The organism is Lentzea sp. NPDC042327 (assembly GCF_040647275.1).
In the GTDB taxonomy this organism is placed as follows: Bacteria; Actinomycetota; Actinomycetes; order Mycobacteriales; family Pseudonocardiaceae; genus Lentzea.
In genome coordinates this window covers 502579-559790 of the sequence record NZ_JBEZBX010000003.1, presented here as the reverse complement: position 1 = coordinate 559790, position 57212 = coordinate 502579, and the positions used below count along the sequence as shown (strand labels likewise).

Annotated in this window: 52 protein-coding genes and 1 pseudogene (2 of these 53 only partly in view); 18 read left to right on the top strand and 35 right to left on the bottom strand. The window is 71.5% G+C overall.

What is annotated here, in order from left to right:
• A protein-coding gene (locus AB0A63_RS10455; protein ID WP_360388024.1) for an amidase crosses the window boundary here: on the bottom strand, nucleotides 1-1008 show its 5' portion. It extends 441 nt beyond the left edge of the window; the window shows 1008 of its 1449 coding nt (coding positions 1-1008); the start codon lies at nucleotides 1006-1008; its stop codon lies beyond the left edge, outside the window.
• 79 nt (nucleotides 1009-1087) lie between these two features.
• Here AB0A63_RS10455 and AB0A63_RS10450 point away from each other — a divergent pair, with 79 nt between their 5' ends.
• Together AB0A63_RS10450 and AB0A63_RS10445 are read left to right on the top strand one after the other, a co-directional pair.
• Entirely contained in the window at nucleotides 1088-1786 is a 699-nt protein-coding gene (locus AB0A63_RS10450; protein ID WP_360388021.1) for a hypothetical protein, read from the top strand.
• A 22-nt stretch (nucleotides 1787-1808) separates the two neighbouring features.
• Complete coding sequence (locus tag AB0A63_RS10445; protein ID WP_360388018.1) at nucleotides 1809-2393, top strand: hypothetical protein; 585 nt, start codon at nucleotides 1809-1811, stop codon at nucleotides 2391-2393.
• On the opposite strand, the gene AB0A63_RS10440 is transcribed toward AB0A63_RS10445, so the two are convergent.
• A complete protein-coding gene (locus tag AB0A63_RS10440; protein ID WP_360388015.1) occupies nucleotides 2384-3964 on the bottom strand; it encodes a translation factor GTPase family protein in 1581 nt (526 codons plus the stop codon). The genes AB0A63_RS10445 and AB0A63_RS10440 overlap by 10 nt on opposite strands.
• A gap of 159 nt (nucleotides 3965-4123) precedes the next feature.
• On the opposite strand from AB0A63_RS10440, the gene AB0A63_RS10435 reads away from it, so the two are divergent.
• A complete protein-coding gene (locus tag AB0A63_RS10435) occupies nucleotides 4124-5074 on the top strand; it encodes a pyridoxal-phosphate dependent enzyme (protein ID WP_360388013.1) in 951 nt (316 codons plus the stop codon).
• 1 nt (nucleotide 5075) lies between these two features.
• The gene (locus tag AB0A63_RS10430) at nucleotides 5076-6035 is read left to right on the top strand and encodes a hypothetical protein (protein WP_360388010.1); all 960 of its coding nucleotides are present in this window, start codon (nucleotides 5076-5078) and stop codon (nucleotides 6033-6035) included.
• An 81-nt stretch (nucleotides 6036-6116) separates the two neighbouring features.
• Here the strand turns inward: AB0A63_RS10430 and AB0A63_RS10425 are convergent, their stop codons facing one another.
• Nucleotides 6117-8000 carry a DUF1996 domain-containing protein gene (locus AB0A63_RS10425; RefSeq protein WP_360388007.1) on the bottom strand — a complete coding sequence of 628 codons (1884 nt, stop codon included), beginning with the start codon at nucleotides 7998-8000 and terminating at the stop codon, nucleotides 6117-6119.
• 86 nt (nucleotides 8001-8086) lie between these two features.
• Between AB0A63_RS10425 and AB0A63_RS10420 the strand changes: the two are divergent.
• Nucleotides 8087-8458: pseudogene (locus tag AB0A63_RS10420) on the top strand (hypothetical protein); the annotation flags it as partial.
• A 428-nt stretch (nucleotides 8459-8886) separates the two neighbouring features.
• Here the strand turns inward: AB0A63_RS10420 and AB0A63_RS10415 are convergent.
• Together AB0A63_RS10415 and AB0A63_RS10410 are read right to left on the bottom strand one after the other, a co-directional pair.
• Nucleotides 8887-9525 carry an NAD(P)H-binding protein gene (locus AB0A63_RS10415; protein ID WP_360388005.1) on the bottom strand — a complete coding sequence of 213 codons (639 nt, stop codon included), beginning with the start codon at nucleotides 9523-9525 and terminating at the stop codon, nucleotides 8887-8889.
• 23 nt (nucleotides 9526-9548) lie between these two features.
• The gene (locus AB0A63_RS10410) at nucleotides 9549-10913 is read right to left on the bottom strand and encodes an MFS transporter (RefSeq protein ID WP_360388002.1); all 1365 of its coding nucleotides are present in this window, start codon (nucleotides 10911-10913) and stop codon (nucleotides 9549-9551) included.
• 148 nt (nucleotides 10914-11061) lie between these two features.
• On the opposite strand from AB0A63_RS10410, the gene AB0A63_RS10405 reads away from it, so the two are divergent.
• Complete coding sequence (locus AB0A63_RS10405; protein WP_360387999.1) at nucleotides 11062-11751, top strand: TetR/AcrR family transcriptional regulator C-terminal domain-containing protein; 690 nt, start codon at nucleotides 11062-11064, stop codon at nucleotides 11749-11751.
• A 47-nt stretch (nucleotides 11752-11798) separates the two neighbouring features.
• Here the strand turns inward: AB0A63_RS10405 and AB0A63_RS10400 are convergent, their stop codons facing one another.
• A complete protein-coding gene (locus AB0A63_RS10400; protein ID WP_360387997.1) occupies nucleotides 11799-13526 on the bottom strand; it encodes an alpha/beta hydrolase in 1728 nt (575 codons plus the stop codon).
• 91 nt (nucleotides 13527-13617) lie between these two features.
• Nucleotides 13618-15705, bottom strand: a complete 2088-nt coding sequence (locus AB0A63_RS10395) for an EAL domain-containing protein (RefSeq protein ID WP_360387994.1) — start codon at nucleotides 15703-15705, stop codon at nucleotides 13618-13620.
• 145 nt (nucleotides 15706-15850) lie between these two features.
• Between AB0A63_RS10395 and AB0A63_RS10390 the strand changes: the two genes are divergently transcribed.
• A complete protein-coding gene (locus AB0A63_RS10390; RefSeq protein WP_360388378.1) occupies nucleotides 15851-16375 on the top strand; it encodes a DinB family protein in 525 nt (174 codons plus the stop codon).
• Here the strand turns inward: AB0A63_RS10390 and AB0A63_RS10385 are convergent.
• From AB0A63_RS10385 to AB0A63_RS10365, 5 genes are read right to left on the bottom strand one after another with little or no spacing between them, the layout of a single operon-like run.
• Nucleotides 16354-17154, bottom strand: coding sequence for an NAD(P)H-dependent oxidoreductase (locus AB0A63_RS10385; protein WP_360387991.1), 801 nt, complete (start codon nucleotides 17152-17154; stop codon nucleotides 16354-16356). The two genes, AB0A63_RS10390 and AB0A63_RS10385, sit on opposite strands and share 22 nt — an antisense overlap.
• Before the next feature lie 54 nt (nucleotides 17155-17208).
• A complete protein-coding gene (locus AB0A63_RS10380) occupies nucleotides 17209-18063 on the bottom strand; it encodes a TauD/TfdA family dioxygenase (RefSeq protein WP_360387988.1) in 855 nt (284 codons plus the stop codon).
• Nucleotides 18060-18854: an ABC transporter ATP-binding protein gene (locus AB0A63_RS10375; RefSeq protein WP_360387985.1), complete on the bottom strand. Its 795-nt coding sequence runs from the start codon at nucleotides 18852-18854 to the stop codon at nucleotides 18060-18062. Before AB0A63_RS10375 ends, AB0A63_RS10380 begins: the two co-directional genes overlap by 4 nt.
• Complete coding sequence (locus AB0A63_RS10370) at nucleotides 18847-19866, bottom strand: glycine betaine ABC transporter substrate-binding protein (RefSeq protein WP_360387982.1); 1020 nt, start codon at nucleotides 19864-19866, stop codon at nucleotides 18847-18849. Before AB0A63_RS10370 ends, AB0A63_RS10375 begins: the two co-directional genes overlap by 8 nt.
• Before the next feature lie 15 nt (nucleotides 19867-19881).
• On the bottom strand, nucleotides 19882-20676 hold the full coding sequence (locus tag AB0A63_RS10365; RefSeq protein ID WP_360387979.1) for an ABC transporter permease: 795 nt from the start codon (nucleotides 20674-20676) through the stop codon (nucleotides 19882-19884).
• Between the two features lie 107 nt (nucleotides 20677-20783).
• On the opposite strand from AB0A63_RS10365, the gene AB0A63_RS10360 reads away from it, so the two are divergent.
• Nucleotides 20784-21320, top strand: a complete 537-nt coding sequence (locus tag AB0A63_RS10360) for a TetR family transcriptional regulator (protein ID WP_360387976.1) — start codon at nucleotides 20784-20786, stop codon at nucleotides 21318-21320.
• Nucleotides 21321-21329: 9 nt separating this feature from the next.
• Here the strand turns inward: AB0A63_RS10360 and AB0A63_RS10355 are convergent, their stop codons facing one another.
• The 9 genes from AB0A63_RS10355 to AB0A63_RS10315 all read right to left on the bottom strand — a co-directional run bounded on the left by AB0A63_RS10355 (nucleotide 21330) and on the right by AB0A63_RS10315 (nucleotide 32695).
• The gene (locus AB0A63_RS10355; RefSeq protein ID WP_360387974.1) at nucleotides 21330-21791 is read right to left on the bottom strand and encodes a hypothetical protein; all 462 of its coding nucleotides are present in this window, start codon (nucleotides 21789-21791) and stop codon (nucleotides 21330-21332) included.
• A gap of 23 nt (nucleotides 21792-21814) precedes the next feature.
• The gene (locus tag AB0A63_RS10350; RefSeq protein ID WP_360387972.1) at nucleotides 21815-22492 is read right to left on the bottom strand and encodes a response regulator; all 678 of its coding nucleotides are present in this window, start codon (nucleotides 22490-22492) and stop codon (nucleotides 21815-21817) included.
• Complete coding sequence (locus tag AB0A63_RS10345) at nucleotides 22489-24987, bottom strand: sensor histidine kinase KdpD (protein ID WP_360387969.1); 2499 nt, start codon at nucleotides 24985-24987, stop codon at nucleotides 22489-22491. Before AB0A63_RS10345 ends, AB0A63_RS10350 begins: the two co-directional genes overlap by 4 nt.
• Nucleotides 24962-25492: a potassium-transporting ATPase subunit C gene (locus AB0A63_RS10340; RefSeq protein WP_360387966.1), complete on the bottom strand. Its 531-nt coding sequence runs from the start codon at nucleotides 25490-25492 to the stop codon at nucleotides 24962-24964. The genes AB0A63_RS10345 and AB0A63_RS10340 overlap by 26 nt, the downstream gene beginning before the upstream one ends.
• A gap of 2 nt (nucleotides 25493-25494) precedes the next feature.
• Complete coding sequence (gene kdpB / locus AB0A63_RS10335; protein WP_360387964.1) at nucleotides 25495-27444, bottom strand: potassium-transporting ATPase subunit KdpB; 1950 nt, start codon at nucleotides 27442-27444, stop codon at nucleotides 25495-25497.
• Nucleotides 27441-29063, bottom strand: a complete 1623-nt coding sequence (gene kdpA / locus AB0A63_RS10330) for a potassium-transporting ATPase subunit KdpA (protein WP_360387961.1) — start codon at nucleotides 29061-29063, stop codon at nucleotides 27441-27443. Before kdpA ends, kdpB begins: the two co-directional genes overlap by 4 nt.
• A complete protein-coding gene (kdpF, locus tag AB0A63_RS10325) occupies nucleotides 29063-29161 on the bottom strand; it encodes a K(+)-transporting ATPase subunit F (RefSeq protein ID WP_065920105.1) in 99 nt (32 codons plus the stop codon). Before kdpF ends, kdpA begins: the two co-directional genes overlap by 1 nt.
• A 432-nt stretch (nucleotides 29162-29593) precedes the next feature.
• Entirely contained in the window at nucleotides 29594-30712 is a 1119-nt protein-coding gene (locus AB0A63_RS10320; RefSeq protein ID WP_360387957.1) for a winged helix DNA-binding domain-containing protein, read from the bottom strand.
• Nucleotides 30713-32695: an MMPL family transporter gene (locus AB0A63_RS10315; RefSeq protein ID WP_360387954.1), complete on the bottom strand. Its 1983-nt coding sequence runs from the start codon at nucleotides 32693-32695 to the stop codon at nucleotides 30713-30715.
• Nucleotides 32696-32752: 57 nt separating this feature from the next.
• Between AB0A63_RS10315 and AB0A63_RS10310 the strand changes: the two genes are divergently transcribed.
• Complete coding sequence (locus AB0A63_RS10310) at nucleotides 32753-33214, top strand: MarR family transcriptional regulator (protein WP_360387951.1); 462 nt, start codon at nucleotides 32753-32755, stop codon at nucleotides 33212-33214.
• Nucleotides 33215-33217: 3 nt separating this feature from the next.
• Here the strand turns inward: AB0A63_RS10310 and AB0A63_RS10305 are convergent, their stop codons facing one another.
• Entirely contained in the window at nucleotides 33218-33790 is a 573-nt protein-coding gene (locus AB0A63_RS10305) for a maleylpyruvate isomerase family mycothiol-dependent enzyme (protein WP_360387948.1), read from the bottom strand.
• A 55-nt stretch (nucleotides 33791-33845) separates the two neighbouring features.
• On the opposite strand from AB0A63_RS10305, the gene AB0A63_RS10300 reads away from it, so the two are divergent.
• The 3 genes from AB0A63_RS10300 to AB0A63_RS10290 all read left to right on the top strand — a co-directional run bounded on the left by AB0A63_RS10300 (nucleotide 33846) and on the right by AB0A63_RS10290 (nucleotide 35502).
• Complete coding sequence (locus AB0A63_RS10300) at nucleotides 33846-34772, top strand: RNA polymerase subunit sigma-70 (protein ID WP_360387946.1); 927 nt, start codon at nucleotides 33846-33848, stop codon at nucleotides 34770-34772.
• 19 nt (nucleotides 34773-34791) lie between these two features.
• The gene (locus AB0A63_RS10295; RefSeq protein WP_360387944.1) at nucleotides 34792-35145 is read left to right on the top strand and encodes a VOC family protein; all 354 of its coding nucleotides are present in this window, start codon (nucleotides 34792-34794) and stop codon (nucleotides 35143-35145) included.
• A 216-nt stretch (nucleotides 35146-35361) separates the two neighbouring features.
• Nucleotides 35362-35502 (top strand): hypothetical protein, encoded by a 141-nt coding sequence (locus AB0A63_RS10290; RefSeq protein WP_360387941.1) that lies wholly within the window; start codon nucleotides 35362-35364, stop codon nucleotides 35500-35502.
• Nucleotides 35503-35508: 6 nt separating this feature from the next.
• Here AB0A63_RS10290 and AB0A63_RS10285 read toward each other — a convergent pair whose 3' ends face one another.
• The 9 genes from AB0A63_RS10285 to AB0A63_RS10245 form a co-directional block, all read right to left on the bottom strand.
• Nucleotides 35509-36054, bottom strand: coding sequence for a hypothetical protein (locus tag AB0A63_RS10285; protein ID WP_360387939.1), 546 nt, complete (start codon nucleotides 36052-36054; stop codon nucleotides 35509-35511).
• A 123-nt stretch (nucleotides 36055-36177) separates the two neighbouring features.
• Nucleotides 36178-37272 carry a winged helix DNA-binding domain-containing protein gene (locus tag AB0A63_RS10280; protein ID WP_360387937.1) on the bottom strand — a complete coding sequence of 365 codons (1095 nt, stop codon included), beginning with the start codon at nucleotides 37270-37272 and terminating at the stop codon, nucleotides 36178-36180.
• Between the two features lie 34 nt (nucleotides 37273-37306).
• On the bottom strand, nucleotides 37307-38482 hold the full coding sequence (locus tag AB0A63_RS10275; RefSeq protein WP_360387934.1) for a 4-hydroxybenzoate 3-monooxygenase: 1176 nt from the start codon (nucleotides 38480-38482) through the stop codon (nucleotides 37307-37309).
• On the bottom strand, nucleotides 38479-38823 hold the full coding sequence (gene pcaC, locus AB0A63_RS10270) for a 4-carboxymuconolactone decarboxylase (protein WP_360388376.1): 345 nt from the start codon (nucleotides 38821-38823) through the stop codon (nucleotides 38479-38481). The genes AB0A63_RS10275 and pcaC overlap by 4 nt, the downstream gene beginning before the upstream one ends.
• Nucleotides 38824-38837: 14 nt before the next feature.
• Nucleotides 38838-39569, bottom strand: a complete 732-nt coding sequence (locus AB0A63_RS10265; protein WP_360387931.1) for an alpha/beta fold hydrolase — start codon at nucleotides 39567-39569, stop codon at nucleotides 38838-38840.
• Entirely contained in the window at nucleotides 39559-41205 is a 1647-nt protein-coding gene (locus AB0A63_RS10260) for a lyase family protein (protein ID WP_360387928.1), read from the bottom strand. The genes AB0A63_RS10265 and AB0A63_RS10260 overlap by 11 nt, the downstream gene beginning before the upstream one ends.
• Before the next feature lie 3 nt (nucleotides 41206-41208).
• On the bottom strand, nucleotides 41209-41715 hold the full coding sequence (pcaG, locus tag AB0A63_RS10255) for a protocatechuate 3,4-dioxygenase subunit alpha (RefSeq protein WP_360387925.1): 507 nt from the start codon (nucleotides 41713-41715) through the stop codon (nucleotides 41209-41211).
• On the bottom strand, nucleotides 41708-42424 hold the full coding sequence (gene pcaH / locus AB0A63_RS10250; RefSeq protein WP_360388373.1) for a protocatechuate 3,4-dioxygenase subunit beta: 717 nt from the start codon (nucleotides 42422-42424) through the stop codon (nucleotides 41708-41710). Before pcaH ends, pcaG begins: the two co-directional genes overlap by 8 nt.
• Before the next feature lie 130 nt (nucleotides 42425-42554).
• A complete protein-coding gene (locus AB0A63_RS10245) occupies nucleotides 42555-43388 on the bottom strand; it encodes a cellulose binding domain-containing protein (RefSeq protein WP_360387922.1) in 834 nt (277 codons plus the stop codon).
• A 175-nt stretch (nucleotides 43389-43563) separates the two neighbouring features.
• Here AB0A63_RS10245 and AB0A63_RS10240 point away from each other — a divergent pair, with 175 nt between their 5' ends.
• Nucleotides 43564-43968 carry a ribonuclease domain-containing protein gene (locus tag AB0A63_RS10240; protein WP_360387920.1) on the top strand — a complete coding sequence of 135 codons (405 nt, stop codon included), beginning with the start codon at nucleotides 43564-43566 and terminating at the stop codon, nucleotides 43966-43968.
• A gap of 297 nt (nucleotides 43969-44265) precedes the next feature.
• Here AB0A63_RS10240 and AB0A63_RS10235 read toward each other — a convergent pair whose 3' ends face one another.
• Nucleotides 44266-44850: an ATP-binding protein gene (locus AB0A63_RS10235; protein ID WP_360387917.1), complete on the bottom strand. Its 585-nt coding sequence runs from the start codon at nucleotides 44848-44850 to the stop codon at nucleotides 44266-44268.
• A gap of 9 nt (nucleotides 44851-44859) precedes the next feature.
• Nucleotides 44860-46785 (bottom strand): KUP/HAK/KT family potassium transporter, encoded by a 1926-nt coding sequence (locus AB0A63_RS10230; protein ID WP_360387914.1) that lies wholly within the window; start codon nucleotides 46783-46785, stop codon nucleotides 44860-44862.
• A 143-nt stretch (nucleotides 46786-46928) separates the two neighbouring features.
• Between AB0A63_RS10230 and AB0A63_RS10225 the strand changes: the two genes are divergently transcribed.
• From AB0A63_RS10225 to AB0A63_RS10205, 5 genes are all read left to right on the top strand, one after another.
• A complete protein-coding gene (locus tag AB0A63_RS10225; protein ID WP_360387911.1) occupies nucleotides 46929-47210 on the top strand; it encodes a metal-sensitive transcriptional regulator in 282 nt (93 codons plus the stop codon).
• Nucleotides 47211-47229: 19 nt separating this feature from the next.
• A complete protein-coding gene (locus AB0A63_RS10220) occupies nucleotides 47230-47445 on the top strand; it encodes a heavy-metal-associated domain-containing protein (RefSeq protein ID WP_360387909.1) in 216 nt (71 codons plus the stop codon).
• Nucleotides 47445-48344 (top strand): hypothetical protein, encoded by a 900-nt coding sequence (locus AB0A63_RS10215; RefSeq protein ID WP_360387907.1) that lies wholly within the window; start codon nucleotides 47445-47447, stop codon nucleotides 48342-48344. Before AB0A63_RS10220 ends, AB0A63_RS10215 begins: the two co-directional genes overlap by 1 nt.
• Nucleotides 48328-50541, top strand: coding sequence for a heavy metal translocating P-type ATPase (locus AB0A63_RS10210; RefSeq protein WP_360387905.1), 2214 nt, complete (start codon nucleotides 48328-48330; stop codon nucleotides 50539-50541). The genes AB0A63_RS10215 and AB0A63_RS10210 overlap by 17 nt, the downstream gene beginning before the upstream one ends.
• Before the next feature lie 61 nt (nucleotides 50542-50602).
• Nucleotides 50603-51427, top strand: coding sequence for a GDSL-type esterase/lipase family protein (locus AB0A63_RS10205; RefSeq protein ID WP_360387902.1), 825 nt, complete (start codon nucleotides 50603-50605; stop codon nucleotides 51425-51427).
• A gap of 45 nt (nucleotides 51428-51472) precedes the next feature.
• Here AB0A63_RS10205 and AB0A63_RS10200 read toward each other — a convergent pair whose 3' ends face one another.
• The gene (locus tag AB0A63_RS10200; protein WP_360387900.1) at nucleotides 51473-52834 is read right to left on the bottom strand and encodes a hypothetical protein; all 1362 of its coding nucleotides are present in this window, start codon (nucleotides 52832-52834) and stop codon (nucleotides 51473-51475) included.
• On the bottom strand, nucleotides 52831-57212 hold the 3' portion of the coding sequence (locus AB0A63_RS10195) for a hypothetical protein (protein WP_360387897.1). Its footprint extends 1066 nt past the window's final position; the window shows 4382 of its 5448 coding nt (coding positions 1067-5448); its start codon lies off the right edge, out of view; it ends in the stop codon at nucleotides 52831-52833. The genes AB0A63_RS10200 and AB0A63_RS10195 overlap by 4 nt, the downstream gene beginning before the upstream one ends.

The window sequence follows — 57212 nt, the reverse complement described above, 5'->3', positions numbered from 1 at the left end:
AACGCGTGCCCTCAGCTGCTCCACGGGAAACCGCGCCACCGCACTCGAGAACATCAACTCCGTGTAGAGCCGCGCGCCCTCCACCAGATCCGGCAGCAACGCACTGTGCCGCGAAACCCGAGCGCCACCAGCGACAAGCGCGTCAGCGACCCGGCCGACACCGGCCCGCACGGCCGCACCGGTCGGGATGAGCGGATGCTCGTCGAGCACCAGCACCCGGAAGTCGCAGAGCCGTTCGTGCCGTGCGGCGGGCAGTTTCACGGTGTGCGCCTTGCCGGAGGTCAGCGGGTCCGGCCCGGCCATCACGTCGAGCAACAGCCCCAGGTCACCGGCGGTGCGTGCCATCGGCCCCACCACGGCGAGGTCGAGCTCGACCGGCAACGCCGGCTCGCCGGGCGCGACCATGCCGCGACTGGCCACCAGCCCCACGGTCGGCTTGTGCGCGTACACACCGCAGAAGTGCGCGGGGGTGCGCAGGGAGCCGGCGAGGTCGGAACCGATGGACAGCGCACCGAACCCGCACGCCAGCGCCGCCGCCGAACCGCCGGAGGAACCGCCCGAGGTGCGGGTGTGGTCCCAGGGGTTGTTGGTGGTGCCGTGGATGGCATTGAAGCTCTGGATGTCCTGCAGTCCCAGCGGGACGTTGGTCTTGCCGAGCACCACCGCCCCCGCCGCCTTCAACCGCGACACCTGCACCGCGTCCTCCGCCGGCACGTGGTCCCGGTGCTCGGGCATCCCCCACGTCGTGGGCAGACCGGTGACGTTGAAGCACTCCTTGACCGTCACCGGCACACCGAGCAGTGGCCGGTCCTCGCCGCGGGCACGGGCTTGGTCCGCGGCGCGAGCGGCGGCGCGGGCGCGGTCGAAGTCGGGTGCGCAGATCGCGTTGATCGCCGCGTCGTGCCGCTCGATGCGGGTGATCGCCTCGTCGGTCAGGTGCGCGGAGGTCACGTCACCGGCGCGCAGGGCGGCGAGCATTTCTTCGGCCGATCGCAGGTTCCAATCCATGAATTCGACGCTAACCCTCCGCCGGGAAAGCCATAAAACCGGTTTTCGCGCAACGGGTCGGCCATGACAAAGTGTTCACATGGGATCGAACTGGTCGTGGACTTTGGTTCTGCCTGAAGGGACGTGGGACGAGGCGGCAGTGGAACGGCTGCTGGCCCTCGCCGACGGGTTCGGGCTGTCGCCGCTGCGGCCGGGCGGAGGGATCAACGGCTTCGACAAGTCGCCGGGTCGCGAGGGTGACCACCGCGTCGTGGACCGGGCACAGCTCGTGCAGGGCCTCGTCTCGGGATCATTCGCCACCAACCTGTGGACGGCGTCCGAAGTGGACGTGTGGCTGTCCACCGAGCCGGGTGGTGGAGACGACTCCATGTCGATGTCGTTGGACTCGGTGCACTGCCGGCGGACTCCGGTCGCCGACGCCGACCCGTTCCGCGCGCTGCACCGGGCGCTCACCGAGCTGTGGCTCGCCGTCGCGGCCGAGTTCGGTGGGCGGTTCGGGCGCGTCGAGGACGAGTGGTCGCTGGAGCAGATCTGGTCAGAGCTGCGGAAGCCGCTCGACGACACCACCCCGGTGCCGCAATGGCTGAGCTGGTTCACCTACCTCGGCGCCGAACGCCGCCGGGTGCTGGCGCCCGTCCTGGACCGGCTGGGCGCCGACGTGCTGGAGATGCGCGGTGGAGCAGCGCTGGTCAGGTTGCTGGACGACCCGGCAGCGGTCGACCCCGTGCGGTTCGCTCAGCTGCACCACGAGTACCGGCGTGCGGTACGTCGTGGCTGACGCGCTGCGGCACACTCGCGCAATGCCGGAAGAGCTTGCGCTCAGCGACTACCAGTTGGACCTGCGGGCGAGGGTCCTGGCCGCGCCGACCGTACCCGCGCCCGCACCGTGGCGACCGGCGGACGACCACATGGTCGCCATCGGCGGGCTGCTCGCCGTGGGGTTCGCCACCCACCCCGGCAACGGCCGCGATCTGCTGCTGGTGGCGTCCTCGACCGGGCTCGGTCTGTTCGACACCACCACCGGCGAACGGCTGGCCCGTGACCGCGACGACGAGTCGGGGTGGGTCGAGGACGACCTGACGTGCCAGGGGATCGGGCCGGTCGCGCACCTCCGCGTGCCGATGGCCGGGCTGGACGGCGGCGGCCTGCACACCGGTGCTCCGGGGTGGGCGGTCGACGTCGTCAGCCCGGACTGGCCGAGCCACCGGGTGCTGCTGTCCACCGGGAGCCCCTTCTTCAGCGGGGCGCACGGCGAGTCGTGGTGGCAGGTCTTCCACGCGAACTACTCCGAGCTGCGCGCGGCCGGTTTCTCGCCCTCCGGCGCGACGCTGGTGGTGGCGACGAGCAGCGACATCGGCCTGTGGACCAGGACTCCTCAGGCGTAGTGGTCGAACTCGCTCTCCAGCACACCCTCCCCACGGGTCAGCGCGGGCAGCCGGCGTTGCAGCTCGTGCACCCTCGCCGCCGGGAGGTGTCCTTCGAGGACGGTCGCGGTCGTCGTCAGCGGAACTCCGCCGACCTTGCCCAGCGCGACGAGCACGGCGGCGAGCGCGTCCGGCGGGACCTCCAGCCGGAAGCGGTGCACCGGTTCGCACGTCACGGTTCCCGCGCGCTCCAACGCCTCCCGCAGCACGATCGGCGCGAGGCTGCGGAAGTCGCCCGCCACGCTCACCGGTGAGCAGTACCCGGAGTGCGTCATCGTGACCGTGCAGCCGTGGACGCGGTCGGCGCGCAACGCGTCCCGCACGGCCTCTTCGGTGGCCCTGAAGAAGGCGAGCGGCAACGAGCCCAGCTCCACCTCCAGCCGGAACTCCTCCGGCCCCGGCGCAACCCGGAACCCGATGGTGGCCGCGTACGGGCTCTCACCGAGCACCCGCACCGCCTCCCCCGTGCCGCGAGGACGTTCCACGCGGATCGTCCTCGTGTCGCGGAACCGGACGGCGACGCCGTGCTCCAGGGCGAGCGTGGCCTCGATGACCTCCTTCTGCACCTCGCCGTACAACGACACCACGACGTCGTCGCCGTCGAGCCGCAGGTTGATCAACGGGTCCTGCTCGGCGAGCTGGTGCAGCGCGGAGTGCAGGGCCACCCGGTCGTCCGCCTCCACGACGGTTTCCAGCGTCGGCGGCGCGAAGTGCCGGACGCGGTCGCGGTGAGCCGTGCCGATCGTGTCACCGATGCGGACGTCTAGGCCCCACAGCTTCGCGATCTGCCCCGCCACGGCGGTGGCGCGGCGCGGCGCCGAACCCCTGTCGAACACCGCGATCGACGTGACTTTCCCTTCACGGTCACCGATCCGCACCCGCTCACGCACGCGCACGGTCCCGGAGAACAGCCGCACGAACGCGACCTTCTCCCCCGCCTTGCCGCGTTCGACCTTGAACACCGTGCCGGACAACGGACCGCCGGCCGCGTCGTCGTCCGGCACCGACGACGTGACGGCGGCGACCAGCTCGGCCACGCCGTCACCGGTGATCGCGGACCCGAAGAAGATCGGCGCGTCGGTGGCCAGCTCCTGCGCCACCTCGCGCGCCACGCGGTCGCCGTCGGCGCCGCGGCGGTCCATCTTGTTCACGAACACGACGGTCGGGATCTCCAGGCGCTGCAACGTGCGCATGAGCACGCGGGTCTGCGCCTGCACGCCTTCCACCGCGGACACCACCAGCACGGCGCGGTCGAGCACGTCGAGCACCCGCTCCACCTCGGCGATGAAGTCCGGGTGGCCGGGCGTGTCGATCAGGTTGACCACGACGTCGCCGACGGCGAACGAGGCGACGGCGGACTTGATCGTGATGCCGCGCTGCCGTTCGAGCGCGAGCGAGTCGGTCTGCGTGTTGCCGGCGTCCACGCTGCCGAGTGCGTCGATGACACCGGCGGTGTGCAGCAACCGCTCGGTGAGGCTGGTCTTACCGGCGTCGACGTGGGCCAGAACTCCGAGGTTCAGGGTGCGAGACAAGCGTCATGTCCTCTAGATAGGCAACGAATACCTTCTGGGTGAACACGAACGCCTCGCGCATGTGCCTCTCCTCGTCCGGACGACTGGCCACGCGCAGTGGACCAGTCAGCGGCTCGCTGCGCAACGGAATTTGTCAGTCCTGCTCGATACGATCCCGGTGTGCTCAAGACGCGGCTCGACCTCGACCGGATCCGGGCGGCCCGCCGCAGGATCGACCCGGTCTACCTCGACACGCCGCTGTACCGGTGCGAAGCGCTGGGGCGCCGGCTCGGCTGCGCGGTGAGCATCAAGCTGGAGACGGCGAACCCGGTGCGCAGCTTCAAGGGCCGCGGCACCGAGCTCGTCACCGGCCTGCTCGCCGAACAGGGGCGCACGGCCGTGGTGTGCGCCAGCGCGGGCAACCTCGGCCAGGCGCTGGCCTGGTCCGGTCGCCGCCGCGGCCTCGCCGTGACGGTCGTGGCGTCCGTGCGGGCACCTGCCGCCAAGCTCGACCGCATCCGCGCGCTGGGTGCGGAGCTGGAGCTGGTGGACGGTGACTTCGAGCTGGCCCGCGAACGCGCCGCGCACATCGCGGGCGAACGCGGCATCCGGCTGCTCGAGGACAGCCTGGACGTCGAGACGTGCGAGGGCGCCGCGACGATCGGTCTCGAACTGGGCCGGGAGTTCGACGCCGTCCTGCTCGCCCTGGGCGGTGGTGCGCTGGCCACGGGCGTAGGTCACGTCGTGAAGACGCAGGCGCCCGCTGCCGAGGTGGTCTGCGTGCAGCCCGCGGGCGCCCCGGCGCTGACCCGGTCGTGGCACGAACGCCGGGTCGTCACGACCGGCTCGGCCGACACGATCGCCGACGGCGTCGCGGGCCGGTTCCCCATCCCCGAGGTCCTCGACGACCTCCTCCAGGTGGCTGACGACGCCGTCCTCGTCCGGGAACCCCCGATCATCGAGGGCATGCGACTGCTCCTGGAGCACGCGGGCCTGGTCGTGGAGCCGTCAGCGGCGCTCGGTGTGGCGGCCGTGCTGGAGGACCGCGAGCGGTTCGCGGGCCGTCACGTCGTCATGGTGATCTGCGGCAGCAACGTCGACCCTGACGCCTACCGGGGCTGGGTGGGCTGACGTGGGAGAGCCGGAGCCGGCCCGCTCGGTGCTGCGCGCCGTGGCGTACTTCTGCGGCGCGGTGGCCGGTTGCCTGCTCATCGTCGCGGTGGTGGTGGCGATCGCGCTCACGAGCGACCGGCTCGGCGGCGGCGTGCTGTACTTCGCCGGCCTCGTCGCGGCCCAGCTGATCGCCCAGCCGATCGGCAGGCACGTCGTCGTCAGGTGCTGGACCGGCTACAAGCGGACCATCGCGGTGGACGGGTGGTCGGCGCTCAGCGCGGACTCCCGGCCACCCGTGCTCTACCTGCGCTCGTTCGCGGTCGACGACGTGCTGGCGCGCACCGGCGACACGGCGCTCGACTACTTCCGCACCGAGGAGGAACGGCTCGCGCGCGCCTTCGCGCCGGTCGGGCCGCTGGTGGCGATCGGGCGGCCAGGCGAGGTCCTCCCGCCGGCCGGCGCGCCCCGCGTCCACGTCGGGGACGAGTGGCGGCAGACGGTGCGCGAGCTCCTAGACCGCGCCCGGCTGGTGCTCGTCGGCGCGGGACGGGGCGCGGGGCTGCGGTGGGAGCTGGAGCAGGTGGTGGCGACGGCCGATCCGCGCCGCGTGGTGGTCCTGCTGCCGTTCGACAACTGGCAGTACGACCACTTCCGCTCCGGGGTGGCCGAGGTGTTCCCGCACCCGTTGCCGGACCTCCCGCCCCTGCCGGAGGCGGACGACCACGCGATCAGGGCGGCGCTGGTCTTCGGCGAGGACTGGACCGCGGCACCGGTGCTGTTCGGGATCGACCGGGCCACCAGTCTCGAAATCGCGCTCCTGCACCACCTCGCGCCCGTTTTCGCGCACCTGGAGGACGAACGCGCGCCGATGCGATTACGGCGGCAGCGCGACCTGCGGTGGCTTGCGCTCCGCCTGGCCGGGCTGACCCTCCTGCTGACCGTGGTGTGGGGGCTGGTGCGGGTCTTCGTGTTGCGCTGACAGCACCTGCGAGGCGGGTGGTGCTCCGCGGACGTGAAGTCCGGGGAGCACCACCCGCGCGTGGGCGAGCTCAGCCGGAGGTCACTCCCGGCACTTGCGGCCGTCGTTGACGCACTTCACGATCTTGTTCATCGTCTGCTCGGAGTTGACGTTGGCGAAGTCGTTGTGGTCGGAGAACGGGTTGTGGTTCTCCTCGGGGAACGCGTCGAGCTGGTACTGGCCCTTCTGCTGGACGTCGCGGGAGATGTCGTAGGAGATGCTGATCCGCAGCTGCGGGATGGCCTTGAACCCCTGCGGGCACGCACCGGTCTGCTTGTCGGCGAACCGGACGTGGTCGCGGTGGTTGGCGCTGTCGGCGTTCTGACCGTCCCAGCAGCCCGCGAAGTCGTGCACGCGCATGACCTTGCTGCCCTGCGGGCAGACCACGTACTTGTCGGACAGCCGGTCCTCGAAGCCGCTGCAGGTCCACGTCGCGCGCGCGTTGGCCGGGCCGCGGCTGGTCGGCTTGGCGTCACCGGTGACCATCTTCAGGAACTTCGGCATGCCGGTGACCTTGCTGGTGGCGTTGCCGCGGTACTCGATCTTCACCTGGGCCGGTCGGACGATCTTGCCGACGTTGCCGACGAGCTCCAGGTTGCGGCCGGTGGGAGCGGCGAGGGGCGGGGCGGTCGTGGTGGTGGCACCACCGTTGTTGCCCCCGTTGTTGTTGCCCCCGTTGTTGTTGCCCCCGTTGTTGTTCCCGCCGTTGTTCCCGTTGCCGTTGTTGCCACCGTTGTTGTTACCGCCCTGGTCGCCGCCGTTCAGGCCGCACCGGGCGAGGCGGTCGAGCCCCTGCGGGCGTTCGCCGTTGCGCCCGATCGCGATCGCGATCCGGTCGAGCGTGGCGACGCGCTTGTCCTTCAACGGCCCCAGGATGGCGTTGTCGACGAAGTTCGGGCCGCCCTGGCCCTTGGTGGTCACGATCCGCTGGTTGGCCTCGGCGATCTGCTTGTCCAGCAGCGCGAGGTTGCGGTTTACCTCCTCGATCGCCTGGTCGGGCACGCCGGGCAGCGCACCGCGGACCGACGGGCATTTGATCGTCGGTGTGGCGGCGTCCTGCTCCTGCTGTTGTTGCTGCTGCTGGGACATCCCCTGGCCGGAGAACTTGCGCGGCGCGGTCGAGTGCCCGTTGTGGCCGCCGCCACCGTGGTTGCCGTGGCCGAAGCGCACGTCGCAGTCGGCGAGGTTGACCAGGTTGGGCTTGCGCGCGGACCGGCCGATGGCGATGGCGATGCGGTCGAGGGTGGCCACGCGCTTGCTGCGCAGCGGGCCGAGGATCGCGTTGTTGACGAAGTTCGGGTCGCCGGGGTTGTCGGTGCGCGCGACGCGGTCGTTGGCCTCCTTGAGCTGCTGTTCGAGCAGCTGGAGGTTCTTGGTCACCTCGTCGCGGACCCGCTGCGGCACAGCGGGCAGGCGGTCGGCGACACCGGGGCAGGCGACCTCGCCGGGACCCGTTTCCTTGATCTTGTCCGGGCTGGAGCCGGACGAACCCGGGTTGGCCTTGGGGTTGATGCGCACGACCGGCCAGAAGTAGGACGAGCGGTCACCGTTGCGACAGGTGGTCTCCGCGTCCTCCAGGCTCTCGTCGGACGAGTCGGCGCTGATGGACAGGTTGCCCACGAAGTCGTGGACGTGCTGCGCACCGTGCTGCAGACCCGGCTGGGCGACCGGGTTGTCGGCACTGAACTTGCCGTTCTCGTTCGTGCCGCAGTCCACCGTGAACACACCCGCGGCACCGTTCTGGCCGACCTTGGGGTTCACCACGTTCTTGTTGACCTGCTCGATGGGCACGAACGCACTGCGCGGCGCCGGGTCACCGTCCTTCGCGGCCAGTGCCACGGTCGCGGTGCCCGCAGCGACCACCGCGACCGCTGACAAAGACGCGATCAGGCGGAACTTCCGTCTGTCGGCTTCACGGTGCGTCATGCGTCCTCCTCGATCATGCGGTGCATGACCAGGCATACGTACGGTGGCCCGTCTTGGCTCAACCGTGATTGAACTTCCACAAGCCGGTGACCCGCACCGGCACCTCGGCCCAGCTGCTCGACGGCGAAGGCGTCCTGACGGTCAAGCAGGTGCGCGACGGCCGCGTGCTCGCGGTCGTGCGCGGCACCGGCGCAGCACCCGTGACCACGACCGCCGTCTCCGCACCGACCACCACGGCGACGACGAGCGCGGGCCAGGCCGTGGGTTCCGGCGACTCGGCCGGCAGGTGGGAGCACGGACCAGGCGACCCGAACGGCACCCGCCTGTGGGACGTCACCGACCCCGCGCACCCCCGCCGGCTCGGCGGGGCCCTCACCGGCCACACCGACCAGGTGTCGAGCGCGACGGTGTCCCCGGCGGGCGACCTGCTCGTCACGGCGGACGACAAGGGCGCCGCGGTCCTGTGGGACATCAGGAACGCCGAACGCCCCCGCCGGCTCGGCGACCCGCTCGTGCCGCACAGCACCCTGAGCTCCGTCACGGCGCAGTTCGCGCCGTCCGCCGACATCATGGTGACCGGCGGCATCTCCGGCGGCGTGTTCTTCTGGGACCTCGGCAACCGCACCCTGCCCCAGCAGCTGGGCCCGGCGCTGACGGACAACGGTGGTGCCGTGCACCACCTGGAGTTCTCGACGTCCGGCGACCTGCTGGCGACGGCCGGCCACAACGGCGCGTTCGTGCTGTGGGACCTCACGCCGACGTTCGAGTTGCGCGGCAGGGTGGACGAGACCGCGTGTGCCGTCACGGGCGGTGGGCTCGATCGTGAGCTGTGGAGCCGGTACGTGCCGGACCTGGAGTTCCAGGAGACGTGCCGAGAGAACGCCCCTCAGTGCGCCAGGGTGGGCCACCGCCGCGACCACCGGTCCTCGGTGGCCGCTCGCACGACGAACCGGGCGAGGTCGTCACGGTTGATGGTGGTGCCACCTTCGGGGTTCTCGGCGTCGCCGACTCGGTGGTCCCCGGCGAGCGGTGTGTCGACGATCCGCGCGGGGCGCACAGCGGTCCACCTCACCGTGCTGCGTTCCAGAACGGTCTCCATCGCTTGCATGTCACCGTAGAGCTCGCGCATGACGGTGCGTGCGACCGCGCGGTACCACAGCGGGTGGTGGGGGTCGTCGTGGCGCACACCGCTGGAGGAGAGCACAACGATCCGGTCGACGCCGTGCGCGGTCATCGCGGCCACGAAATGACGTGCACCGGCGGAGTACAGGCCGTTGGCCCGGTGCCCGGACGGTCCGATCGCGGAGACGACGGCCTCCTGACCGGAGATCGCGGCGTGCACGTCGTCGTACTCGCGCACGTCACCCCTGACGATCTCCAGTTCTGACGCCGTTCCTCCCAGCGCGAGGCGAAAGGCGCCGGGATCGCGCACGACGCACCGGACGCTGTGGCCGGCGTGACGGGCTTGTTCGACGATGGCACGTCCGGTGGCGCCGTTGGCGCCGAAGACGACGATCTTGCTCATGGCGTTTCCTCGCGGTGGTCGGGTCAGTGCTCGGTGTCGGCAGCGGTGCGGGGCAGCAGCGGCACGGCGGCCAGGCAGGCGACGATGACGCCGCCGACGACGAGGAGCGTCGTGGTCATGGCGGAGGTGCTGCCGCTGGTGGTGATCAGCGCGAGGAAGACGCTGGTGACCGTCGCGGAGCCGATGCCGTTGGCGACCTGCTGGACGGCGCTGAGCGAGCCGCTGGCGGCACCGGCGTCCTGTGCTGCCACGTCCCCGAGGGCGAAGGTGAAGATGGTGCTGAAGCAGATGCCGGCGCCGAGGCCGATCACGGCGGTCGCGATGGCGTTGTGCCACCACGTCGCGTTGCCGTCGGCCACGTTCACCACCAGCAGCAGGATTCCCGTGCCGGCGAGGGTGGTGAGCAGTCCGCCGAAGACGAGCTTGCGGCCCAGCTTGGGCAGCAGCGCGGTGCTGATCCCGGAGCCGCCCATGATGCCCGCGGTGAGCGGGATCAGGTTGACCGACGTCGCGGTCGGCGAGAAGCCCAGGGCCAGCTGGAAGAACAGCGAGATGACGTACATCAGGCCGCTGAACGCCGCGAACACCAGCAGTCCCATCACCAGTCCCGAGGTGAAACCGCGGTTGCGCAGCAACGAGCGGGCCAGGAGCGGCTGCTCACCGCGGGCTTGCAGGCGGCAGAAGACGGCGAAGAGGACGACGCCTGCGGCGGTGGTGCCGATCGCGAGGGCGCTCCAGCCGTCCTCGGACCCGGTGATCAGGCCGAAGAGGAAGGCGAAGAGCGAGACGGCGAGCAGCCCGCTCGCGCCCGGGTCGACCCGGGCGGTGCGGTCGGCCTCGACGGCCGGCAGGAAGCGGAACGCCAGCACGAGCGCCACGCCGCCGACCACGATGTTGATCAGGAAGATGGGCCGCCACCGCAGGCCGAACAGGTCGGCGTCGATGAGGACGCCGCCGAGCAACGGGCCGGCGACCGCGAAGACGCCGAGCATCGGCGCGAAGAGGCCGAAGGCCTTGCGCAGCGCGTCCTTCGGGAAGGTCGCGGTGATGATCGCCATGCCCTGCGGGATGAGCAGCGCGCCGAAGACGCCCTGGGCGACGCGTGCGCCGATGAGCATGCCGGGACCGACGGCGAGCCCCGCCACCGCCGAGGCCAGGACGAACCCGGTCAGGCCGACCAGGAACGTCCGGCGCTGCCCGAAGCGGTCGCCGATGCGGCCCCCGACGACCAGGAGGGCGCCCAGCGCGAGGGCGTAGGACGCGCCGAGCCACTTGATCAGGCCCGGCCCGGCACCGAGGTCCGCGACCACGGACGGCGCCGCGACGTTGGCGATGGTCGCGTCGATCAGGTCCATGGCGTCGGCGAGCAGGACGACGAGGAGCGTCATCGCGAGCGTTCGCCTCGACGCCCTGACGGGCGGTGGGACTGCGGAAACAGACATCGGCGTGCAACTCTCGTTCGCAGCGGTACTGACGAACGCGATCGTAACGAACATGTTCGTCACGATCCAGTTCGGTGGTTGCTATGCTGGTCACATGGCCCGAGAGATGCCGGTCAGCCGCCGTGAGCGGCCGGCGAAACCCGCGTTGACCCGTGACGGCATCGTGGACGCCGCGATGGCGATCCTCGCGGCCGAAGGCGCCCAGGCCGTGACGATGCGCAAGGTCGCGGGAGCGCTCGACACCGGTCCGGCATCGCTCTACGTGTACGTGCGGAACGCCACCGAGCTGAGCTCCCTGCTGATCGACCGGCTGATCGCGGCACTCGACCTGACCTGGGACGGGACCGAGCCGTGGCGCGGGCGGCTGCACCGCGTGCTCGCCGACTACTCGACGATGCTGGCGAGCCACGCGGGCATCGCGCGGTCGGCGTTGTTCGTGTGGCCGGACGGACCGCACTACCTCGACCTGATCGAACTGCTGATGCGCCTGCTCACGGCGGCGGGCGTCGAGCCGGAACCGGCGGCTCGGGCGACCGACCTGCTGCTGCAGCAGGCCACCGCGGCGGCCGCGGAGTGGGACGGCCGCCGGGAGAACGGCGGGCAGGACCTCAGCGACCTCGTGAGCACGCTCGAGTCAGCCGACCGGGAACGGCACCCGATGCTCGCCGCGCTCGGTTCGGCGATCTTCGTGCGCGGCAGCAACGAGGAGCGCAGCGCGTGGATCGTCGACACCATGTTGGACGGGATTCTCGCGTCGCAAGGGGCTGACCGGCCCGCGCGGTAGGCCGGGCAGGGCCGCCTCGGCACCGTCCCGCCACGCGCCCACCGCGATCAGCGCAACGGCCTGTTGACGTCGCTGATCATCGCGCGCACGGACGCGCGCAGCGCCGGGAGCGACGGCCGGGGAGCTGTCGCCGCGGTGACGGCCGGTGCGGAGCCGACCGGGCCGGGGACCGGGTGGACCTCGGTCTCGTTCGGCAGCGGCACGCCGGGGCAGGTGATGTTCCCCGGCCGGGAGCCGCGCAGCAGGAACACGTTCACCGCGCCGTCGACGCAGGGGTCGTCCTCGAAGCCGTACTGGCCGTGGAAGGGGCTGTCCGCCACGGACACCAGACTCACGCCGGGTGCCGCGCGCACCGCGGACCTGGCCTGCTCGTAGCCGGTCTGCGGGTCGAGCTCGCCCTGCACGACCAGCACCCGCCCGGCCACCTCCGCCGGGAGCACCGGCAGCGGCTGCCGCGGCGCGTCGGACCAGAAGGCGCACGGTTCGCCCAGGCCGTACTGCCAGCCGAAGAGCGGGTACCGCGGTCCCTGCCGGTCGGACAGGCGCCGGTACCAGGCCGCCGAGCGGGTCGGCTGGTCACCGCACGCCACGGCGTAGCGGGTCGCTGGGACGTGCAGGTAGTCGGACGGGTCGTCGGCGAGTGCCGCCGCCACCACCGCCGGGGTCAGCGACTCCAGCGGTGTGCCGAAGACCGCGCGGGACTGCGCGTCCAGCTGCGGTGCGAGAGCGGAACCGGTCGCCGCCGGCGTGGTCTCGCCGTTCGCTCCCCGCACGCCCAGCACGAACACCAGCGCGCCCAGGACCCAGCGCAGCGTCGAGCCCATGCCCGTGAAGATCGCGTCGAACTGGTCGGGGCTGGTGCCGGCGCCGGCGTAGAACCGGCGGGCGCGCTCCCAGTTCGCGGCGGCCTCCGCGGGTGTGGTGCCGGCCTCCGGGAACTGCCGCGTCATCCACGGCAGGAACGAACCCTCGAACATCCGCTGGTTGATCCGCGGCCACGCCTCGAACGCGGCCTGCAGGCGGCCCTGGAAGTCGGTGCTGGAGTCGAGCACGACCTTGCCCGCGCTCTTCGGGAACAGCGACGCGTACTTGGCTCCGAGCCAGGTGCCGTAGGAGTAGCCCAGGTAGTCCATCTTGGACTCACCGAGCAGCATGCGGAGCAGTTCGACGTCGTGCGCGGTCTGCCAGGTCGTGATGAACGGCGTGATCGCCTCGCTCTGGCAGGCCTCCGCGACGGCACGCGGCTGCTTGAGGTGCTCGGTGGTGCTGTCCGCCGAACGGTCACGCGCGTCGAGGTCCGTGCGCGGCGACAACCGTCCGATCGGCACGTCGCACGTCTCGGGCAGCTCGTCCGGCGCGGTGCCGCCCTCCCTTCCGGTCCCGCGCGGGTCCATGCCGATCAGCGCGTAGCGCTCGTGCAGCCGGGGTTGCAGGGCCGCCAGCGAACCGGGCAGCGACGTGCCCTGCGCGCCGGGACCACCGGGGTTGAGCAGCAGTGATCCGAGGTGTTCCCCGGACGCGGCGACCCGGCTGATCGAGACGACCAGGTCCCGGCCGGTGTCCGGCGCCGCCCAGTCCCTGGGCACGGTCATGTGCGCGCACTCGGCGGGTAACGCGTCGGGTTGCGCGGTGAACGCGCATTGTCCCCAGCTCAGTTGTTGTCCGGCGTACCGGGAGAACGGGTCGGGTGCGGCGTCGGCGGGCGCGGTCGTGAGGGTGAGGACGAGGGTGGTGACGACGGCGGGCACCACGGCGGCGGTCGAGCTGCTGCGCACGGCAGTCCTTTCGCGACGGGGATTCGGGCGCCACCCATCCGACCAGTCCCCGCAATGCGGCGTCTACGGCACCTCGTACTTTCGGCCGGGCTCAGCGCGCCGGACCCGGTGCCGCACCAGGTCCGCTGTGCGCGGCGGACGTCCGAGCGTCCCAGTCGGTCACGTCGGCCGGCCTGCCGAACAGGTAGCCCTGCGCGTAGGAGCACCCGGCGTCGCGCAGCCAGTCCGCCTGCTCCGGCGTCTCGATCCCCTCGGCGACGGTCTTCGCGTCCAGCACGCCGGCCAGCGCGATGATGCACCGGATCACGCCCTCGGTGCGGCCGTTGTCGCCCAGCTCCCTGGTGAACGTCCGGTCGATCTTCACGACGTCGAACGGGTAGCGCTGCAGGTAGCTCAGCGACGAGTAGCCGGTGCCGAAGTCGTCCAGCGCCACCCGGATGCCCGCCTCGCGCACCGCGACCAGGCTGCGCATGGCCGGTTCGTCGGCCCAGACGCTCTCGGTCACCTCGATGGTCAGCCGGTCCGGCACCAGCCCCGTCGTGGCGACCACCCGGTGCAGCCGCGGCAGGAACCCGGGGGTCGACAGCTCGCGCGTCGAGACGTTGACCGTCACGCCCAGCGCGCGTCCCTCGGCGTTCCACCGCACGGCCTGGGCGCACGCGGCTTCGAGGACCTTCTGACCGAGCGGCACGATGAGCCCGGTCTCCTCGGCCAGCCCGATGAACGCGTCCGGCCCGAGGAGCCCCTGTCCGGGACGCTGCCACCGGACCAGCGCCTCCGCGCTCGTCACCGCGTTCGTCGCGAGGTCGACGATCGGCTGGTAGTGCACGACCAGCTGGTCCTCGTCCACCGCGGTGCGCAGGTCGGCCTTGTCGCGTTGGCGGGCGAGCGCCTGCTCCCCCATCTCCCGCCGGAAGAGGCGGACCCGGTTCCCGCCCTCCCGTTTCGCGACGTACATGGCGGTGTCGGCGTCCCGCAGCAGCTCGTCCGCACCGGCCTGCGACACCGCGACGCCCACGCTCGCCCCGAACGGTTCCGGGGCGCCGTTCAGACCGGTCAGCACGGCTTTCGCGAGCCGCACGGTGTCGCGCACGCCGAACCCCGGCGCGACCACGGCGAACTCGTCGCCGCCGAGCCGTCCAGCGACGGCCTTGGCGGGCAGGGCGGCGCGTATCCGCGCGGCCGCCGCCTTGAGGTACCGGTCGCCCACCTCGTGCCCGTCGGCGTCGTTGACGTCCTTGAACCTGTCCAGGTCCACGACGAGGAGCCCGACGAGGGCGTTGGCCCGCACCGCCTCGCCCACGAGGTGCAGGAAGTGCGCTCGGCTGGCCAGGCCGGTGAGCTCGTCGCGCTCGGCCCTGTCGCGCAACGCCCGTTCCCACAGCCGGCGTTTGCTCACGTCCACGGCGGCCACGACGGTGTGCTCGGCTCCGTTCTCCTGCTCGACCGGTCCGGTGTGCACGGCGAGCACCAGCCCGCCGGCCGTCTCGACCTCGACCGGTCCGGCCGCGGTCGCGCACCCGTCCGCGCACCGGGTGATGCCGGCACCGTGCGGGCAGGGCACCGTGCTCCCGCCATCGTCCCAGCCGAACAGCCGGCGGGCGCTGTCGTTGTGCAGCCGCGGTGTTCCGTGCTCGTCGAGGAGGGCCAGCCCGATCGGGGTGGCCTGGAGCAGCGCGTCCACGGTGCGGTTGGCGGCTTCCTGCGCCCGGACGGCGCGAACGGTCTCGTGCAGGGCGAACGCCCCGATCACCAGCCCCAGCAACGGCAACACCGCGGCCAGCACGACACCCGGCGCGGCCCGGCCGGGCCCGGCGAACGACACGCACACCCCGCCCACGTACCCGCCGAGCCCCAGCAACGACCTCACCGGGTAGCGCCACGGACCGCCGTGCAGCGCGCGCCGTGTCGTCGTGCCGAAGAGGAACGCGAGAACGGGCTGCGGAGCGGGGAGGACCACGGCCGCACCCGCCGTGACGACCCCTTCCACGACCGCGACCACCCAGCCGTCGCGGTGCGGCCGCAGCCACCACGAGCCCAGCACCAGCACGACCAGCGCGGCCAGGGGGAAGCGCACGGCTCCGTCGCCGGCGAACAGCAGGTTGCCGGTCAGCGCGGCGCCACCCAGCCACGCGAACGCGGTGGTGAGGAGTCGAACCGCGCGCAACGGATCTGTCACGCTTGATGCCCCCAGGGGTTCGACTGCCCAGTCCCAGCGGAATGTGCACTATCGGCGGGAAAAAGCTTACGGTGCAACCGCCGTTCGGGTAACCGGGGACAGGTGGAATCGGGTGCCACCGCGGGTATTCGGGGCCATGACCGAGATCAGCCCGATGGACGTGCTGCTGGACGGGTTCGACCGCGTCGAGCAGGCGGTGGCGCGTGTCCTGGAAGATCTGTCCACCGAAGACCTCGCGCACCGCCTCGGCGGCTCCGCCAACTCGATCGCCTGGCTCGTCTGGCACCTGACGCGCGTGCAGGACGACCACGTCGCCGATCTCGCGGGCACCGAGCAGGTGTGGACCGCGGACGGCTGGATGGAGCGGTTCGGCCTCCCGCTGCCGGAGGAGGACACCGGCTACGGCCACGACGCCGGCCAGGTCGCCGCGGTGGTCGCGACGGCGGAGCTGCTGCTCGGGTACCACCGAGCCGTGCACGAGCGGACGCGGGCCTACCTGCGCGAGCTGGAGCCGGCGGAGCTGTCCGCGGTGGTCGACGAGTCGTGGGACCCGCCGGTGACCCGTGCGGTGCGGTTGGTCAGCGTGGTCGAGGACGACCTGCAGCACGTCGGTCAGGCGGCCTTCGTGCGCGGGCTGCTGGCCGGTGGTCAGTCGCGATCGGCCAGGTGAATCCCGAGGTCGGTGCGACCAGGCGCCAGGTCCTCGCGCAACGCGCGGGTGCCCGCGTACTCCCCGTCCCGCAACCGCCGGAACAGCCGCGGCCGTTCGTCCTGCACTCCGCCGAGCCTGGTCACCAACCGCTCGACCTCGCGTTCCACCTGCTCGGCGCCGAGCGAGTCGGCGTCGTGCACCACGTGCAGGTCCAGTGCCTCGATCCCGATGTACCAGAGCACCCCGTGGGTGATCGGGAACAGCAGGGAGTCGAGGTCGCCGCTGATCCCGCGCGGCCCGATGGAGCGTTCGTCCTCCCCGGCGGTGACCACGACCAGCGCCTTGCGCCCGCCCAGGCCGCCGTCGCCGTACCTGCGGGGCACGCCGAGCTCGGGATCGAGGTCGCCGTAGGCGAAGCCGCTGGTGAGCACGCGGTCGAACCAGCCCTTGAGGATCGCCGGCGGGCCGTACCACCACAGCGGGAACTGCACGACGAGCAGTTCGGCCGCCGCGACCTTGGCCTGTTCCTCCAGGACGTCCGCGGGCAGCCCGCCGTCGGCGTAGACCTGGCCGACCAGCTCGGAGATGTTGCCCGGCCGGTCGGCCAGGTCGCCGAGGTCGCGGCGGGACAGCACCGGGTCGAAGCCCTGGGCGTAGAGATCGGAGACGGTCACGTCGTAGCGCTGGGACAACGCCTTGGTCCCGGCCTGCAGGAGGTGGTCGTTCAACGAGTCGCGGCGCGGGTGGGCGTACAGCCACAGGGCGGTGTTCGGCGTCGGCGGGTGAGCGATGGTCATGACAGCCAGTGAAGCCGCGGACGACGGGACGCGGAATAGGCGGGCGTCCGGCGCTCATGCGTGCGCGTTCACCCCGGCGGGCCGGTCGCCGCGGAGGGTGATGCGGTGCATGACGCGGTGCTGGTCGCCGTAGTCGTCCACGGCGAGGTGGGCGGTGCTGCGGTTGTCCCACACCACGACGTCGCCGGGCGCCCAGCGGTGGCGGACGCTGTACTCCTGGCGGCCGATCACGGCGAAGAACAGGTCGAGCAGGGCCCGGCTCTCCGCCTCCGACACGTCCTTGAGGTGCGTGGTGAAGCCGGGGTTCACGAAGAGGCTGCGGCGGCCGGTCTCCGGGTGCACGCGCACGACCGGGTGGGTGACGGGGTCGAGCGAACGGACCCGCTCGCCCTCCCACACGTTGCCCTCGCCGGACTGCCGGACGTGCAGGAGCTCCTCGAAGTCCTTGCGGCCGTCGTGGACCGCTTCGAGCCGGTCGGCCAGCTCGCGCACCGGTGGTGACAGCCGGAGGTAAGCGGCTTCCAGGTCCGTCCAGCAGGTGTCGCCACCGGTGGGCGGCAGGTCCACGGCGCGCAGGACGGAGCCCAGCGGCGGGGTGCGGGTGAACGTGACGTCGGTGTGCCACTCCGGGGCCTTGCCGCCGTCACCGCTGTCGAGCACGTAGATCTCGGGGTGCTCGTCGTCGAGGCCGGGGACCACGGGGTGGGCCGGGGTCAGCTCGCCCAGCGACGCCGCGAACGCGCGGTGCGCGGACGGGGTCAGCCGCTGACCGCGGAACACCAGGACCTTGCGGTCCAGCAGGGCCCGGCGGATCGCGGCCACCTGCCCGGCGGTGAGCTCGTCCGCGAGGTCCACGCCGGTCACCTGCGCGCCGATGGCGATCGTCAGCGGTTCGAACGAGAGCGTCATGACTTCTCCACGAGCTGGTCGGACCGGGAGGACAGGGTCGCCCGCACGGCGGCGGACACCTCACCGCGCAGTGCCGCGAAACGGGGTGAGCCGCGCAGTTCGTCGGCCGGCACGCCGTGGCGGGGCAGGTCGACGGGCAGGCTCAGGGCGATCCGGCCAGGCCGGTCGGTGAGGACGAGGACGCGGCTGCCGAGGAACACGGCCTCGTCCACGCTGTGCGTCACGAACACGACCGACCTGCCGTCACCGGCGAGCGCGCGCACGTCCTCCTGCAGCCGTTCCCTCGTCAGGGCGTCGAGCGCGGCGAACGGCTCGTCCATCAGCAGCAGCCGCGGTCGTGCGGCCAGTGCGCGGGCGATGGCGACGCGCTGCTGCTGGCCGCCGGAGATCTCCCAGGTCCGGCGCGGGCCGAGGCCGTCGAGCCCGACCTGCGACAGCAGTTCCGCCGCCCTCGCCCTGCGGTCGGGCTTCGAGACCTTCGCCCACTTCAGCGCCGTGGTGATGTTGCCGGAGACCGTGCTCCACGGGAACAGCCGGGGCTGCTGGAACACCACCCCGACGTCCCTGCCGGGCACCGGCGGGTGGCCGAGCAGTGCGACGTTCCCCGCGGACGGGCGTTCGAAGCCCGCCAGCAGGCGCAGCAACGTGCTCTTGCCCGACCCGGACGGGCCCACGACGACCAGGAACTCCCCTGGTTCCACCGTCAGGTCCAGCGGGCCGAGCACCGGCACGGGACCGGCCTTGGTCGGGTAGGCGTGTTGGACCCCGCGCAGTTCGCAGATGTCACGCACGTCCGCCTCCCGGCACGCGCAGCGCGGCCTGGAACGCCGCCAGGTCCGGCACCTGCTCGACCTTCTTCTGCCCGCGCAGGAACTCCGCCGTGTCGCGCAGGCGGTTCGCCAGCTGTCCCGGCGCCTGCGCGGTGCCGAAGTAGTCGGGTCCGCGTTGCTCGTCGTGGTCGAGGTAGATGTTCTGCTTGAGCTGGGCCAGTGCGTCGGCCTCCCCGATGCCGATCTGCCGGCTGACCGCGGCCGCCACCACCGCCGGGTCGGTCTTGACCTGCTTGAGCGCGTCGTTCGTCGCGGCCAGCCACCTGTCGACGACGTCGGGGTTGGCGTCGAGGAACTCCTTGCGCGCCACGGTGAACGTGAGCGTCGGCTTGCCGGCGGCCGCGAGCTTCGCGCTGTCGGTGAGCGTCACGCCGTCCTGTTGCAGCACGCCCAGCACCGGTGTCCAGACGTAGGCGCCGTCGATGTCACCGCGCTGCCACGCGGCCTGGATGTTCTGCGGTTCGAGGTCGACCAGCGTGACCGTTCCCGCGTCCACCCCGGCCAGCTCCAGCGCGGCGAGCAGGCTGTAGTGGGCGGTGGAGCTGAACGGTGCGGCGATCTTGCGGCCGGCCAGCTCGGAGATCTTCGTTATGCCGGTGGCCTTGCGCACCACGAGCGCTTCGCTGTCGCCGATCACGTTCAGCAGCTCGATCACCTGGTACGGGATGCTGAGCGGCGGGCAGAGACCGGCGGCCGCGGGGCTGCTGCCGATCACCGCGAGGTCGATCGCACCGCCCAGGAACGCGGTGTTGATGCTCGCACCGGAGTCGAACGCGGTCCAGGTGATCCGGTGGTCCGGCAAGGCCTTCTCCAGCGCCTGCCGGTCCTTCACCAGCAGCGTGCTGTCGGCGAAGTTCTGGAACGCCACCCGCACGCCCTTGCCGCCGGAGGGCGACGAGCCGCCCACACCGCACGAGGCCAGCACCGGGGCGGCGGCGAGCAGGGCGAGCACGCTCCTGCGCGAGATCGACATCGGGACTCCTCGGTCTCAGGCGCGTCCGCGCCACGGGGACAACGCGCGTTGGGCGGCCACGATCAGCGAGTCGATGACCAGGCCGGTGATGCCGATGACGAAGAGACCGAGGACGACCACCGCGGTCTGGTTGAAGCGCTGGGCGTTGAGCACCATCCCGCCGATGCCGTCCGCGCCGTTCACGGTCTCCGCCGCCACCACGGAGCTGTAGGCGATGCCGACGGCGATCCGGACACCGGTGAGGATCTCCGGTCCCGACGCGGGCAGGACCACCGCGCGGACCACGTCGAACGCGCTGGCGCCCAACGCCTGCGCGGCCTCGACGTACTGCCGGTTGACCCCGCTCACCGCGGCCGCGGCGGCCACGGCCACCGGCGGGAACGCGGCGATCATCAGCAGGTAGACCTTGGGTTCCTCGTCGATGCCGAACCAGATCACCAGCAGGCTCAGGTACGCGAGCGGCGGGAGTGCGCGCAGGAACGCCACGGCGGGCTCGGTCAGCGCTCGGACGACCGGGACCAGCCCCATCGCCAGGCCGAGCACGAGCCCGAGCAGCACGCCGTAGAAGCACCCGTAGCCGACGCGGCGCAGGCTGACGCCGAGCCGTTCGGCCAGCGTCGAACCGGCGTAGCCGCCCTGCCCGTTCGTGAAGTCCGAAGTGGACAGAAGCTGGTCCCACACCTGCAGGGGACTCGGCAGCACGGCCGCCGGCCAGAGCTGGGCCAGCGCGACGAGCTGCCACACCAGGAACAGCGCGGCGATGGCGATCAGCCGCACCGGCAACCACTGCGACGTCCGGGTCTTGGGCACGCCGTGAATGTACTGACGTACACATCGCCGGTCAGGACCGTTCCGTATCGTGGTCCTCCGCGAGAATGCCCCTTGCGCACGGGCTCGGCGAACCGGTAGGAGCGAGGATGGCGCGGCGGCACGACCCCCACCGCCGCGAGCGGATCATCGAGGCCGCGGTCGAGCTGATCTCCGAGTGCGGCCTGCCGGCACTGACCCACCGGGCCGTCGCGGCCCGCGCCGACGTGCCGCTGGGTTCCACGACCTACCACTTCCTGAGCCTCGACGAGCTGCTCGACGCCGCGGTCCGCACCGTGGCCGAGCGCAACGTCGCACGCCTGCGCGAGTGGGCGCTCGCGCTGCCCGACGATGCCGACCTGAGCGCCGAGCTCGCGCGCTTCGTCGTCCTGCTGGCGAGCGAGCACCGGCAGACCAGCGTGCTGGCCTACGAGCTGTACGGCGGTGCCCTGCGGCGGCCGGCGCTCCGTGCGGCCAGCACGTCGTGGGACCGGCTGCTGACCGAGGTCTTCGAGTCCACAGTGGACTCGACGACCGCGCGGGCGCTCACCGCGATGTTCAGCGGGCTGCTGTACCAGGCGCTGGTGTCGCCGGGGACGCCGAAGCCCGCCGACCTCGAAGAGGTGCTGCGCCGCCTGCTGCGGTAGCGCCGGCCGTCATCCACCGGCCAGCCGCTGCTCCAGCCGGTCCAGACCGCCCCGGATGAGCCGCCCGTAGTCGTCGTCGCCGAGCACGCCGATCGTGTCCCGCGCCTGCCGGAGGTGGTCGCGGGCGCGGTCGAGGTCGCCCAGCCTGCGGTGGCAGTCGGCCAGGTTCAGGTGCAGCGACGGGTACAGCCCGGCCACCGGCAGCGCCACCCCGGCCTCCGCTGTGCGCTCGTCGGAGAGCGAGTCGGCGGCGGCCAGCGCCCGCAGGTCCCAGACCAGCTCCTCGTGCACGTCGTCCTGGACGTCGGCCATCGAGTGGGCGAGGACGCACACGTGCAGCGGGTCGCCCCCGGTGCCGCCGATGTCGTCCCAGATCCGGGCGAACAGCTCGCGGGCGGCCTCCCGCTGACCGCGGCGGTGGTGCAGCTCCACGCCTTCGGCGATGCGGGCCATCGTCGGATCTGTGACCATCCGCCGATTCTCCCGCAACCGCGTCAGAGCTCGAAGCGGTAGCCCATCCCGGGTTCGGTGACCAGGTGCCGGGGGTGGGCGGGGTCGGCTTCGAGCTTGCGGCGCAACTGGGCGAAGTAGACGCGCAGGTACTGCGACTCGGTGAGGTGCTTCGGTCCCCACACCTCCCGCAGCAACTGCTTCTGCGACACGAGCCGGCCGGGGTTGCGGGCCAGGACCTCGACCAGGCCCCACTCGGTGGGCGTCAGGTGCACCTCGTGGCCGTCGCGGCGGACCTTCTTCGCGGCCAGGTCCACGACGAACGACGACGTCTCGACCACCGGGTCGGCGACGTCGCGGGTGAGGCCGCGGCGGACGGCCGCACGCAGGCGGGCGAGGAGCTCGTCCATGCCGAACGGCTTGGTCACGTAGTCGTCGGCGCCGGCGTCGAGGGCCTCGACCTTGGCGGCGGAGTCGGTACGGGCGGACAGGACGATGATCGGGACCGAGGACCAGCCGCGCAGGCCCGCGATCACCTCCACGCCGTCGAGGTCGGGCAGGCCCAGGTCCAGCACGACCACGTCGGGTTTGCCCTCCACGGCCACGCCGAGTGCGGACTTGCCGTCGTACGCGGTCATCACGTCGTAGCCGCGGGCGCTGAGGTTGATCCTCAACGCGCGCACGATCTGCGGTTCGTCGTCGACCACCAGAACGGACGTCATGGCGCCTCCTCGTGGACGGGCAGGGAGATCACGATCGTGAGCCCTCCTCCCGGGGTGTCCTCCGCGCTGATCTTCCCGCCCATGGCGGCGGTGAAGCCCTTGGCGACGCTCAGGCCGAGGCCGGCGCCCGGTGTGGCGGCACGGTCGCCGAGGCGCTGGAACGGCGCGAACACCGTGTGCCCGGCGTTCTTCGGCAGTCCCGGACCGTGGTCGACGACCCGCAGCTCGACGGAGGAGCCGTGGCGGCTGCCGCGGACCGCCACCGGCGACGGGCTGCCGTGCCGCAGCGCGTTGTCGACGACGTTGACCACCACGCGTTCCAGCAGCCCCGGGTCGGCCAGCACGGGCGGCAGGTCCTCCGCCACCGCGACCAACACCTCGCCGCCGAGGCCGGCGAGCGCCCGTGCCACGACCTCGTCGCAGCCGACCGGCCGCAGCACCGGTTCGACCGAGCCGGTCGCGAGGTGCGACGAGTCGAGCAGGTCGTCCACCAGGCCGGTCAACCGGTCGGCGGACTCCGCCACGGTCTCCACCAGGTCGGCGGTGTCCTGTTCGGACAGTGCCGGCGAGGTGTCCCGCAGGCTCGCGGTCGCCGCCTTGATCGACGTCAACGGCGTGCGGAGGTCGTGGCCGACCGCCGACAGCAGTGCCGTGCGCAGCTCGGACGTCTCGGCTTTCCGCCGTGCTTCCAGGGCGTCGGCGGCCATCCGCTGGTGCCGCAGCGCCACGAACGTCTGCCCGGCCGCCGCCTCCAGCACCCGCTGGTCGCTCGCGGGCAGCACCCGTCCGCTCAGCCGCAACCGCACGTCACCGGTGACCGTCACGTCGGTCACGGGACCGGAGTCCCGCCCGGCGCGGTCGACGCAGCACCACTCCCCGTTTCTGCGCTCCACCAGCGCCACCGAGTCCAGGCCGAAGTTCTCCCGGATCTTCTCCAGCAGCCGCGCCAGCGGGAACGGCGCGGTCAGCACGGTCCGCGAGTACGAGGCCAGCAACGCCGCCTCGGTCCGCGCCCGCGCGCCCTGCTCTCCCAGCCGCGCCGCCCGGTCGACGGTCAGCGCCACGACGGTCGCGACGATCACCATGGCGGCCAGCGTGATCACGTTCTCCGGCGTCTGCACGGCCAGACTGTGGTAGGGCTCGGTGAAGAAGAAGTTGAGCAGCCCGGCGCCGAGCACCGCGCAGAACAGCGCCGGTCCCAGCCCGCCCGCGATGGCGACGACGCAGGCGACGAGCAGGAACGCCACCAGGTCGGTGGAGAAGTCCAGCTCGTCGCGCCACAGCAGGCCCAGGGCGGTGACGCCGGCGGGCAGCACCAGGGCGAGGCCCCAGCCGGTGAGCCTGCGCCGCACCGGCAACGGGTCGGTGCCGACCTGCCAGCGCAGCCCGCGCCGGGCCTCGTCGTGGGTGACCATGTGCACGTCGATCGCGCCGGACTCCTGCACGACAGCGGCACCGATGCCCTCGTCGAACGCCCGCGCGACCCGTGAGCGCCGTGAGGTCCCCAGCACCAGCTGGGTGGCGTTCACACCGCGGGCGAACTCCAGCAACGCCGTCGGAACGTCGTCGCCCACCACCGAGTGGAACGTCGCGCCGACGTCCTCGGCGGTCTTGCGGGAGCGGGCGATGTGCCCGTGCGTCACGCCGGTCAGCCCGTCGCCGCGCAGGACGTGGACGACCAGCAGCTCCGCACCGGCCCGCACCGCGATCCGGCGGGCGCGCCGGATCAGCGTCTCGCTCTCCGGTCCGCCGGTGATCGCGGCGACCACGCGTTCGCGGATCTCCCAGGTGTCGGTGATGTCCTTCTCGCTGCGGTAGCGCTGCAACGCCACGTCGACCTGGTCGGCCACCCACAGCAGGGCCAGCTCCCGCAACGCCGTGAGGTTGCCGATCCGGAAGTAGTTGCCCAGCGCGGCGTCGATGCGGTGCGCCGGGTAGACGTTGCCGTGGGCGAGCCGGCGGCGCAGCGCCTCCGGGGTGAGGTCGACGAGCTCGACCTGTTCCGCGCGGCGGACCACCTCGTCGGGTACCGTCTCCCGTTGCCGCACACCGGTGATGCGTTCGACGACGTCGTTCACCGACTCCAGGTGCTGCACGTTCACCGTGGACAGCACGTCGATGCCCGCGTCGAGCAGCTCTTCGACGTCCTGCCAGCGCTTCTCGTTGCGGGAGCCGGGCGCGTTGGTGTGGGCGAGCTCGTCGACGACGGCGACCTCGGGCCTGCGTGCGAGGACCGCGTCGACGTCCATCTCCTCGACGTCGAGCCCGCGGTGCCGCACCCGCGTGCGCGGCACCACCTCCAGCCCGTCGAGCAGGGCGGCGGTCTTCTCCCGGCCGTGGGTCTCCACGAGTCCCACGACCACCTCGGTGCCCCGCCCCCGGCGCCGGTGGGCCTCGCCGAGCACGGCGAAGGTCTTGCCGACACCGGGAGCGGCGCCGAGGTGGATCCTCAGCTGACCCCGGCGGCGGTCACCGGGTGGCGGCGTCGATGGCACGGTTGAGCGCCGTCACGTTGACCGCGGTGGTGAAGGTGCCGGAGGTCCAGGCCGCCACCAGCTCCCGCACCCTCTCCTCGGACAGCCCGGACGCGCGTGCCACCCGAGGCACCTGCAGCGCCGCGTACTCCGGGCTGATGTGCGGGTCGAGGCCGGACGCCGACGCGGTCACCGCGTCCTGCGGCACCCGGTCCTCGGACACGCCTTCGCGCTGCGCCACGGCCGTGCGGCGTTCGTCGACCACCTTCGTGTAGTCCTCGTTCAGCTCGCCCTTGTTCGAGCCGCCCGAGGCGGGCAGCGTCGCCGCGGAGGGCCGCGGCTGGAAGTACCGGTCGCCCTCGCGTGCGACGGCGACCAGGGTGGTGCCGGTGGCCTCGGCGTTGGCGTGCAGGCCGGGGACGCGCGAGACGCCCCAGACCGCCAGCGGGTACAGCACGCCGAGGAGCACGGTCAGCGCGAGCAGGATCCGCAGACCCGCCCACGACTGCTTCAGGAAGTTCGTCATCGTCAGCCGATCCCGGGGATGAGTCGCACGAGCAGGTCGATCAGCCAGATCCCGGCGAACGGCGTCACGATGCCGCCGAGGCCGTAGACCAGCAGGTTGCGCCGCAGCAGCGCGGAGGCGCTGGACGGCCGGTAGCGGACGCCCCGCAGGGCCAGCGGGATCAGCGCCACGATGACCACCGCGTTGAAGATCACCGCGGACAGGATGGCCGACTGCGGTGTCGCGAGGCGCATGACGTTGAGCTGCCCCAGCGCCGGGTAGATCGCCGCGAACATCGCGGGCAGGATCGCGAAGTACTTCGCCAGGTCGTTGGCGACGGAGAACGTCGTCAGCGCCCCCCGCGTGATCAGCAGCTGCTTGCCGATCTCCACGATCTCGATCAGCTTGGTCGGGTCCGAGTCGAGGTCGACCATGTTGCCGGCCTCCTTCGCGGCCGACGTGCCGGTGTTCATCGCGACGCCGACGTCGGCCTGGGCCAGCGCCGGTGCGTCGTTGGTGCCGTCACCGGTCATCGCGACCAGCCGGCCGCCCTCCTGCTCCTGGCGGATCAGGGCCATCTTGTCCTCGGGCTTGGCCTCGGCGAGGAAGTCGTCCACGCCCGCCTGTTCGGCGATGGCCTTGGCCGTCAACGGGTTGTCGCCGGTGACCATGACCGTGCGGATGCCCATCGCCCGCAGCTCGGCGAAGCGCTCCTTCATGCCGGGCTTCACGACGTCGGACAGGCGGACGATCCCCAGCACCCGGCCGTTCTCGGCCACGACGAGCGGGGTTCCGCCCTGGGCACTGATCTCGTCCACGATCTCGCGTGCGGTGTCGGTCAGCTCGAACGCGGACGCGGCGCCCTTGCGGATGCTGCGGTCGCCCAGGTCGATGCCGGACATCCTGGTCTGCGCCGTGAACGCGACGAACTCGCCGGTCTTCTCGTGGTCGCTCGCCGGTGCACCGCCGGCGAGCTGGAGGATGCTGCGGCCCTCCGGGGTGTCGTCGGCGAGGCTCGCCAGCCGTGCGGCCGCGACCAGTTCCTCCTCGGACGTCGGGCCGACCGGGATGAACTCGGTCGCGCGCCGGTTGCCCCACGTGATCGTGCCGGTCTTGTCGAGCAGCAACGTGTCGATGTCACCGGCGGCCTCCACGGCCTTGCCCGACGTGGCCAGGACGTTGCGCTGCACCAGCCGGTCCATGCCGGCGATGCCGATCGCGGACAGCAGTGCGCCGATCGTCGTCGGGATCAGGCAGACCAGCAACGCGGTCAGCACGACCACCGACTGCTCGCCGCCGGAGTGGATCGCGAACGGCTGCAGCGCGACGACGGCCAGCAGGAAGATGATCGTCAGCGTCGACAGCAGGATCGTCAGCGCGACCTCGTTCGGCGTCTTCTGCCGTTCCGCGCCTTCGACGAGTGCGATCATCCGGTCCACGAAGGACTCGCCGGGCCTGGTCGTGATCCGCACGACGATCCGGTCCGACAGCACCGTCGTGCCACCGGTGACCGCGCACCGGTCGCCGCCGGACTCGCGGATGACGGGTGCGGACTCGCCGGTGATCGCCGACTCGTCCACGGTCGCGATGCCCTCGACCACGTCACCGTCGCCGGGGATGACCTCACCGGCCTCGACGACGACCAGGTCGCCGACCTCCAGTTCGGTGCCGGGCACGACGCCGCCGCTGACGAGCCTCGCGACGGCGTCTTCCTTGGTCTTCCTGAGCGAGTCCGCCTGCGCCTTGCCGCGGCCTTCCGCGACGGCCTCCGCGAGGTTCGCGAACAGCACGGTGAACCACAGCCACGCGGCGACGGCGGTGGTGAACACGCTCGGTTCGGCCACCGCGAACACGGTGACCAGCACCGAACCCACCCACACGACGAACATGACGGGACTGCGCAGCTGGTGCCGCGGGTGGAGCTTCTTCAACGCCTCCGGCAGGGCGGCCGCGAGACCGGGTTTCGTGGTCACAGCAGTGCCTCCGCGACGGGACCGAGAGCGAGAGCGGGAACGAACGTGAGCGCGGCGACCAGGACGATCGAGCCGGCCAGCAGGGTCGCGAACAGCGGGCCGGTGGTGGGCAGCGTGCCTGCGGTGACCGGCACCTTCTTCTGCGCCGCCAGCGATCCGGCCAGCGCCAGCACCGCGACGATCGGGACGAGCCGGCCGAAGAGCATGCACAGGCCCAGCGACGACTGGAACCAGTCGCTGGTGACCGTGATGCCGCCGAACGCGCTGCCGTTGTTGTTGGAGGCCGACGCGTAGGCGTAGAGGATCTCCGACAACCCGTGCGAGCCGGGGTTGTTGAGCGCTGCCCGCGTGCTGGGCAGGACCGCGGCGATGCCGGCGCCGACGAGCAGCACCGTGGGCATCGCGAGGATCGAGACCGCCGCGGCTGTGACCTCCCTGCGCCCCAGCTTCTTGCCGAGGTACTCGGGCGTGCGGCCGACCATCAGGCCCGCGAGGAACATCGCGATGACCGCCATGACGAGGATGCTGTAGAGACCGGTGCCGACACCGCCCGGCGTCATCTCGCCGAACAGCATGTTCAGCAGCGCCCCGCCGCCGCCGAGCCCGGTGTAGCTGTCGTGCAACGAGTTCACCGCACCGGTCGAGGTGCCGGTGGTGGCGTCGGCGAAGATCGCGCTGCCGGGGATGCCGAACCGCAGCTCCTTGCCCTCCAACGGCCGGACGCCGTTCGCCTCGGCACCCCAGATGACCGCGAGCATCGCGGTCCAGATGCCGCCCATGACGCCCAGCAGCACGTACCCCTGCTTCTTCTCCCCCACCAGCACGCCGAACGTGCGGGTCAGCGCGACCGGGACCACCAGGATGAGGAAGACCTCGATCAGGTTCGACCACTCGTTCGGGTTCTCGAACGGGTGCGCGGAGTTGGCGTTGAGGATGCCGCCGCCGTTGGTGCCGAGCTCCTTGATGGCCTCCTGACCGGCAACGGGCGCGTTGGCGACCAGCTGACCGTCAACGTCCACTCCGGACTTGAAGCTCATCGTGACACCGAAGGCGATCAGCACGACGGCGAACAGGAACGCGATCGGCAACAGGATGCGGAGCGTGCCGCGCACGAGGTCGACCCAGAAGTTGCCGAGCCGGTCGGTCCGGCTGCGGACGAACCCGCGGACCAGCGCGACGGCGACCGCGAGGCCGACCGCGGCGGACACGAAGTTCTGCACGGTCAGGCCGATCATCTGGACCGTGTGGCCCATGACCGCTTCCGGCACGTACGACTGCCAGTTCGTGTTGGCCACGAAGCTGATGGCGGTGTTGAACGCCATGCCCGGTCCGACGTTGCCGCGGCCGAAGTCGAACGGCAGCAGGGACTGCACGCGCTGGAGCACGTAGAGGAACACGATGCCGACGAAAGAGAAGCCCAGCACGCCGTAGGCGTAGGTGCTCCACCTCTGCTCGGCGTCCGGGTCGATCCGCGCGAAGCGGTAGATCGCCGCCTCGACCCTGGAATGGCCTTCGCGCTGGAAGACGCGGGCCATGTGGTCGCCGAGTGGCCGGTACACGACCGCCAGTGCCGCGAACAGGATGCCGACCTGGGCCAGGCCGGCCACGAGAGGTGACATCAGAACTTCTCCGGCCTCACGAGCGCGACGAACAGGTAGACGATCAGAGCGAGCGCGAGGACGCCGGCGACGGCGTTCGCGACGAGTCCCGTGCTCACAGCTTCTCCAGTCCGCGCACCGTCAGTCCCAGCACGACGAAACTCCCGATCAGCAGCAACGCGTAGGCCAGGTCGGCCATGACGCCGCTCCCTTCAACGACAGGTTTTTCCATGACGAGCGGGAGCGTGCACGAGGAAACACCTGTTCAGGGGAGGCCTGACAGCGTCCTTACGGGGCGGGGGCCGACCTTTACGCGTTCTTGAGGCCGGGGAGACGTGGGTCTCACCCGTCAGGGCTCTCAGGGGTCACGGTGCGTGAGGTTCTGGCGCAGAAGGCGTCACGGCGCGGCCGGCGTTGAACGGAACCGGGCCGCGCCCAGGGTGGACGCGGCCCGGTGTCAGCAGGGTCAGCGACCGCTGCGGTACGCCGTCCGGGCGTTCTTCATGCGGGTGTTCTGACCCAGTGGAAGTCCTTTGTAGAGGCTGACGTTCTCACACAGTGCGAACGTCGTGGGCCGGAAGGCCGCTCCACCACCTGCCGTAGCGCTTGTACACCTGGGGTTCGCGGTCACCGAGGAACTCGCGCACCGCCGACGCTTCCACGGCCAGCGCCGCCCAGTCGTCCTCTTTCAGGGCGTGGAAGGCGGTCATCTCAATAGCTCCGTCGGCAAGCGGGCGCCACACGCCCGCCACGTACCCGTCCACGAGCAGGGTGGGCAGCGTGTCGCCGTTGTTGCCGATGACGACCTTGCGGTACTCGGGCGGGATGATCCGGCTGCGGTCGGCATAGGCGAGCAAAGTGCTGTCCCACATCGCCATCAGCCGCGCGGGGGCGGGCGTGTCCTCGTCCGGGACCGTCCGGTTCGGCACGTCGAGGTGCTCGCCGTGCCGTTCCAGGTCCAGCAGCTCCAGGGCGGCGCGGATCGTGCCGCGCGGCAGCATCGTGAACTGGTTGACGTCGGCGACGGTGGCGGGCCCGAAGCCGGTGAGGTAGCGGCGGACGAGCTCGGCCACGCACTCCAGCTGCTCCCTGCTCCCGGTGCGCGCGGCCAGGTAGGACGGGCGCGGCCCGAACGACCACGGTCCGCCGGTCGGTGCGTGCACGAGCCCGCCGTAGGTGCGCAGCGCCCACCAGACACCGGGCTGGCCGACGTCACCGGCGTGCGAGTGCAGCAACTCCTCGATCTCCGCCTTCGCCCGCGGCACCGAGGCGAAAGCGAGCACGTGCTCCAGCAGTGCGTCGGCCTGGTCCACGGTGATGTCCATGGCCTTGAACCGCTTGTCGTACAACCGTGACGCGCGCAGTGCGGGCAGCATCGCGTGGTGGAACACCTCGTGGTCGGCGGCGGTGACCGCGTGCAGGGTGATCCGCATCAGCGTGGCCTTGCGGACCGTGCCGCCGGCGAACGCGGCGTCCAGGTCGGCCGGGTCGAAGCCGGCGACGCGGTTCCACAGGGCCAGGTAGGGCGAGGCCGTTTCCTGGGCCTGGATCGCCACGACCCGCTCGACCGCGCTGGGCACGTCCACCGGTTCCCGCCGCAGCAGCAGCTGGCGGTCGAGCGTCGCGCGGTTGAGCTGTCGTGGCGTCGGGGTCATGCGGGTGATCCTCACCTACCTCAGCTTCGAGGGCCACCAGATCCGGCCGCCGATGTCCACCGACAGCGCGGGCACCAGCAGCGACCGCACCAGCAGCGTGTCGAGCAGGACGCCGAACGCCACGATGAACGCGATCTGGGTGAGGAACAGGATCGGCAGCACCGCGAGCGCCGCGAACGTGGCCGCCAGCACCACCCCCGCAGACGTGATCACGCCACCGGTCAGGCTGAGGCCCCTGATGGTGCCCTCGACCGTGCCGAGCTGCTGCGTCTCCTCGCGGACGCGGGTCATGAGGAAGATGTTGTAGTCGATGCCCAGCGCCACCAGGAACACGAACCCGAACAGCGGCACCACCGGGTCCGCGCCGGGGAAGTCGAACAGGTGGTTGAACACCAGCGCCGACACGCCCATGGTGGCCGCGAACGACAGCACGACCGTCCCGATCAGCAGCAACGGCGCCAGCACCGACCGCAGCAGCAGCGCCAGCACCAGGAAGATCACGACGAGCACGATCGGGATGATCAGCAGCCGGTCGCGTTCTGAGGTCGTCCTGGTGTCGAGCAACGTCGCCGTCTGCCCGCCGACCTTCGCGTCCGCGCCCTCGACGCCGTGCACCGCCGCACGGATGCGTTCGACCGTGGCGACCGCCGCGTCGGAGTCCGGCGCGTCGGCGAGCGTGGCCTCGATCCGCACCAGGCCGTCGGCGGTCCCGCTGGGCCGGACGTTCGCCACACCGTCCACAGCGGCCTTCGCGACGACGTCGGCGGTCTTGCCCTCGTTGGCGATGATGACGGTCGGCGAGCCGGTGCCGCCGGGGAAGTGCCGTGACAGCACCTCTTGGCCGGCGACGGACTCGACCTCGGTGAGGAACACGTCGGACTGCGCCGTGCCGGAGGCCTTGAGCTGCGGCAGGAACGCCGCTCCCGCCAGCAGCACCAGCGCGGTGACGATCCAGATGGCCCGCGGCTTGCGGCGCACCAGGGCGGCCACGCGCCCCCACAGCCCGCTGGTCTCCGGGTGCGGGGAGCCCAGCTTCGGCGCGAACGGCCAGAACGCGGCCCGTCCCAGCAGGGCGAGCACCGCCGGCAGGAACGTCATGGCCGTGAGCAGCGCGGCACCGATGCCGATCGCGGCGACCGGGCCGAGGCCCTTGTTGGAGTCGAGGTCGCTGAACAGCAGGCACAGCACGCCGAGGATGACCGTGCCCGCGGAGGCGGCGATGGGTTCGACCGTGCCGCGCCAGGCGGAGCGGATGGCGGTGAACCTGTTCTCCTCGTCCCGCAGCTCCTCGCGGAAGCGGGACACCAGCAGCAGTGCGTAGTCCGTGGCGGCGCCGAAGACCAGGATGGAGAGGATGCCCTGGCTCTGGCCGTTCAACGCGAGCACGTCGTATTTCGCGAGCAGGTAGACGACGAAGCTGGCCAGCCCGAGCGCGAACACGGCGGAGACGAGCACCACGAGCGGCAGCAGCGGGCTGCGGTAGACGACGAGCAGGATGAGCGCGACCACCGCGCCGGCGACCAGCAGCAGCAACCCGTCGATCCCGCCGAACGCCTCGACCAGGTCGGCGACCTGCGCGGCCGGCCCGGTGACCAGCACCGTCAGCCCCTGCGGCGCGCTGCGCGAGCCGTCCCGCAGCTCCGCGACACCGTCCTTGACGTCCTTGGCCGGGTCGAGCAGGACGACGATCTGCGCCGCGTCCCCGTCCTTCTGGGACGGGATGACCGGCGAGGCCTGGAACCCCTTGCCCCGATCGGCGAGGAACCGCGTGTCCTCCGCGGTGAGCCCACCCTGGCGTTCGGCCACCACGATCGCGGGGATGGCGTTGGTCTGCTGGAACTTCTTCTGCAGCTCCGCGACCTGTGTGGACTCCGCCGAGTTCGGCAGGAACGCGCTGCTGTCGTTCTCGGCGACCTCGGACAGTTTGCCCGCGTACGGCCCGGTGAACCCTCCCACCGCCAGCCACACGACGAGAAGCAACCCGGCGAGCACCCTCATGAGCCTATGTCCTTCGATCGTCGAAAGTTTCGATGACCGAAACAGTATGCTGGCGGGGTGAGCGACGCAAGCGACTACGAACTCAGCATGCTGGTGCGGGCGCTGGTGATGGAGTCGAACCGGTTCCTGGAGATCTTCAGCGCGGCCCACGAGCTGCACTCCACCGACATGACAGCGCTGAACCTGCTCATGACCGCCCACTCCCCCATGACACCGGGCACACTCGCCCGCGCCCTGAACCTCAGCGCCTCCGCCACGACGTCGGTGCTGGACCGCCTGGAACGCGCCGGCCACGTGAGCCGCGACCGCAGCCCCGGCGACCGCCGCCGCGTGGAACTGCGCGTGCACGCGGCGGCGGAGGCACTGGCCTCGACGTTCTTCCAGCCGCTCGCCCGCGAGTTCGCGGCGACGTGGGGCGCCATGACCCCCGAGGACCGGCGGGTGGTGGCCGACTTCCTCGCGTCCACGACGGCGGCGACGGCACGGGTGCGCGCGGAGGTCCTCACCCCGCCCGCCTGACCGTCAGGGCAGCCTGCGCCCGCAGACGAGGAGCAGCAGGTTCTGCGCCTCGTCGCGGACGGGCGTCCCCGCGCCGAACGTCCAGTCCAGGTCGGTGGCGACCAGCTCCCTGCCCTTCACGTCGGACTTGAAGTACCGGACGTGACCGGGCTTCACCCCGTCGAGCACGAGCCGCAGCCGGTCGAGCGGCACCTTCCGGTCGAGTCCGAGCGCGACCGTGACGTCCAGGCCGTGGATGACGTCGTGCGAGAGCGCGCCGACGGGCCCGCCGCCTGGTGGGGTCCAGGGGTGGTGGACGTTGGCCTTCAGGGTGTCGAGGAGCTGCCGCGGGGACAGTTGCGCGGCGTCCTGCCTGGCCATGCGGTCGGAGGCGCGGTTGAAGCTGCCGCCGGCTTTCAGCACCTCCTTGAGGATGCGGCCCGGTGAGCTGCGGTATGGGAGCGTCGTGTGGGCGATGACCTCCTTCACGCGCCAGCCTGCGCACAGGCTTGCGGAGTCCCACTGCTGCTGCGTGAGGGATTCGAGCAGTTCTGCCTGGTCGCGCCGTTCGGCGGCCACCACGTCCTTGATGTCCATGCACGTCGTACGGAAGGGACGACGAGAACTCATCGGTCCGCGTAGGGTCGTGCGCGTGATCGAGGCGCTGGAGCCGTTCCGGGTCGAGCTGACCGGCTACTGCTACCGCATGCTCGGCTCCGGTTTCGAGGCCGAGGACGCCGCGCAGGAGACGCTCGTGCGCGCGTGGAAGGCCTACGACAGCTTCGACGCCTCGCGCGCGTCGTTGCGCACGTGGCTGTACCGGATCGCGACCAACATCTGCATCGACATGCAGCGTTCTCCGCAACGGCGTGCGTTGGCCGTGGACCTGGGACCGGCCGGCGGGGAGCTCGGGGCGCCGTTGCACGAGCGGGTGTTCGTGCAGCCGGTGCCGGACCACAGGGTGTTGCCGGAGGACCAGGCGATCCGCAAGGAGACGGTGCGGCTGGCGTTCGTGGCGGCGTTGCAGCACCTGCCCGCACGGCAGCGCGCGGTGCTGATCCTGCGCGACGTGCTGGCGTGGCAGGCAGCGGAGGTGGCCGAGCTGCTGGACATCTCGGTCGCTGCGGCCAACAGCGCGCTGCAACGGGCGCGGGCGACGGTGCGCACCACCGATCCCGGTGAGGCGGTGGACCCGGCGGACGCGACGCAGAAGGAGCTGCTCCGCCGGTACTGCGATGCGTTCGAACGGCACGACATGCGCGCGTTGGTGGCGTTGTTGCACGAGGACGCCACGATGTCGATGCCGCCGTTCAGCTGGTGGATCCGCGGACGGGACGCCATGGCGGCGGTGCTGCAAGCGCCTGGTTCGCCGTGCGAGGGGGCGTGGCTGGTGCCGGTCGCGGCGAACGGGTCGCCGGCGTACTGGCAGCTGCGGCCAGGTCTGAACCGGCCGTTCGGGCTGGTGTTCCTCGACGTGCGCGACGGGCTGGTCACAGGCGCGTGCACGTACCTCAACGTCGAGGACTTCCTGCCGTTGTTCGATGCACCGATGAGTTCCGGCGCGCCGTCCCGTAGGTGAGTGGACGAAAGGAGCTCCCATGACGATCCAGCCCATCATCGTGACGCCGAACCCGGGGCCGATGCAGGCGTTCTACGAGCAGGTCTTCGGTGCGACCGAGGTGGCCAGGTACCCGGCGACCGGTGCGGTGTTCTCCACGACGCTGCGGCTCGGGGACGCCGAGCTCGGACTGGTGGCGGAGGACGCCGACCTGACCGCGGCCCCGCGCATCGTGCTGAGCGTGGACGTCGAGGACGTCGACGCGCTGCTGCCCGTGGTCGAGGCCGCCGGCGGGCGGGTGCGGGGGCCGTCGAACGACATGCCGTGGGGACAGCGGGTGGCGCACGTGTTCGATCCGGACGGGAACCCCGTGAACCTGACCCAGCAGCTCTGAGCACCTGATCGGCAGCCTTGCCCTCCTTGCTGCCGAAGGCGTCTGCAAGTACCGCCAACCCTTGATCGGATCGCCGCCAACTACCACCAACACGGTCGTCGCCGTCGAACCGGACCTGGATCTGCAGACGGCCAGCGGTGCTGTTGGTGGTAGCAAAGTGCTTGTCGATGTCGAGTTGGAGGTACTTGCAGGCGCCTGGGCAGCAACGAGGGTGAGATGTACGCTGATCCGGCGTCGCGGGCGAACTCGTTGCGGCTCTACCGCGCGAACTTTGACCGTGGGCTGCACGATCCGGAGCTGGCCCCGTTGGCGAGGGTGTCGGAGCGGACGGCACTGGTGCTGGAGTGGCTGCGGTAGCCGGTGTCAGGCCGCTCCGACGAGGTCCCGGCGCTCGCCCTTCGCCGAGGATGCCGTCCGCCGGATTCGTCCCCACGGCTTGAACACCGACAGCACGTACGCGACCAGCAGCAACGTCGGTGCCACCACCACCGGGGGCAGCAGGCCGGACGGGAGCACCGCGGCCGGGTCACCGGCCAGCACGCGGGTGCCGATGCGGGCCGCCTCCTGCACTCCCGGTCGCAGGGCGAAGGCGATCAGCAGGCTCATGCCGACGTTCAGCACGAGCTTGACGGCCACCCACCAGTAGCGCACGAGCCCGTACTTGCTGCCCAGGCCGAGGACGGCGCCCGAGACCATGCACACGACGCTGGCGCCCAGCATCGGCCAGATCGCGAACATGTCCACTGCCTGGATGGCGATGCCCGCCGTGGTCGTGTCCGTTGTGGACAGGGCGATCACGATCAGGATGCCCAGTGCCAGGTCGATGCCGAGCCAGGCCGCTGCCGCCAGGACGTGCACGAGCAGCACGGCTTTGCGGGCACGGCCGCTGAGCTTGCGGGTGGTGGTCATCGCGGTGCGCTCCCTCGGTCGTGGTGTCGGCACCCACTCTCGCCGCCCGCGGCGACCGCATCATCCGCTCGTGCTCTGATCCCGTCTACGTCAGTTTGCGTACACCGGCCTCAGCCGGTCCCGTCACTTGCGGGACCGCCAGCTGACCTTCGACGACCCGGCCTCCGGTGCGTCGCGCACGACCGTCCGCACCGGCAGCCCGAGGAACTCGCCGAACCGCCGGGTGTGCTCGGCCAGCGCGTCCACGTCGAAGCCGGGCAGCGGCCGCAGCTCCACGTCCACGGAGGTCTTCTTCAGCACCCGCTTCCACAGCCCGGCGATCTGGCCGTCCTCGATGATCGTCGCGTAGAACATGCCGTTGTAGGTGGAGATCGGGATCTCGTCATAGCGGGTGAAGTACGCGGCGCGGTCCCGGTAGCCGATGACCAGCTCGTCGTAGGCGGGCAGCAGGTAGGTGCCGGTGGCCGGTTCGAGGTCCGGCGGCAGCCAGTACTCCTTGCCGTCGAAGGTCTCCCGCACCAGCTCACCGCGCACCGGCTCCAGCCCGCGTGCGGCCTGCTTGAGCCCGATGCCTGCCCAGTTCGCGAAGTCGGCGACGGTCGCCGGGCCGTGGCTGGTGAAGAACCGCTGCGCCAGCACGGCGAGCGCCTCGTCGCCGGCGAGCGACCGCTGGTGCGGCGCCCACTCCTCCAGCAGCACGAACGTCTGGTCCTTGCCGCGTGGCGGGCCGGGCACGACCAAGCCCTCCTGGGCGAGGTGGATGAACGTGAAGTAGCTCTGCTGCCGGTCGTCGGGGATGCCCACGCCCGCCATCAGCTCGATCATCTCGCGCCGGGTCAGGCACCCGCCGCCGCTGAGCGCGTTCACGAACGTCTTGCGCGCCAACGCCATCAGCTCGGGCGTCATCCGGTGGTACTGCCACGCCTTGGGGGTCAGCTTGGCGAGGTCGCGCGCGCCGAACAGGTCGAGCATCCAGCCGACGTCCTCGGCCAGCACGTAGTGGATCGTGCCGCGCATCAGCCAGGTGCGGACGATCTTCCCGGCGCGCAGCTCCTCCTCGACGTCGGCGCTCACCCCCGGTTCGGTGCGCAGGCCCAGTGCCCACAGCGACTGGCCGTAGTCCTGGGCCTGGACGGCACCGAGCGCGCGGACGGCGGCCTCGGCCGTGGCGTACGTGCCGATCCGCTGGTTGGCGAGGCGCAGTGCGGCGATGTCCACCGCGGCAGTGTGCGCCTCGCGGCTCCAGTCCCGCTCAAGCCGGCCAGGAGCCGGTGTAGCCCTCGGCCAGCAGCCGCCGTCCCGCCTCGGAGTCGACGATCGACTGCAGCTCCCCGAGCTGGCGGCGCACGTCGAACTCGGCCGCGCCGGGCAGCGTGTGCAGCATCGACGTCATCCAGTAGGAGAAGTGCTGTGCCTTCCACACCCGGCCCAGCGCGCGGGGCCCGTACTCGTCGAGCGCGTCGTCGTCGGCCTTGAGCAGTGCGCGTTCGATCACCTCGGCGAGCACCTTCACGTCGGCGAGCGCCAGGTTGAGGCCCTTGGCACCGGTCGGCGGAACGGTGTGCGCGGCGTCGCCGGCGAGCAGCAGCCTGCCGTGGCGCATGGGTTCCGCGACGAACGACCGGAACTTCAGCACGGTCCGTTCGGTGATCGGCCCCTCCTTGAGGGTGAAGCCGTCCGGCCCGGCGACGCGGGTCTGCAGCTCCTCCCAGATCTGCTCGTCCGACCACGCCGCCGCGTCGGTCTCGGGGTCGCACTGGAAGTACATGCGCTGGTGGGTCTCGGTGCGCTGGCTGATCAACGCGAACCCGCGCGGCGAGTGCGCGTAGACGAGCTCGGGCGCGCTCTTGGGTGCCTCGGTGATGATGCCGAACCAGGCGAAGGGGTACTCACGGAAGTAGTGCGTGCGTTCGGCCTGCGGCACCTGGGCGCGACAGGTCGACCGCGACCCGTCGGCGCCGACGAGCAGGTCGCACCGCACCTCCTGGCGGACGCCGTCGCCGTCGGTGAAGCAGATCGCCGGCTCGTCGACGTCGACGGCCGTGTCGCGCACCCCGAACCGCACGTCACCACCGTCGCGTTCGCGGGCGTTCGCGAGGTCGACGAACACGTCGGTCTGCGGGTACAGCCACACCGACTCGCCCACCAGCGCCCGGAAGTCGACGCGGTGGCTCTCCCCGTTGAACCGCAGGTCGATGCCCTCGTGCGGGTGCCCTTCGCGCAGCACCCGGTCGGACACGCCGGAGTCGACGAGCAGCCGCGCGCTGTCGGCCTCCAGGATGCCGGCGCGGACGGTGTTCTCGATCTCCACGCGGGACCTGTTGTCGACGACGACGCTGTCGATCCCGTGCAGCGACAGCAGGTGCGACAACATCAGCCCGGCGGGCCCAGCGCCGACGATGCCGACCTGGGTGCGCGTCACGCTCACATCTCCTCCTGAAGGGCACGCCGCGCGACAGCGAACGCGTGGTTGGCCGACGGGACCCCGCAGTAGATCGCGCTCTGCAGCAGGACCTCCTTGATCTCCTCTGTGGACAGTCCGTTGCGCCGCGCTGCTTTCACGTGCATCGCGAGCTCGTCCCAGTGCCCCCTGGCGATGAGCGCGGTGAGCGTGATCGCGCTGCGCATCCGCCGGTCGAGCCCCGGCCGCGTCCACACCTCACCCCAGGCGTAGGTGGTGATGAACTGCTGGAAGTCGGCGGTGAACTCGTCCGGCGCCGACGCGCGGTCGACGTGGGCGTCACCGAGCACCTCCCGGCGCACCTTCATGCCGTCGTCGTAGCTCACTTCGCCCACTCCCCGGCAAGCACACCGGCCACCGCTCCCGGCTTCTCGACCGGCGGCAGGTGGCCGCAGTCCTCGATGACGTGGAACGACGCGGCGTTCAGCTGCTCCATCGCCTCGGGCGGCACCACGACGTCGTGCCGTCCGGCGATGGCGTGGACCGACCGTTCCACCTCCTCGGCCTGGAACCCGGCAAGTGCCTCGCAGGCCCAGGCGTAGGAGTCGTCGTCGACCTCGGTGAGGGCACGCAGCATGGCACCCGCCACGGCCGGTTCGCGGTCGATGAAGCCCGGCGCGAACCAGCGCCGTGAAGCGCCCTCGACCAGGACGGAGGTGCCCGCCTTGCGGACGAGCTCGGCGCGCTCGTGCCACATCATGGGGTCGCCGATCCTGGAGGCCGCGGCGATGCAGAAGACCTGGTCGAAGACACCTTTCATGGCGAGCTCGAGCCCCACCGCGCCGCCGAAGGAGACGCCGGCGTAGGCGGTGGGGCGGTCTGGCGTGGGCCTTTCCAGTGCGTTTGCGATGTCCTGCACCGTGAACGGCCCGGTCGCGTTCTTGCCGTTGCCGTGGCCGGGCAGGTCCCAGCCGATCACCTCGACGTCGTCCAGCTGCTCGGCGCAGGTGCGCCAGAGCTGGGACACCGAGGAGCCCAGGGACGGGCCGACGATCAGCAGGCGCTGGGAGTTCTCGGTGCCGGCGAGGCGGGTCAGGGTGAGTTCAACCGCCATTGTTGTCAGACCCCTTTGAGATGATGGGAGTGGGGGCTTGCGCGCCCCCTGGAGGGGGACCAGTCGGAATCGATTCGGCTGGGACCGCGATTGGTGGGGCGGCGTTTGCTGGGATGGCGTCCGCTGAGGCAGCGTCTATCGAGGCCGCGTCCGCTGGAGCTGCGCCCGCAGAGGTTGCGTCCGCCGGAGAAGCATCCGTTGGAGCTGCGCCCGCCGGAGCAGCGTCCGTTGGAGCCGCGCCTGTGGAGGCCACGTCCGCCGCGGCGTCCGCTTGAGCCGCGTCCGCCCGAGCCGCGTCCGCCCTGGCCGCATCCGCTGGAGCTGGCTCCGCCGAAGCCGCACTTGCAGCTACTGGTTCCGGTTCCGTTGGAGCCGCGTCAGCCGACGCCGGTTCTGCCCCAGCCACGCCCGCTCCAACCGGGCCCGCTGGAGCCGCGCTCGCCGACGCCGGTTCCGCCGCAGCCGCGTCAGCCGACGCCGGTTCTGCCCCAACCGCGCTCACCTCAGCCTCGCCCACCGGCAACGCTCCCACCGCCAGCGACTCCGCACACCGCCGCAGCACGTGATCGACGAACACCCCCGCAGCCCCGAGGTAGCCGCCCGGTTCCCCGTCACCACCCCGCTCAGCCAGCAGATCCGCGGCGACCTCCGCCACCCGCCGCGCCATCACCTCGGGGAACACCCGCAACCCCTCGGCCAGCTCCGCCGCCTGCGACGCCGCCACCACGGTCAGCTCCACCAGCCCCAGCAGCGCGGGCCACTCCGCGTGCCAGGCCCCGTCCGGTCGTTCGTCCACCGCCCGCGCGGCGCACAGGTGCAGCTGCGCGCCCAGCCCCGGCGCCCGCAGCGACGCGCTGTTCACCAGCACCGCGAGCACCGGGTTCTGCTTGTGCGGCATGGTCGACGACCCACCGCGACCCGCGACCGGGGCCTCGCGCACCTCGCCGATCTCGGGCCGGCCCAGCGTCAGCACGTCCGCCGCGAACACGCCGAGCGCGTCGGTCACCCGCACCAGTGCGTCGCCGATGCGCGTGATCGGTGCCCGTTGCGTGTGCCACGGCAGGCCCGGCCACTCCAGGTCCAGCTCACGCGCGAAAGCCGCGGCGGCCTCGACCGGGCCGGCCCGCAGTGCCGCCCGCGACAGCGTTCCGGCCGCTCCCCCGCACTGCACCGGGAACCGCAGCCTCTCCAGGTCCGCGAGCGCGTCCAGCACGGAGTCCAGCCACCGGGCCGCCTTGAGACCGAACGTGATCGGCACGGCGTGCTGCGTCAGCGTCCGCCCGGCCATCACCGAGGACCGGTGCTCGTCCGCGAGCCGTGCCAGTGCCGATGCCACCCGTACGAGGTCCGCCCGCACGCGCGCAACCGCGTCGCGTGCCAGCAGGACCAGCGCGGTGTCCAGGACGTCCTGGCTCGTCAGTCCCGTGTGGACCGGGGCCGGGACCCGTGAGCGCAGTGCGGTGACCAACGGCAGCACCGGGTTCCCGGCCGCCTCGACCTCGACGGGGTCCAGCTCGGGCGTCCAGTTCCGCACGGCGGGCTCGATGTCGGAGCCGAGCACGCGCGCCCACGCGACCTCGACCCGCACCATCGCGCGGACGAGGTCGCTGTCCGCCCGGTGGGACCCCGGCAGCACGCGTCAGCTCCGGTGCCGGGGGAACGAGAAGAACACCGTCTCGTTCTCGCCCTGCAGGTGGATGTCGAACCGCAGCCCGCCGTCGTCCTCGCGCCGCGCCACGAGGCCGTCCACCGCGCCGTCAGTCCCGGGCAGGTAGATGCGCGTGAACAGCCGGTCCAGCAGGCCGCGGGCGAACACCGCCACCGCGAAGAACGGCGTCGGGCCACCGGGTTCGACGGTGCTGAACCAGTAGCGGCCCGTCCGGTCGGTGCAGGACCGGCCCCAGCCGGTGAAGGCGGAGCCGCGGCGCCGCAGCGACCCCTCGGTCTCGGGCACGGCACCGGTGGCGTCGGCCTGGCGGATCTCGATCATCGCGTCCGGCACCGGGGCGCCCGCGCCGTCGTAGACATACCCGTGCAGCAGCACCGATCCCGCCGCGCCGAACGGCACCAGCTCGCTGTCACCGGGGTACGCCAGCGCGTGGTGGAAGAACGGCCCGATCGTCTGGCCGGGGGTCGCGCTAGTCATCGGAGGCCTCCAGGTGGGTGGCGTGGCTACCGGTCAACACGATGTCCCACCGGTAGCCGAGCAGCCACTCGTGCTCGGACAGAGAGTGGTCGTAGGAGGCGATGAGCCGGTCGAGGGCGGCGGGGTCGGTGATGGACTGCGCGATCGGGTCCAGCGCCAGCAGCTGGTCGCCGGGGAAGTACATCTGCGTGATCAGCCGCTGGGTGAAGTCCGTGCCGAACAGCGAGAAGTGGATGTGCGCCGGCCGCCAGGCGTTGTGGTGGTTGCGCCACGGGTAGGGGCCCGGCTTGATCGTCGTGAAGTCGTACCAGCCGTCGTCGTCGGTGAGGCAGCGGCCGACGCCGGTGAAGTTCGGGTCGAGCGGCGCCGGGTGCAGGTCGCCCTGGTGGGAGTAGCGGCCGGAGGCGTTGGCCTGCCAGATCTCCACGAGCTGACGGCGCACCGGCCGCCCGTCCCCGTCGACGACCCGGCCGCGCACGCGGATGCGCTCCCCGATCGGTTCCCCGCCGCGCTGCACGGTCAGGTCGGCCTCGACCGGCGCCACGTCGGAGTGCCCGAAGACCGGCGCGACCAGCTCGACGCCCTCGGGGTCGGCGTGCCGCAGCTCCTTGGTCGGGTGGCGCAGCAGCGAGCTGCGGTAGGGCGGGTAGTCCAGCAGCGGCGCACCCCCCGGTGAGTCGGCCTTGATCTTCGCGATCTCGTCGCTGATCTCGTGCTGGCTGGTCGTCACCCACTGCACGCTAGAGATCAGCGGCGCTCGTAGTCGAGTCCGGCTTTCCACTCACCGGAAGCCGCTGCGGACTGCGCCGCCTCGTGACGGCCCCCGGTGGGCAGCCCGCTCAGTCGGTGCGGCAGGGCGCGCTGTTGAGCGTGAACGCCGTCGGCGCGCTGTTCGCCCCGGTCGCGGCGCCGTTGAAGCCGATCGAGATCGACCCGTTCGGTGTGATCAGCGCGGCGTAGTCGGCGTTGGTGGCGCTCACGACCGCGCCGTCCTGCACGTGGCTCGCGTTCCACATCTGACTCACCGTCTGGCCGTCGGTGAAGCGCCACCGCAACGTCCAGCCGTTGATCAGCACACCGCTGACGTTGCGCACGGTCACCTCGGCCTGGAACGCGCCGGGCCACCGGCTGGTCACCCGGTACGTCACCGCGCAGGGCGGAGGCGGCGGGGTCGTCGTGGAGGGTGCGGGAGGCGGCGGCGGGGCGACCGTCGCGCATTCCAGCGCCCACAGGCCGATCTTGCCCTGGGCCGCGTCGCCCTCCGCCTGCGTCAACGGCCCACCGTCCACACCGGTCGTGCGCGCCACGCCGCTGCGCACCGCCAGCAACGCGTAGTCCGTGCCGTCCTCCAGCACCAGGCTGACCTCGCCGGGCGTGATGCTGCTGACCCGGACCTCCTTGTCCTGCAACGTCTTCCTGGCGAACTCCAGGGCCGCCTCGCCGCCGCAGCCGCTCGGTTCCGCGAGGTAGGAGATGCGCGCCTTCGTGCCGTCCGCGAGCTCGACCGTGCGCCCGTCGACGACCGCCACGACCCGGACCGGCGGCTGCTCGTCGCTCACCGACGAACGCGTGTTCGCCGGCGACGCCGCCGGGTGCGGAACGGACGCCACCTCTGCGGTGCAGGCGGCGGTGAGCAGGGCCAACAGCACCAGGAAGTGCTTTCGTGCTGCCATTGGACGACCGTATCGCTGCACGCTGGCCATGCAATCACCTGTTCGGACTTGATCAATTGTGGCGTTCAGCCGTGGTCACAGCATTAGTTGCGCCTTCGGTCGCCCGCCGTTCACCCCGCCTTGATGATCGGTGGACATGATCACGAGGTCCGCACCCTGCTGATGGAGGTCTGAAGTGCACACCCTGCAACCGCACTGGACGCGCCGCCTGCTCGCCGCCTTCGCCGTCGTCGCCTCACTGCTGGTCTTCGCCACCCCCGCCGCCGACGCCCGCGTCTACCAGTCCTGCGGCATCTCCGGCTGCTCTGCGGCCCGCTCCGCCGACTCGATCTGGGAGTCGAAGGGCTACCCCTCGACCCGCGGCTGGAACAACTGGCCCGACGGCCGGTGCAACTTCGCCGGCGGCACCTACTACAACCGCGACGGCCAGCTGCCGGCCGGGCACCGCTACCAGGAGTTCGACGTGTACCCACGGGCGTGCGGGGCGGCACGGGACGCGGCCCGGATCGTGGTCGACCGCACGAGCGGCCAGGTCTACTTCTCGCCGAACCACTACGCGGACTTCTACCCGGTGTACTGAGGTCCGTGCCGGGCGCTGCGGCGAACACCGCAGCGCCCGTTCGCAGGTGACCCACCCCACGCCCACGGACGTGGCGCAGCCCACTGCCCCACGGGAATCTCCCGGCCCGGTCGGCCGTTGTACGGGGTGGTCGGTGCGGTCCGTGTCCCCCGGGCCTCATCTAACCGCCTTCGAGGATTACCGTCCGGCTGGAGCCTCGTTGTGCCTTTCGCCGAGAGGCGACCGCCGCATCGACCCCCGTACTCGCCTCCAGTCGTTCTCGAATCCCCCCGCGGCGACGGCTGGAGGCTGCCTCACCTACCTGCCCAGTGCGGTGAGCGCCTGCTTCAGGCACTCCTGCGCGGTGGCGGCGGCCGAGTCGACCACGAGGTGGTCCTCGGGCCAGTCCTCCCACAGGCCGCGCATGCGCTGCACGTGCTCCCACGGAACCGTTGCGCGCCAGCCGGGAATGCCGCGGTCGCGGCCTTCGACCCGTTGGCGGTGCACGGTTTCGTCGGAGCACACGCACTCGACGCCGGCGAACACGCCGCCGAGGCGTTCGGTGAGGGTGCGCAGGCGGGCGCGTTCTTCGCGCGTGTGGGCGGTGAGGTCGAGGACCACGTCCACGCCCAGCTGCACCTGCCGGGCCAGCAGGGCGGCGATGCTCGTGTCGACCACGTGCCAGGCGTTGTCGTCGGTCAGCACCTCGAACGGAACCAGGGCGCCGATCACCCAGTCCGCGGAGAACACCGGGGCGCGCAGGTGCCGGGCCAGGCCCTCGGCCAGGGTGCTCTTGCCGGCGCCCGGGATGCCCGCCACCAGCACGACCGTCGGCCGCGCGGTGGTCGGTGGCAGCGCCAGGTACCTCTCCAGTGCCCGTTCGGCGATCTCCCCCGGCGTCATGGAGCGACGCTATACCTCGATCCGCGCTCCCATGATCACTGTTCGCTCTCGGGGTAGACCGAAGTGTTCCGCGGCGTCCGCGGTGATGTACGAGGTGGCCACGAACAGGCGTTTGCGCCAGCCCGCCATCGTCGGTGCCGTGCCGCGTTGCAGCTCGATCTTCGACAGGAAGTACGAGGCGCGGTCGAGGTCCAGGGTGCCTTCGGTCTGCTCGGAGGTCAGCAACGCCAGCGCGGCCGGCACGTCCGGGGTCTCCATGTACCCGAAGCGCGCGCTCACGTGGATGATGCCGTCGTCGCCGTGCCCGAGGTCGTCCACGTCTACCCGGCGGTCGGACGGGACGCGCGGCACCGGTTCGGTCTCGATGGACACGATCAGCACGCGTTCGTGCAGCACCTGGTTGTGCTCCACGGTGGCGCGCAACGCCAGCGGGGCGGTCTGCTTGCCGCGGTTGAGGAACACCGCCGTGCCGGGGACGCGGACCAGCGACCGCTCGCGCAGCTCGTCGACGAACTCCTGCAGCGAGCCCTCGGCGTTCTGCCTGGCCTTCGTCACGATGGACCGGCCGCGCTGCCACGTCGTCATGACGGTGAACGCGGTCAGGGCGATCAGCAGCGGCAGCCACGCGCCGTGCAGCAGCTTGGTCAGGTTCGCGGCGAGGAACAGCAGGTCCACGCCCAGCAGCACCACGCAGCCCAGTGCGATCGCCCACACGGGCGCACCGAACTTCCAGCGCGCGAGGAACAGGAACAGCGTCGTGGTGATGGTGATCGTGCCGGTGACCGCCATGCCGAACGCGAACGCCAGCGCCGCCGACGAGCGGAACGCGAACACCAGCGTCAGCACCGACACCATCAGCACCCAGTTGATCCACGGCACGTAGATCTGGCCGATCGTGGACTCCGAGGTGTGCGCGATCCGCAGCCGCGGCAGGTACCCGAGCTGCGCCGCCTGCGAGGCCACCGAGTAGGCGCCGGTGATCACCGCCTGTGACGCGATCACGGTCGCCGCCGTCGCGAGGACCACCATCGGCCACCGGCCCCACTCCGGCACCAGCAGGAAGAACGGGCCGCTGATGTTGGCCGGGTCGGCCAGGACCAGCGCGCCTTGACCCATGTAGCTCAGCACGCACGCCGGGAACACGAGCAGCAGCCAGCCGCGGGCGATCGCGGGCCGCCCGAAGTGCCCCATGTCCGCGTAGAGCGCCTCGGCGCCGGTGACCGCGAGCACGACCGCGGCCAGCGCGAAGAACGCGATGTGGAAGTGCCCGAAGAAGAACCCGAGCGCGTACGTCGGTGACAACGCCTTGAGGATCTCCGGGTGGCTCGTGATGCCGACGACGCCCGCGGCGCCGATCGCCGTGAACCACGCGATCATCACCGGCCCGAAGACCCGGCCGACCACCGCCGTTCCCCTGCGCTGCACCAGGAACAGCCCGACGATGATCACCGCCGTGATCGGCACGACGAACTCGCCCAGCTCCGGCTCGACGATCTTCAGCCCCTCGACGGCGGACAGCACCGAGATCGCCGGGGTGATCATGCTGTCGCCGAAGAACAGCGCGGCGCCGAAGATGCCGAGCGCGGCGAGCGTGCCGGCGGCCTTGCGGCCCTGCTTCGACTTCCACCGGCGCAGCAGCGTGATGAGGGCCATGATGCCGCCCTCGCCGTCGTTGTGGACGCGCATCGCCAGCAGCACGTACGTGACGGTCACGATGATCGTGACCGACCAGAAGATCAGCGACACGACCCCGTAGACGTTGTTCGCGTCCACCGGCACCGGGTGCGGGTCGGCCGGGTTGAACACGGTCTGGATCGTGTAGATCGGGCTCGTGCCGATGTCGCCGAACACGACGCCGAGCGCCCCGACGACCACTGCGAGCCGTGCGGTGTCGTGCGCGAGCCCGGTGCGGGCCGCCACCTGTCGATCACTCACGAGCGGACGATAGCCGTGCGGACCACCGCCTGCCGAACAGAACTTTGACATACCCATACCCCCCTGGGGTATAAATGCGGTGAGCGCTCACCGCGCCCCCGGCAGCACGGCCGGCCGCGCGGTGGCCGGAGAAGGAGCGGGACGTGCACGGCTACACCGAGAACAAGGCTTCCCACCTGCGCCGCCTCAAGAGGATCGAGGGGCAGGTCCGCGGCCTTGCGCGGATGATCGAGAACGACGAGTACTGCATCGACGTGCTCACCCAGATCTCCGCGGCCACTCGGGCGTTGCAGGCGGTCTCACTGGGGCTGCTCGACGAGCACCTCAAGCACTGCGTGAGCCAGGCCATCGCCGAGGGCGGGACGACGGCCGACGCGAAGATCGCGGAGGCCGGCGACGCCATCGCACGCCTGGTTCGCTCCTGACCTGGAACGAGGAGAAACCATGAACGAGTCCGTCACCACCGCGTACACCGTCAAGGGCATGACCTGCGGCCACTGCGCCACCTCGGTCACCGAGGAGGTCAGCGCGATCGACGGCGTCGGCGCCGTGGCGGTCGACCTGCCGACCGGACAGGTCACGGTCACCAGCAGCGCGCCGCTCGCCCTCGACGACGTGCGCGCGGCCGTCACCGAGGCCGGCTACGAGCTGGTGGCCTGATGAGGACCGGGTACGGGGTCGCCGCGTACGGGCTGGCGCTGGCCGCCGTGTTCGGCGGCACCTGGGCAGCGGGCGCGGCGACCGGCACCACACCGCCACCGCCGGAACCGGCGACGGCGCACACCGGCGACGGCACGGACGCCGCCGGTCACGGCAACACCCACGGCAACACTCAGGGCAACACCCACGGCGACACGGGTGAGAAGGCACCCGGCGCCGTCCCGCCCGGACTGTCCGTCTCGGACAGCGGGTACACCCTGGTGACGGGTGACCGGAGCTTCCGGATCACCGGGCCGGACGGCAAGCCGGTCACGCGGTTCGCGGTCGAGCACGAGAAGCGGCTGCACCTGGTCGCGGTGCGCCGCGACGGGTCCGGGTTCCGGCACGTGCACCCGGAGATGGCGGCGGACGGCACGTGGTCGTGGCCGCTGCGGCTCACCGAGCCGGGCAGCTACCGCGTGTTCGCCGACTTCCGGCCGGAGGGCGGGCCAAAGCTGACGCTGGGCACGGACGTGCAGGTCGCGGGCGACTACCAGCCGAAGCGGTACGACCACGACAGCAGGACGTTCACGGTCGACGGGTACGAGGTAACCCTGGACGGGACGCTCACCGCGGGTGCGGCGTCCGCGGTGGCCGTCACGGTCGTGAAGGACGGGCGGCCGGTCACCGACCTGCAGCCCTACCTCGGGGCCAGGGGCCACCTGGTCGCGCTGCGGGCCGCGGACCTCGCGTACCTGCACGTGCACCCGGAGGACGGGGAGCGGGTGAGGTTCGCGGTGGAGGTGCCGACGGCCGGGACGTACCGGCTGTTCCTGGACTTCCGGCACAACGGCGTGGTCCGCACCGCCGAGTTCACGATCACCACGGGAGAGGGGGACGGCCATGACCACGGCAACTGAGGCGAACCGGATCGAGCTCTCGATCGGTGGCATGACCTGCGCCTCCTGCGCCGCGCGGATCGAGCGCAAGCTCAACAGGCTCGACGGCGTGCAGGCCTCGGTCAACTACGCGACCGAGAAGGCGCGGGTCAGCTACCCGGACGGGTGCACGCCCGCCGACCTGGTGAAGGTCGTCGAGGCCACCGGGTACACCGCGGAGCTGCCCGCTGCTCCCGCGGACGCGGAGCCGGGCGAGGCGGTGGACCAGCTGGCGCCGCTGCGGCAGCGGCTGGTCACCTCGACCGTGCTGACCGTGCCGGTGGTCGTGCTCGCGATGGTCCCCGCGCTGCAGTTCACCCACTGGCAGTGGCTGTCGCTCGCGCTGGCCGGTCCGGTCGCGGTGTACGCGGCCTGGCCGTTCCACAAGGCGGCGTGGACGAACCTGCGGCACGGCGCGGCGACGATGGACACGTTGATCTCGATCGGCGTGATCGCGGCGTTCCTGTGGTCGCTGTACGCGTTGTTCCTCGGCACCGCCGGTGTTCCCGGCATGACGCACCCGTTCACGTTCACCGTCGAACGCACCTCGGGTGCGGGCAACATCTACCTCGAGGTGGCGGCGGGCGTCACGACGTTCATCCTGGCCGGCCGCTACTTCGAGGCCCGCTCGAAGCGGCGGGCGGGTGCGGCGCTGAGGGCGCTGCTGGAGCTCGGCGCGAAGGACGTCGCGGTGCTGCGCGACGGCCGCGAGGTCCGCGTCCCCACCGACGAGCTGCGGGCCGGTGACCGGTTCGTGGTGCGGCCCGGCGAGAAGATCGCGACCGACGGCGTCGTCGAGGAGGGAAGTTCCGCGGTCGACGCGAGCATGCTCACCGGTGAGTCCGTGCCGGTCGAGGTGCGCCCCGGTGACGCGGTGGTCGGTGCCACGGTCAACGCGGGCGGGCGGCTGGTCGTGCGGGCCACCCGCATCGGCGCGGACACGCAGCTCGCGCAGATGGCGAGGCTGGTCGAGGACGCGCAGAACGGCAAGGCCGAGGTGCAGCGGCTCGCGGACCGGATCTCGGCGGTGTTCGTGCCGATCGTGATCGCGCTGGCCGTGGGCACGCTGGGCTTCTGGCTCGGCACGGGCGGCGGCACCGGTGCGGCGTTCACCGCGGCGGTGGCGGTGCTGATCATCGCCTGCCCGTGCGCGCTGGGCCTGGCCACGCCGACCGCGCTGCTCGTCGGCACCGGTCGCGGCGCCCAGCTCGGCATCCTGATCAAGGGACCGGAGGTGCTGGAGTCGACCCGGCGGGTGGACACGGTGGTGCTGGACAAGACCGGCACCGTCACGACCGGCCGGATGAGCCTGGTGGGCGTGCACGTCGCGGACGGCGAGACCGAGGAGCAGGTGTTGCGGCTGGCCGGAGCGCTGGAGCACGCCTCGGAGCACCCGATCGCGAAGGCCATCGCCGTCGCCGCTGGTGACGTGCCCGCCGTCGAGGACTTCCGCAACCTGGAGGGCCTCGGGGTCCAGGGCGTCGTGGACGGGCACGCGGTGCTGGTCGGGCGGTCGCGCCTGCTCGGCGACTGGAGCGTGCGGGTGCCGTCGTCGCTGGCCGACGCCCGGCGCGAGGCCGAGCAGCAGGGCCGCACGGCGGTGCTGGTGGCGTGGGACGGCGAGGCGCGCGGCGTGCTGGTGGTCGCGGACACCGTGAAGCCCACCTCCGCCGCGGCGATCAGGGGCCTGCGCGCGCTCGGGCTGCGGCCGGTGCTGCTGACCGGCGACAACGAGGCCGCGGCCCGCGCGGTGGCGGCCGAGGTGGGCATCGACGAGGTCGTCGCCGAGGTGCTGCCCGCCGACAAGGTCGACGTCGTGAAGAGGTTGCAGGACGAGGGCCGCGTCGTGGCGATGGTCGGCGACGGCGTGAACGACGCCGCCGCACTCGCCCAGGCCGACCTGGGGCTCGCGATGGGCACCGGCACGGACGCGGCGATCGAGGCCGCCGACCTCACGCTGGTCCGCGGCGACCTGACCGCCGCCGTGGACGCGATCCGGTTGTCGCGGCGCACGCTCAGCACGATCAAGGGCAACCTGTTCTGGGCGTTCGCCTACAACGTCGCGGCGCTGCCGCTGGCGGCGGTGGGCCTGCTCAACCCCATGATCGCGGGCGGGGCGATGGCGTTCTCGTCGGTGTTCGTGGTGAGCAACAGCCTGCGGTTGCGCCGGTTCGCGTAGCCTGGGAACCGCCGAACGAGTGGAAGGGGCGGGTGTGCGGAAGCCGGCTTGGGCAGCGTTGGTGCTGGTAGCGCTCACGGCCTGCTCGACTCCCCCACCCGCCCCCTCCCCCGCCTCCAGCGCGCCACCACCGTCGTCCGCGTCGGCCTCTGCCTCGGACAAGGTCCACGTGTCGATCGGCGACTCGTACGCGACCGGCTTCGGCCCCGGCGGCACCACCGGCGAGAGCTTCGCCTCCCTGGTCGCCCGGCAGTCCGGCCTGCGGCTGGTCAACCTCGCCTGCAACGGCGCGACCTCGGCCGACCTCGCCACCAAGCCGGCCTGCGGCCAGGACGCGGGCGGCCGCACCCAGCTCGACGCGGCCGTGGAGACGTTGCGCGGCAAGGAGGTCGACCTGGTGACGGTGGTGATCGGCGGCAACGACCTGATCCCGTGCGCCCTCGACCAGAAACCCCTGGAGTGCGCGAACCGCACCCTCACCGACGTCCGCGCGAACGTCGCCGCCGCGTTGACCAAGCTCCGCGCCGCGGCCCCGGCCACGAAGATCGTGGGCCTGACCTACCCGGACGTGTTCCTCGGCGCGTGGGTGAACCCGTCGTTCCCCGACGGCAAGAACCTCGCCCGCCTGTCGGTGTCGATGTTCGAGCAGTTCAACGGGGTGCTGGCGGCCGAGTACGGCAAGTTCGGGGCGAAGTTCGCGGACGTCACGAAGGCGACCGGGGCCTACCAGCCGCTGACGCAGACGACGCAGGACCCGAAGTACGGGACGGTTCCGGCGTCCGTGGCGCAGGTGTGCTCGCTGACGTACTTCTGCGACCGGACGGACGTGCACCCGACTCCGGCTGGGCACAAGGCCATCGCGGAGGCGGTCAGCGCGGCCCGCTGAGCTCTCCGGCAGGCACGGCGACGGCGGCGGCACAGGCCCGAACGCTCACCACAGCGACTCCGGGAGCACCGCGGCCAGACCGTCGACCTCCTCGTCGGTGAGCGGACAGAGGTGGGCCAGGGCGTTGCGCACGTTCCGGGCTTGGAACAGCAGCGAGGTGTCCGGTTGGGACAGCCGCACCCGGCCCGTGCCGACCGCCCACGCCATGGAGCCCAGCTCCAGCGTGCCGTCCCTGGTACGGCGGCGCTCGGTGAAGTCCTGCCCGCGCTCGATCTCCTCGACGACTGCTTTCGACGCCTTGGAGCGCAACGCCTTCTCCAGTCGCGCCCGGCAGTCGTCCACGATCGGGGTGAGCACACGGCTCTGTCCACGCCAGACCAGTGTCTCGAGGCTGCCGCGTTCGGCGGCGGCCACCTTCGCCGCCGGACTCACCCGCACCCTCCCGTCCCACCTGTCCAGAACACCTCTGCGCCAGGCGGCTCTGAGCGCGTGGGGAGGACGTACGCCGTCCGCGCGGCCGTCCACGGTCACCGGCAGGACGTCGTCGGCCGTGTCGTACGGCAACGCCTCCACCTGTTCCAGGAGGGTGCCCACTCGACCGTCCCACCAGCGGGCCAGGTGATCGGCCAGCAGCAGGTCGGGTCCGGCGACCTCGACCAGCACCTCGGTGGCGACCTGCTCGCGCAGTGCGCGTGCCCTGCCCTTGGAGCTCCGCCAGCGCGACTGCCTGCGCACGGCAGCGGCGACGGTCGCGGTGTCCAGTCGCCCGAACACGTCCCACCACCAGTGCACCCTGGTCGTGAGCGGGTCGGCACCGTTCTGGGCCGACGGGGGAACGTCGTCCGCCTTCACGACCACCAGCAATCGCGGCCTGAGCTCCGGCGAGACGCCGTGCTCCTTCAGCACGGCGGTGAACCTGGTGACGCAGGTCCCCAGATCCGCCACGTCCCAGCCGTCCCACCCGCACAGGACGAGCACCTTGCCCGCGACCTGGTCGTGCCGCACGAGCCGGGTCAGCGGATCACCCTCGGGCGAGATCTCGAACAGCTCGCACAGCTTGTCCACCACCGTCTCCACCGGCCGGTCCACCTCCGCCGGGACCGCGAACGGCGGCTCGTCGTCGTGTTCCAGCAGTCCCAGGCTCTGCTGAGCCCACGAGGGCAGGTTCGCGACCGGGTCCCTGCGGCGAGCCTCCGGCGGCGGAACGCGGCGCCGCTGCGGCGCCTGCACCCGCACGCTGTCCACCCACCCGCTCAGCAGGTCGACGAGGTCGTCGGCCGCTCCCCTCTCGACCAGCTCGTCCGGCAGCACCCAGACGCAGGTGAACCCGTCGGCCAAGTCGTTCGACACCGCCTCGAGGTGTGCCTGCGGCCCCGGCAACGCCGCCAGCTCCCACGCCGGTCTCATGACGACGCGCACAACGTCGCGAGACAGCGGTGCACCATCCGGTCGAGGGAGACGCCGAAACTGCCCTCGTCGAGCACCTCGAGCTCCGCGAGCTCCTCCAACAGCTCCGTCGTACTGGCGAGATCGATCTCCAGTGCGGCCGCGACGTCCGCGGGCGACACGGAGTCACCGGGGTCGAAGTACTCGACCCACACTCCGATCCGCTCCCGCAGACCGGCGCTCACCCCCGCCCGTTCGAGGAACTTGGCCGCCCAGCCGGGGTCGGCGGCGTTGCGCAGCACGAGCTCCACCGCCTGCTCCCTGGTCCGGCCCCTGCGCACCACGCTGATCAGGTTCTCCACCTGTTCCGGCCAGCCGCCGGTCGCCTCGATCAGCCTCGTCCTGGCGGCCAGCACGTCGAACGGGCACTCCGGCCAACTGCGCAGGCTGCCGGCCGTCCAGCGCGTGAGCCGCACCACGTCGGCGCCGAGCTTCTCCGCCTCGTCCCGTTCCAGCACCAGAACCGCCGTGACCGGTGCCTCGGTCAGCATCTGCTGCGCGCGCTTCACCTCCCCCGGCGACTTGCCCCTGAGGTCCGCGACGACCACCGTGCGGCGCCTGCGACGGGCAACGGCCTGCAGCGTCTTGGTCACGTCGTTGCCGGACCTGCACACGTCCATGTTGAGGCTGCGGACCTCGACGTAGTTCTTGATGGCGTCGGCGACGCGGTCGATCCCGAGCGCAAGGGAGCCCACGACGACCGACACGGCGGTGGCGGGACCGGTCAGCTCCGACAGCTGCCCCTCGGTGAGCGGGCTTCTGAACTCGGTTCCCTGCTCGTCGACCGCGAGCAACCTGCGCGCGTCGCGCGGGTTGTACTGGTAGGGCAGGTCGAAGTCGGTCTCCTCCAGCTCACGGCTCAGGTCCGACTTCGTGCCGAGCATGTTGACCACGTTCGGGCTGCGCACGGCGAACCGGTCCTGCCCGGACAACCGGATGAGCAGCCCGAGTCCCACCATCTCGTCGAGGTGGATCCTGGTCTGGGTGACCGTCATGTCGTCGAAGCCCGCCGGCCAGCGCTCCCTGGCCAGCCCGAGGAGCTCGTCAGCGCCGTAGTTGCTGCTGAACGAGTCCTTCAGGCTCTCCAGGGCGACGATCAGCATCAGGACCCGGTAGCGGTCCTCCAGGTTGATCGTGATGCGCAGCCGTTCGGCGATGCGCGCCCGCACCCGGTCACTCGCGGCGACGGCCTCGACGTCGCTTTCCCTGATCTGCACCGGCACGTCCTGCAGCTGCGAACCCCGGCTGTGCAGGGTGCGCACCAGCTCCTCGCAGAAGATCTGGATGAGACCCGCCTGGTAGTTGGTCGCCGCGAGCAGGCGCCACACCAGTTCCGGCTGTTCGAAGGTGTACCCCAGCGCCGCGAGCGGCTCGGTGACCAGCCGCCGCGCGTCGGCGGGAGCGAGCGGACCGACCAGGATGTCCGGTCCGCCGTGCACGAGCGGCACGTTCGACAGGTCGCTGAACCGCTGCACCTGGTGCAGACCGGCGAACACGACCTTGAACCGGCGCTCGGTGGACTCCATCAGGTCCTTGAGCCGCGAGACGTTCGAGAAGGTCGCCACACCGCTCGCCGTCGGCACGCCGCGCGAGTCCGCGGTCAGGAAGGCATCGGCCTCGTCCGCCAGCAGGAGCAGCCGCTTGCCCGGGCTGTGGGCGAGCCACGCCCGCACCTGCGTGACCACGTCGTCCGCGGAGACGTCCGCGGGCACCTTCGACGTCAGCACACCGCGTTCCTTGAGCTCGACGACGATCTCGCGCCAGATCCGTCCCGCCGGCTCCGCCTCGCCGATGCCGCGGCCCTTCAGGTCGAGGTAGATGGCGTGCTGGTCCACCACCGCGTTGAACGTGGCCTCCACCCGGCGCAGCAGGGCGGACTTGCCGAGCTGCCGGCCGCCGTAGACGAACAACCCGCCGTTCGGGTCGATCACCTCGGCCATCTCCTTGGCCCGGCCGACGAACACCTCCGGCGGCACCAGACCCGCGACGAACGGCGTGTAGGGGCTCAGCGCCGTCCAGGGCAGCGTGACGCGTTGCGTGGCCTTCCACGAGCCCGGCGCCGTCGCGGCGACCCAGCCGAACACCGCGGGGTCCACCACCAGCGCCTGCACCGCGGAGTTGACGGCCTGTGCCGCGAGCCGGCGCCGCGCGGACAGGTCCATCGGGTGCAGGTACAGGATGATGTTGGCCCGGCCTGCCTCCTCCGCACCGAGCACGTCGAGGACGGACCGGCCACGGCGTTCCTCGACCACCACGGTCACGGTGAACTCGGAGGCGGCGGACCCGAGCACCGACACGTAGGACCCGTCGCTCGGGACGCCCTGCACGCGGAACTTCCGGAAGCCGCGGCTCTGCCGCAGCTGGTACTCGCGCGGCCGGACCGAGGAGTTGAGGCCGAGGGTGCGCAGGATGTCCTTGACGACTCCGGGCAGCGCGTCGTTGCCGTGCCGTCTGCTGTCCGTCAACGAGTCCCACGCCCGCACACCGACCCGGCCGAGCTCGGCGGGCGCACCGTCGCGCACCACCAGCCTGGCCCACGGCGCCGCACCGGTCTGCGGGGCCGCGAGGCCGCGCCCCGCACCGTCCGCCAGCACCGCGGCGAACGACTTCAGGTCGTGACCGATCAGCTCGGCGTGCTCCGGCAGCGGTTTGCCCTCGCGCAGGAACGCCAGGAACTCCGCGGCGGTCACGGTGTCGTCGTCGTCGAGCAACGCGGTCACCCGCCGCTCGTCCTCGTCCGCGAGCTTCAACGCGGCGAGCTCCGCACGCAGCTCGGCGACCCACGACCGCTGCTTCGCCAGCAGGTCGGCGACCAGGTCGCGCACGTGGCGTGCGGCCTCGTCGAACCGGTCGTCGCGCACGGTGCCCAGTGCGACCAAGCGGCCGTGCACCACCGTTTCCTCGTCCTGGTCGAGGAGGTTCTGGGTGCGCACCCTGGCGAACAGCTCCTGCGCCTTCATCAGTTCGCCGCGGAACTGCCGGGTGAGCGTCTCCCTCGCTGCCGCGACCTTCTCGCGCGCTGCGGCCGCCACCTCGCTCTCTCGCCAGAAACCGGCTTCGGCCAGCTCGACCACCTTCAGCGCACTGCGGAGGTCGCCGGTGTCGCAGTAGGACTGGACCACCGCGTCCAGGTCGAGCGGCTCGGCGAGCCTGGCCAGCACGCCCGATGTGCGCGGGTCCTCCTGGTCGGGGCGGCCGTTCTGGTCGCGGGGCAGGTCCGGCAGCGGCAGGAGGACGTCGACGCTCGGCTCCGCGATGCGGGGTTCCCCACCGGGCAGAGGCGGTTCGTCGGCGCTGAAACCGGTCCACACCGCGGTCGTGGTCGACTCAAGCCAGCTGCGCAGCAACGAGACCGCAGCGCCCACCATGCCCGGCGGGACCTCCGCGGCACCGGCCGCCGCCGCTTCGCGGAGGACCTTCGCCCCGAGAGCTGCGTCGTCGGCCTCGGCGGCGGTCAGCCGGCGGTTCACCGCGTCCGCCTCCTGGACGACCGCCCTGACCTCCTCGATGGCACGTTGCAGCGTGCGCAAGGCCGTGGCGACGATCGGTACCCGAGCCTGTTTGGGGGTGCGCATCTCGGCGTCGGCGGCCTCGATCATCTGCTCGACGGCGTCCGGTGCGGCGAGCTCGGCGACCAGGTCGGACACCGCCTGCCCGTTCGGCGCTCCCCGTCCCCAGTCGACCACCACCGTGAGTGCGCTCCACAAGGGCTGTCCGGTCACCATCAGCCGCTGCAGCACCCTGGTGGCGCGCTGGTAGTTGTTCTTGCGCCTGGGCAGTTCCTCCAGCAACACGGCTGCCCGCCTGCCCAGCTCCGCCCGTGCCTCGTGCACGTCCTCCTCGGGCTGCACCAGCCCGACCTCGAAGTCGACCCGGTACTCACGGCGCACAGCGGCGACGCAGGCTTCCACCAGCGTCTTCCACGGCGCGGGCAACGGGAGGTCGTCTTCGAGCTGAGCCAGCAGGGGGTGCCCCCAGCCCGCCACCAGGCCGGCCCGCAGCGCGGCCGTGGTCACGACGACGGCGGCCTCCGGGTCCTCGCTCAGTTCCCGTGCGCCGAGGTCGAGTGCCGCGAGCACCGCTGTGGCCTCGGCGTTGCTCGTCACCGAGTAGGCGGCGGCGGCGAAGCGCAGCGCGGACGCGCGCCGGTCGACCTCACCCGACATGGCCGTCACCCAGTACGCCTCGCCGAGGCGGCCCGCACGCGTCAACGCCACCGCGAGCGGGGGGTCGCCCTCGTCCCACCCGTGAACGAGCTCGTACGGCGACTGGGACGTCTCCTGCTCGATCGCAGGCTGGGGCAGTGGCACGAGCTCCGGCTCGCTCACGGGCTCGGCCA

Bases quoted from the DNA above. Each gene is read 5' to 3' on its own strand.
- AB0A63_RS10295 (WP_360387944.1), top strand. From the start codon at position 34,792: ATGACGATCCAGCCCATCATCGTGACGCCGAACCCGGGGCCGATGCAG.
- AB0A63_RS10290 (WP_360387941.1), top strand. From the start codon at position 35,362: ATGTACGCTGATCCGGCGTCGCGGGCGAACTCGTTGCGGCTCTACCGC.
- AB0A63_RS10265 (WP_360387931.1), bottom strand. From the start codon at position 39,569: ATGGCGGTTGAACTCACCCTGACCCGCCTCGCCGGCACCGAGAACTCC.
- AB0A63_RS10370 (WP_360387982.1), bottom strand. From the start codon at position 19,866: ATGTCGATCTCGCGCAGGAGCGTGCTCGCCCTGCTCGCCGCCGCCCCG.
- kdpA (WP_360387961.1), bottom strand. From the start codon at position 29,063: ATGTCACCTCTCGTGGCCGGCCTGGCCCAGGTCGGCATCCTGTTCGCG.
- AB0A63_RS10445 (WP_360388018.1), top strand. From the start codon at position 1,809: ATGCCGGAAGAGCTTGCGCTCAGCGACTACCAGTTGGACCTGCGGGCG.
- AB0A63_RS10235 (WP_360387917.1), bottom strand. From the start codon at position 44,850: ATGACGCCGGGGGAGATCGCCGAACGGGCACTGGAGAGGTACCTGGCG.
- AB0A63_RS10215 (WP_360387907.1), top strand. From the start codon at position 47,445: ATGAGGACCGGGTACGGGGTCGCCGCGTACGGGCTGGCGCTGGCCGCC.
- AB0A63_RS10360 (WP_360387976.1), top strand. From the start codon at position 20,784: ATGGCGCGGCGGCACGACCCCCACCGCCGCGAGCGGATCATCGAGGCC.
- AB0A63_RS10350 (WP_360387972.1), bottom strand. From the start codon at position 22,492: ATGACGTCCGTTCTGGTGGTCGACGACGAACCGCAGATCGTGCGCGCG.
- AB0A63_RS10425 (WP_360388007.1), bottom strand. From the start codon at position 8,000: ATGACGCACCGTGAAGCCGACAGACGGAAGTTCCGCCTGATCGCGTCT.
- AB0A63_RS10450 (WP_360388021.1), top strand. From the start codon at position 1,088: ATGGGATCGAACTGGTCGTGGACTTTGGTTCTGCCTGAAGGGACGTGG.
- AB0A63_RS10305 (WP_360387948.1), bottom strand. From the start codon at position 33,790: ATGGACATCAAGGACGTGGTGGCCGCCGAACGGCGCGACCAGGCAGAA.
- AB0A63_RS10245 (WP_360387922.1), bottom strand. From the start codon at position 43,388: ATGGCAGCACGAAAGCACTTCCTGGTGCTGTTGGCCCTGCTCACCGCC.
- AB0A63_RS10340 (WP_360387966.1), bottom strand. From the start codon at position 25,492: ATGACGAACTTCCTGAAGCAGTCGTGGGCGGGTCTGCGGATCCTGCTC.
- pcaG (WP_360387925.1), bottom strand. From the start codon at position 41,715: ATGACTAGCGCGACCCCCGGCCAGACGATCGGGCCGTTCTTCCACCAC.
- AB0A63_RS10405 (WP_360387999.1), top strand. From the start codon at position 11,062: ATGGCCCGAGAGATGCCGGTCAGCCGCCGTGAGCGGCCGGCGAAACCC.
- AB0A63_RS10410 (WP_360388002.1), bottom strand. From the start codon at position 10,913: ATGACGCTCCTCGTCGTCCTGCTCGCCGACGCCATGGACCTGATCGAC.
- pcaC (WP_360388376.1), bottom strand. From the start codon at position 38,823: ATGAAGGTGCGCCGGGAGGTGCTCGGTGACGCCCACGTCGACCGCGCG.
- AB0A63_RS10385 (WP_360387991.1), bottom strand. From the start codon at position 17,154: ATGACCATCGCTCACCCGCCGACGCCGAACACCGCCCTGTGGCTGTAC.
- AB0A63_RS10380 (WP_360387988.1), bottom strand. From the start codon at position 18,063: ATGACGCTCTCGTTCGAACCGCTGACGATCGCCATCGGCGCGCAGGTG.
- AB0A63_RS10315 (WP_360387954.1), bottom strand. From the start codon at position 32,695: ATGAGGGTGCTCGCCGGGTTGCTTCTCGTCGTGTGGCTGGCGGTGGGA.
- AB0A63_RS10200 (WP_360387900.1), bottom strand. From the start codon at position 52,834: ATGAGACCGGCGTGGGAGCTGGCGGCGTTGCCGGGGCCGCAGGCACAC.
- AB0A63_RS10220 (WP_360387909.1), top strand. From the start codon at position 47,230: ATGAACGAGTCCGTCACCACCGCGTACACCGTCAAGGGCATGACCTGC.
- AB0A63_RS10415 (WP_360388005.1), bottom strand. From the start codon at position 9,525: ATGAGCAAGATCGTCGTCTTCGGCGCCAACGGCGCCACCGGACGTGCC.
- AB0A63_RS10355 (WP_360387974.1), bottom strand. From the start codon at position 21,791: ATGGTCACAGATCCGACGATGGCCCGCATCGCCGAAGGCGTGGAGCTG.
- AB0A63_RS10285 (WP_360387939.1), bottom strand. From the start codon at position 36,054: ATGACCACCACCCGCAAGCTCAGCGGCCGTGCCCGCAAAGCCGTGCTG.
- AB0A63_RS10210 (WP_360387905.1), top strand. From the start codon at position 48,328: ATGACCACGGCAACTGAGGCGAACCGGATCGAGCTCTCGATCGGTGGC.